General features: G+C 68.4%; 61 protein-coding genes (1 of these 61 only partly in view). 30 read left to right on the top strand and 31 right to left on the bottom strand.

The window, feature by feature from the left end; translation table 11 throughout:
- Window positions 1-25: the 3' end of a phthiocerol/phthiodiolone dimycocerosyl transferase family protein gene (locus ACWF82_RS23545; RefSeq protein ID WP_452504364.1), read on the top strand. The gene continues 1,304 nt to the left of window position 1, outside the view; the window shows 25 of its 1,329 coding nt (coding positions 1,305-1,329); its start codon lies off the left edge, out of view; it ends in the stop codon at window positions 23-25.
- A 52-nt stretch (window positions 26-77) separates the two neighbouring features.
- Here the strand turns inward: ACWF82_RS23545 and ACWF82_RS23540 are convergent, their stop codons facing one another.
- The 4 genes from ACWF82_RS23540 to ACWF82_RS23525 are packed head-to-tail and all read right to left on the bottom strand — an operon-like array spanning window position 78 to window position 4,613.
- Window positions 78-1,595, bottom strand: a complete 1,518-nt coding sequence (locus ACWF82_RS23540) for a class I adenylate-forming enzyme family protein (protein WP_452504362.1) — start codon at window positions 1,593-1,595, stop codon at window positions 78-80.
- A complete protein-coding gene (locus ACWF82_RS23535) occupies window positions 1,592-2,329 on the bottom strand; it encodes a glycosyltransferase family 2 protein (RefSeq protein WP_452504360.1) in 738 nt (245 codons plus the stop codon). The genes ACWF82_RS23540 and ACWF82_RS23535 overlap by 4 nt, the downstream gene beginning before the upstream one ends.
- A 17-nt stretch (window positions 2,330-2,346) precedes the next feature.
- Window positions 2,347-3,408 carry an NAD-dependent epimerase/dehydratase family protein gene (locus ACWF82_RS23530; RefSeq protein WP_452504358.1) on the bottom strand — a complete coding sequence of 354 codons (1,062 nt, stop codon included), beginning with the start codon at window positions 3,406-3,408 and terminating at the stop codon, window positions 2,347-2,349.
- On the bottom strand, window positions 3,396-4,613 hold the full coding sequence (locus ACWF82_RS23525; protein WP_452504356.1) for an RNA-guided endonuclease InsQ/TnpB family protein: 1,218 nt from the start codon (window positions 4,611-4,613) through the stop codon (window positions 3,396-3,398). The genes ACWF82_RS23530 and ACWF82_RS23525 overlap by 13 nt, the downstream gene beginning before the upstream one ends.
- Before the next feature lie 16 nt (window positions 4,614-4,629).
- Between ACWF82_RS23525 and tnpA the strand changes: the two genes are divergently transcribed.
- Entirely contained in the window at window positions 4,630-5,034 is a 405-nt protein-coding gene (tnpA, locus tag ACWF82_RS23520) for an IS200/IS605 family transposase (RefSeq protein WP_452504354.1), read from the top strand.
- A 24-nt stretch (window positions 5,035-5,058) separates the two neighbouring features.
- Here the strand turns inward: tnpA and ACWF82_RS23515 are convergent, their stop codons facing one another.
- Genes ACWF82_RS23515 through ACWF82_RS23505 form a run of 3 tightly spaced genes read right to left on the bottom strand, consistent with a single transcriptional unit; the run spans window position 5,059 to window position 7,343 of the window.
- Entirely contained in the window at window positions 5,059-5,379 is a 321-nt protein-coding gene (locus tag ACWF82_RS23515) for a hypothetical protein (protein WP_452504351.1), read from the bottom strand.
- Between the two features lie 47 nt (window positions 5,380-5,426).
- A complete protein-coding gene (locus ACWF82_RS23510; protein WP_452504349.1) occupies window positions 5,427-6,269 on the bottom strand; it encodes a hypothetical protein in 843 nt (280 codons plus the stop codon).
- 30 nt (window positions 6,270-6,299) lie between these two features.
- Window positions 6,300-7,343 (bottom strand): 3-oxoacyl-ACP synthase III family protein, encoded by a 1,044-nt coding sequence (locus ACWF82_RS23505; RefSeq protein WP_452504347.1) that lies wholly within the window; start codon window positions 7,341-7,343, stop codon window positions 6,300-6,302.
- A 165-nt stretch (window positions 7,344-7,508) separates the two neighbouring features.
- Here ACWF82_RS23505 and ACWF82_RS23500 point away from each other — a divergent pair, with 165 nt between their 5' ends.
- The gene (locus tag ACWF82_RS23500) at window positions 7,509-8,663 is read left to right on the top strand and encodes a cytochrome P450 (RefSeq protein ID WP_452504345.1); all 1,155 of its coding nucleotides are present in this window, start codon (window positions 7,509-7,511) and stop codon (window positions 8,661-8,663) included.
- A gap of 3 nt (window positions 8,664-8,666) precedes the next feature.
- Here ACWF82_RS23500 and ACWF82_RS23495 read toward each other — a convergent pair whose 3' ends face one another.
- Both ACWF82_RS23495 and ACWF82_RS23490 read right to left on the bottom strand, forming a co-directional pair.
- Window positions 8,667-10,073 (bottom strand): FAD-binding protein, encoded by a 1,407-nt coding sequence (locus ACWF82_RS23495; RefSeq protein ID WP_452504343.1) that lies wholly within the window; start codon window positions 10,071-10,073, stop codon window positions 8,667-8,669.
- 20 nt (window positions 10,074-10,093) lie between these two features.
- A complete protein-coding gene (locus ACWF82_RS23490; RefSeq protein WP_452504454.1) occupies window positions 10,094-10,231 on the bottom strand; it encodes a hypothetical protein in 138 nt (45 codons plus the stop codon).
- A 111-nt stretch (window positions 10,232-10,342) separates the two neighbouring features.
- Between ACWF82_RS23490 and ACWF82_RS23485 the strand changes: the two genes are divergently transcribed.
- Window positions 10,343-10,678 (top strand): ArsR/SmtB family transcription factor, encoded by a 336-nt coding sequence (locus ACWF82_RS23485; RefSeq protein WP_379038041.1) that lies wholly within the window; start codon window positions 10,343-10,345, stop codon window positions 10,676-10,678.
- Window positions 10,679-10,738: 60 nt separating this feature from the next.
- Here ACWF82_RS23485 and ACWF82_RS23480 read toward each other — a convergent pair whose 3' ends face one another.
- The 4 genes from ACWF82_RS23480 to ACWF82_RS23465 all read right to left on the bottom strand — a co-directional run bounded on the left by ACWF82_RS23480 (window position 10,739) and on the right by ACWF82_RS23465 (window position 12,718).
- Window positions 10,739-11,047: an antibiotic biosynthesis monooxygenase family protein gene (locus ACWF82_RS23480; protein WP_452504340.1), complete on the bottom strand. Its 309-nt coding sequence runs from the start codon at window positions 11,045-11,047 to the stop codon at window positions 10,739-10,741.
- A gap of 12 nt (window positions 11,048-11,059) precedes the next feature.
- Entirely contained in the window at window positions 11,060-11,509 is a 450-nt protein-coding gene (locus ACWF82_RS23475) for a hypothetical protein (protein ID WP_452504338.1), read from the bottom strand.
- A gap of 95 nt (window positions 11,510-11,604) precedes the next feature.
- Window positions 11,605-12,051, bottom strand: coding sequence for a MarR family winged helix-turn-helix transcriptional regulator (locus ACWF82_RS23470; protein ID WP_452504336.1), 447 nt, complete (start codon window positions 12,049-12,051; stop codon window positions 11,605-11,607).
- A 349-nt stretch (window positions 12,052-12,400) separates the two neighbouring features.
- Complete coding sequence (locus tag ACWF82_RS23465; protein ID WP_452504334.1) at window positions 12,401-12,718, bottom strand: hypothetical protein; 318 nt, start codon at window positions 12,716-12,718, stop codon at window positions 12,401-12,403.
- Between the two features lie 197 nt (window positions 12,719-12,915).
- Here ACWF82_RS23465 and ACWF82_RS23460 point away from each other — a divergent pair, with 197 nt between their 5' ends.
- Window positions 12,916-13,785, top strand: coding sequence for an Ig-like domain-containing protein (locus tag ACWF82_RS23460; protein WP_452504332.1), 870 nt, complete (start codon window positions 12,916-12,918; stop codon window positions 13,783-13,785).
- 27 nt (window positions 13,786-13,812) lie between these two features.
- Here the strand turns inward: ACWF82_RS23460 and rsgA are convergent, their stop codons facing one another.
- The gene (rsgA, locus tag ACWF82_RS23455) at window positions 13,813-14,694 is read right to left on the bottom strand and encodes a ribosome small subunit-dependent GTPase A (RefSeq protein ID WP_452504330.1); all 882 of its coding nucleotides are present in this window, start codon (window positions 14,692-14,694) and stop codon (window positions 13,813-13,815) included.
- 116 nt (window positions 14,695-14,810) lie between these two features.
- A complete protein-coding gene (aroA, locus tag ACWF82_RS23450) occupies window positions 14,811-16,121 on the bottom strand; it encodes a 3-phosphoshikimate 1-carboxyvinyltransferase (RefSeq protein ID WP_452504328.1) in 1,311 nt (436 codons plus the stop codon).
- Window positions 16,122-16,263: 142 nt separating this feature from the next.
- Between aroA and ACWF82_RS23445 the strand changes: the two genes are divergently transcribed.
- Complete coding sequence (locus ACWF82_RS23445; RefSeq protein WP_452504326.1) at window positions 16,264-17,055, top strand: SOS response-associated peptidase; 792 nt, start codon at window positions 16,264-16,266, stop codon at window positions 17,053-17,055.
- Window positions 17,056-17,079: 24 nt separating this feature from the next.
- Here the strand turns inward: ACWF82_RS23445 and ACWF82_RS23440 are convergent, their stop codons facing one another.
- Both ACWF82_RS23440 and ybaK read right to left on the bottom strand, forming a co-directional pair.
- On the bottom strand, window positions 17,080-17,400 hold the full coding sequence (locus ACWF82_RS23440; protein WP_452504324.1) for a hypothetical protein: 321 nt from the start codon (window positions 17,398-17,400) through the stop codon (window positions 17,080-17,082).
- An 88-nt stretch (window positions 17,401-17,488) separates the two neighbouring features.
- Window positions 17,489-17,980 (bottom strand): Cys-tRNA(Pro) deacylase, encoded by a 492-nt coding sequence (gene ybaK, locus ACWF82_RS23435; RefSeq protein ID WP_452504322.1) that lies wholly within the window; start codon window positions 17,978-17,980, stop codon window positions 17,489-17,491.
- Between the two features lie 238 nt (window positions 17,981-18,218).
- Between ybaK and ACWF82_RS23430 the strand changes: the two genes are divergently transcribed.
- Window positions 18,219-18,854 carry a sigma-70 family RNA polymerase sigma factor gene (locus ACWF82_RS23430; protein ID WP_452504320.1) on the top strand — a complete coding sequence of 212 codons (636 nt, stop codon included), beginning with the start codon at window positions 18,219-18,221 and terminating at the stop codon, window positions 18,852-18,854.
- A gap of 11 nt (window positions 18,855-18,865) precedes the next feature.
- Window positions 18,866-19,129, top strand: a complete 264-nt coding sequence (gene rsrA, locus ACWF82_RS23425) for a mycothiol system anti-sigma-R factor (protein WP_452504448.1) — start codon at window positions 18,866-18,868, stop codon at window positions 19,127-19,129.
- Window positions 19,130-19,196: 67 nt separating this feature from the next.
- On the opposite strand, the gene ACWF82_RS23420 is transcribed toward rsrA, so the two are convergent.
- The gene (locus tag ACWF82_RS23420; RefSeq protein WP_022597109.1) at window positions 19,197-19,271 is read right to left on the bottom strand and encodes a 50S ribosomal protein bL37; all 75 of its coding nucleotides are present in this window, start codon (window positions 19,269-19,271) and stop codon (window positions 19,197-19,199) included.
- Window positions 19,272-19,389: 118 nt separating this feature from the next.
- On the opposite strand from ACWF82_RS23420, the gene ACWF82_RS23415 reads away from it, so the two are divergent.
- On the top strand, window positions 19,390-19,605 hold the full coding sequence (locus ACWF82_RS23415; protein ID WP_378855473.1) for a biotin/lipoyl-binding carrier protein: 216 nt from the start codon (window positions 19,390-19,392) through the stop codon (window positions 19,603-19,605).
- 32 nt (window positions 19,606-19,637) lie between these two features.
- Window positions 19,638-21,152, top strand: a complete 1,515-nt coding sequence (locus ACWF82_RS23410; RefSeq protein WP_452504317.1) for a sensor histidine kinase — start codon at window positions 19,638-19,640, stop codon at window positions 21,150-21,152.
- 111 nt (window positions 21,153-21,263) lie between these two features.
- Here ACWF82_RS23410 and ACWF82_RS23405 read toward each other — a convergent pair whose 3' ends face one another.
- Both ACWF82_RS23405 and ACWF82_RS23400 read right to left on the bottom strand, forming a co-directional pair.
- Window positions 21,264-21,518 carry a WhiB family transcriptional regulator gene (locus ACWF82_RS23405; RefSeq protein ID WP_022567051.1) on the bottom strand — a complete coding sequence of 85 codons (255 nt, stop codon included), beginning with the start codon at window positions 21,516-21,518 and terminating at the stop codon, window positions 21,264-21,266.
- A gap of 252 nt (window positions 21,519-21,770) precedes the next feature.
- Complete coding sequence (locus ACWF82_RS23400) at window positions 21,771-22,715, bottom strand: diacylglycerol/lipid kinase family protein (RefSeq protein ID WP_452504315.1); 945 nt, start codon at window positions 22,713-22,715, stop codon at window positions 21,771-21,773.
- Between the two features lie 176 nt (window positions 22,716-22,891).
- On the opposite strand from ACWF82_RS23400, the gene ACWF82_RS23395 reads away from it, so the two are divergent.
- The gene (locus ACWF82_RS23395; protein WP_452504446.1) at window positions 22,892-23,260 is read left to right on the top strand and encodes a hypothetical protein; all 369 of its coding nucleotides are present in this window, start codon (window positions 22,892-22,894) and stop codon (window positions 23,258-23,260) included.
- Here the strand turns inward: ACWF82_RS23395 and ACWF82_RS23390 are convergent.
- From ACWF82_RS23390 to ACWF82_RS23370, 5 genes are read right to left on the bottom strand one after another with little or no spacing between them, the layout of a single operon-like run.
- A complete protein-coding gene (locus ACWF82_RS23390; RefSeq protein WP_452504313.1) occupies window positions 23,224-23,937 on the bottom strand; it encodes an endonuclease V in 714 nt (237 codons plus the stop codon). The two genes, ACWF82_RS23395 and ACWF82_RS23390, sit on opposite strands and share 37 nt — an antisense overlap.
- A gap of 4 nt (window positions 23,938-23,941) precedes the next feature.
- Window positions 23,942-24,427 (bottom strand): N-acetyltransferase family protein, encoded by a 486-nt coding sequence (locus ACWF82_RS23385; RefSeq protein WP_452504311.1) that lies wholly within the window; start codon window positions 24,425-24,427, stop codon window positions 23,942-23,944.
- Window positions 24,424-25,041: an acid phosphatase gene (locus ACWF82_RS23380; protein WP_452504309.1), complete on the bottom strand. Its 618-nt coding sequence runs from the start codon at window positions 25,039-25,041 to the stop codon at window positions 24,424-24,426. The genes ACWF82_RS23385 and ACWF82_RS23380 overlap by 4 nt, the downstream gene beginning before the upstream one ends.
- A 28-nt stretch (window positions 25,042-25,069) precedes the next feature.
- Window positions 25,070-26,308: an Rv3212 family protein gene (locus ACWF82_RS23375; protein WP_452504307.1), complete on the bottom strand. Its 1,239-nt coding sequence runs from the start codon at window positions 26,306-26,308 to the stop codon at window positions 25,070-25,072.
- A 35-nt stretch (window positions 26,309-26,343) separates the two neighbouring features.
- Window positions 26,344-28,059 (bottom strand): DEAD/DEAH box helicase, encoded by a 1,716-nt coding sequence (locus ACWF82_RS23370; protein ID WP_452504305.1) that lies wholly within the window; start codon window positions 28,057-28,059, stop codon window positions 26,344-26,346.
- A gap of 457 nt (window positions 28,060-28,516) precedes the next feature.
- On the opposite strand from ACWF82_RS23370, the gene ACWF82_RS23365 reads away from it, so the two are divergent.
- Both ACWF82_RS23365 and ACWF82_RS23360 read left to right on the top strand, forming a co-directional pair.
- Complete coding sequence (locus tag ACWF82_RS23365; RefSeq protein ID WP_452504303.1) at window positions 28,517-29,569, top strand: alpha/beta fold hydrolase; 1,053 nt, start codon at window positions 28,517-28,519, stop codon at window positions 29,567-29,569.
- Between the two features lie 28 nt (window positions 29,570-29,597).
- Window positions 29,598-30,287 carry a ferritin-like fold-containing protein gene (locus tag ACWF82_RS23360; RefSeq protein ID WP_452504301.1) on the top strand — a complete coding sequence of 230 codons (690 nt, stop codon included), beginning with the start codon at window positions 29,598-29,600 and terminating at the stop codon, window positions 30,285-30,287.
- On the opposite strand, the gene ACWF82_RS23355 is transcribed toward ACWF82_RS23360, so the two are convergent.
- A complete protein-coding gene (locus ACWF82_RS23355) occupies window positions 30,288-31,160 on the bottom strand; it encodes a helix-turn-helix transcriptional regulator (RefSeq protein ID WP_452504299.1) in 873 nt (290 codons plus the stop codon).
- 100 nt (window positions 31,161-31,260) lie between these two features.
- Between ACWF82_RS23355 and ACWF82_RS23350 the strand changes: the two genes are divergently transcribed.
- Together ACWF82_RS23350 and ACWF82_RS23345 are read left to right on the top strand one after the other, a co-directional pair.
- Window positions 31,261-31,827 carry a YceI family protein gene (locus tag ACWF82_RS23350; protein WP_452504297.1) on the top strand — a complete coding sequence of 189 codons (567 nt, stop codon included), beginning with the start codon at window positions 31,261-31,263 and terminating at the stop codon, window positions 31,825-31,827.
- 213 nt (window positions 31,828-32,040) lie between these two features.
- Window positions 32,041-32,268, top strand: coding sequence for a DUF3107 domain-containing protein (locus ACWF82_RS23345; RefSeq protein WP_379307868.1), 228 nt, complete (start codon window positions 32,041-32,043; stop codon window positions 32,266-32,268).
- A gap of 58 nt (window positions 32,269-32,326) precedes the next feature.
- On the opposite strand, the gene ACWF82_RS23340 is transcribed toward ACWF82_RS23345, so the two are convergent.
- The gene (locus ACWF82_RS23340; RefSeq protein WP_379038081.1) at window positions 32,327-32,989 is read right to left on the bottom strand and encodes a TetR/AcrR family transcriptional regulator; all 663 of its coding nucleotides are present in this window, start codon (window positions 32,987-32,989) and stop codon (window positions 32,327-32,329) included.
- A gap of 299 nt (window positions 32,990-33,288) precedes the next feature.
- Between ACWF82_RS23340 and ACWF82_RS23335 the strand changes: the two genes are divergently transcribed.
- The 7 genes from ACWF82_RS23335 to ACWF82_RS23305 all read left to right on the top strand — a co-directional run bounded on the left by ACWF82_RS23335 (window position 33,289) and on the right by ACWF82_RS23305 (window position 40,810).
- Window positions 33,289-34,272, top strand: coding sequence for a DUF3152 domain-containing protein (locus ACWF82_RS23335; protein WP_452504444.1), 984 nt, complete (start codon window positions 33,289-33,291; stop codon window positions 34,270-34,272).
- Window positions 34,273-34,368: 96 nt separating this feature from the next.
- Window positions 34,369-35,550: an adenylyltransferase/sulfurtransferase MoeZ gene (gene moeZ, locus ACWF82_RS23330; RefSeq protein ID WP_378855626.1), complete on the top strand. Its 1,182-nt coding sequence runs from the start codon at window positions 34,369-34,371 to the stop codon at window positions 35,548-35,550.
- Window positions 35,551-35,661: 111 nt separating this feature from the next.
- Window positions 35,662-36,513 (top strand): TIGR02569 family protein, encoded by an 852-nt coding sequence (locus ACWF82_RS23325; RefSeq protein WP_452504294.1) that lies wholly within the window; start codon window positions 35,662-35,664, stop codon window positions 36,511-36,513.
- A gap of 133 nt (window positions 36,514-36,646) precedes the next feature.
- Window positions 36,647-37,876, top strand: a complete 1,230-nt coding sequence (locus tag ACWF82_RS23320; RefSeq protein WP_452504292.1) for an N-acetyltransferase family protein — start codon at window positions 36,647-36,649, stop codon at window positions 37,874-37,876.
- Between the two features lie 15 nt (window positions 37,877-37,891).
- Complete coding sequence (locus tag ACWF82_RS23315) at window positions 37,892-38,812, top strand: SCO2523 family variant P-loop protein (RefSeq protein ID WP_452504290.1); 921 nt, start codon at window positions 37,892-37,894, stop codon at window positions 38,810-38,812.
- Window positions 38,781-39,821, top strand: coding sequence for an SCO2522 family protein (locus ACWF82_RS23310; protein ID WP_452504288.1), 1,041 nt, complete (start codon window positions 38,781-38,783; stop codon window positions 39,819-39,821). The genes ACWF82_RS23315 and ACWF82_RS23310 overlap by 32 nt, the downstream gene beginning before the upstream one ends.
- Entirely contained in the window at window positions 39,818-40,810 is a 993-nt protein-coding gene (locus ACWF82_RS23305; protein ID WP_452504286.1) for an SCO2521 family protein, read from the top strand. Before ACWF82_RS23310 ends, ACWF82_RS23305 begins: the two co-directional genes overlap by 4 nt.
- A gap of 42 nt (window positions 40,811-40,852) precedes the next feature.
- Here ACWF82_RS23305 and ACWF82_RS23300 read toward each other — a convergent pair whose 3' ends face one another.
- From ACWF82_RS23300 to ACWF82_RS23290, 3 genes are all read right to left on the bottom strand, one after another.
- Window positions 40,853-41,386, bottom strand: coding sequence for an N-acetyltransferase family protein (locus ACWF82_RS23300; RefSeq protein WP_452504284.1), 534 nt, complete (start codon window positions 41,384-41,386; stop codon window positions 40,853-40,855).
- 156 nt (window positions 41,387-41,542) lie between these two features.
- The gene (locus tag ACWF82_RS23295; protein ID WP_452504282.1) at window positions 41,543-43,027 is read right to left on the bottom strand and encodes an MFS transporter; all 1,485 of its coding nucleotides are present in this window, start codon (window positions 43,025-43,027) and stop codon (window positions 41,543-41,545) included.
- Between the two features lie 168 nt (window positions 43,028-43,195).
- The gene (locus tag ACWF82_RS23290; RefSeq protein WP_452504280.1) at window positions 43,196-43,867 is read right to left on the bottom strand and encodes a FadR/GntR family transcriptional regulator; all 672 of its coding nucleotides are present in this window, start codon (window positions 43,865-43,867) and stop codon (window positions 43,196-43,198) included.
- Window positions 43,868-44,112: 245 nt separating this feature from the next.
- Here ACWF82_RS23290 and ACWF82_RS23285 point away from each other — a divergent pair, with 245 nt between their 5' ends.
- From ACWF82_RS23285 to ACWF82_RS23255, 7 genes are all read left to right on the top strand, one after another.
- Complete coding sequence (locus ACWF82_RS23285; RefSeq protein ID WP_452504442.1) at window positions 44,113-45,264, top strand: MFS transporter; 1,152 nt, start codon at window positions 44,113-44,115, stop codon at window positions 45,262-45,264.
- A gap of 263 nt (window positions 45,265-45,527) precedes the next feature.
- Window positions 45,528-46,988 carry a nitrate/nitrite transporter gene (locus tag ACWF82_RS23280; RefSeq protein WP_452504278.1) on the top strand — a complete coding sequence of 487 codons (1,461 nt, stop codon included), beginning with the start codon at window positions 45,528-45,530 and terminating at the stop codon, window positions 46,986-46,988.
- 30 nt (window positions 46,989-47,018) lie between these two features.
- Window positions 47,019-49,556: a nitrite reductase large subunit NirB gene (gene nirB, locus ACWF82_RS23275; RefSeq protein ID WP_452504276.1), complete on the top strand. Its 2,538-nt coding sequence runs from the start codon at window positions 47,019-47,021 to the stop codon at window positions 49,554-49,556.
- Window positions 49,557-49,622: 66 nt separating this feature from the next.
- Window positions 49,623-50,024, top strand: a complete 402-nt coding sequence (gene nirD, locus ACWF82_RS23270; protein WP_452504274.1) for a nitrite reductase small subunit NirD — start codon at window positions 49,623-49,625, stop codon at window positions 50,022-50,024.
- A gap of 4 nt (window positions 50,025-50,028) precedes the next feature.
- On the top strand, window positions 50,029-51,270 hold the full coding sequence (locus ACWF82_RS23265) for a uroporphyrinogen-III synthase (protein ID WP_452504272.1): 1,242 nt from the start codon (window positions 50,029-50,031) through the stop codon (window positions 51,268-51,270).
- A 71-nt stretch (window positions 51,271-51,341) separates the two neighbouring features.
- On the top strand, window positions 51,342-52,031 hold the full coding sequence (locus ACWF82_RS23260; protein WP_452504440.1) for a sirohydrochlorin chelatase: 690 nt from the start codon (window positions 51,342-51,344) through the stop codon (window positions 52,029-52,031).
- A gap of 103 nt (window positions 52,032-52,134) precedes the next feature.
- Entirely contained in the window at window positions 52,135-52,902 is a 768-nt protein-coding gene (locus ACWF82_RS23255; protein WP_452504270.1) for a hypothetical protein, read from the top strand.
- Here ACWF82_RS23255 and ACWF82_RS23250 read toward each other — a convergent pair.
- On the bottom strand, window positions 52,886-53,833 hold the full coding sequence (locus ACWF82_RS23250) for a GlxA family transcriptional regulator (protein WP_452504268.1): 948 nt from the start codon (window positions 53,831-53,833) through the stop codon (window positions 52,886-52,888). The two genes, ACWF82_RS23255 and ACWF82_RS23250, sit on opposite strands and share 17 nt — an antisense overlap.
- Before the next feature lie 129 nt (window positions 53,834-53,962).
- Here ACWF82_RS23250 and ACWF82_RS23245 point away from each other — a divergent pair, with 129 nt between their 5' ends.
- A complete protein-coding gene (locus ACWF82_RS23245; RefSeq protein WP_452504266.1) occupies window positions 53,963-54,880 on the top strand; it encodes an NAD-dependent epimerase/dehydratase family protein in 918 nt (305 codons plus the stop codon).
- Window positions 54,881-54,918 lie beyond the last annotated feature (38 nt).

Raw genomic sequence — 54,918 nt, 5'->3', positions numbered from 1 at the left:
CGAATCCCATCGACCACCGCGCTGAACGTTCGCTCTCCGGCGATCGGCGGACATCGGACGCGCACTTCGTAACAGGTCTAGGTGAGTCGTTCGCGCAGCAACTCCCGGAGGGCGGCGCGGTCGGGTTTGTTCGTGCGGCCGCTGACGGGTACCCGGTCGACGATCACGATGTCGTCGGGGACCGCGGTGGTGTCGATGATCTGTGGCAATCGTGTGCGCAGTAGTGCGGCGACGTCGCCCGCGTCCGGGTCGGTGACGACGGCGAGGACGATGCGCTCGTCGCCGATCTCGTCGGGGATACCGATCATGATCGCCTCGCGGACGCCGTCGATCGCGGTGATCACCGGCTCGTAGAGCCCCGGGTAGATGTTGGTCTTCCCGCGGATCATCATGTCCTTCTTGCGTCCGGTGAGCACGAGCTGGTCACCGTCCCAGCGCGCCAGATCGCCGGTGCGGACCTCCGCGAGCGGGTCGGCGCCGAGGTAGCCGCGGCACAGATTCGGTCCGGCCAGTACGAGTTCGCCGTCGTCGGCGATCCGGGCCACCACCCCTGGTACAGGAGCGCCGAGCAGATCGCCCTCGTGCGCCAGCTTGGCGACATCGTTGGTGACGGCGACGGGCAGGATCTCCGTCATCCCGTAGATCGCGAGAAACTCGGTGCTGGGCAACGACTTCCGTGCCCGTCGCAGCAAGGAAGAGGTGACGGGAGCGCCGCCGAGCGCGACCTGGCGCAGGTACGACGGCGGGGACAGTTCGCCGGACTCGAGCGCGTCGAGCGCGACGGCCAGGTCGGCGGGTGTGTAGAACGCGTGGGTGGCGCTGTGCAGAGCCTGGGTGAACCGGACCGGGTCGATGTGGGTGCCGAAGCGCGGATACGGCGGCATCGCCCAGCGCGCGCCCGCCATGAGCGCGGGCAACCCCATCATGAGCTGTTCGGTGTGCAGGAAGGCGCCGGGCGCGAGACTGGTCCGCCCGCTCATCGCGGCCAGCCCAGCGCCGAGCGAAGAACGGGTGTGCACAACGGCTTTCGGCTCGTCGGTAGTGCCCGAGGTGAACACGATCAGCGCCGCCGCCTCGGGATCGGCGGGCACGTCCGCCGTGCCCGCCGCAGCACCGGTGAAGCGGCGCAACGGAATCGAACCGGGCGGCGTCCCCGGCAGCCAGGGACCACTGTGGATGTGCCGCACGTCGAGTGCGCCGAACCGGGGGAGGCTCAGCCCGCGCCGGCGCCCGAAACCGGCAAGGGGCCCGCTCACCGCGTACAGCAGCGATTCGGTGGCCGCCCAGGTGGGTTCGACCAGTTTCACGCGCTGGGCGAACAGTTCGGGCCCGACGCCGGGGTCGACGAAGACGATGGTCCCGCCCGCCGCGATCACCCCGAAGATCAGCGTCACCGAGGACACGCTCGGCCGGATCGAGAACAGCATCCGATCACCGGGCAGGAACCCAGCGGCCCCGAGGTTGTAGGCGACCCTGCCGACGGTGTCGACGAGCTCGCGATAAGTCAGCGCACGTTCGCCGACCGTACCGAGCGCGGACGCGTCGGGAATACGGTCGGCCTGCATGGTGAGGCGTTCGAAAAAGTCCGTCGTCATCGAATATCGACAACTTCGGGCCGGTACCGATGGTCGGCGTACCAGGCCAGCGTCTTGCGGATGCCCCACGCGCGCACCCGCCGGTTGGACCCGTACACCCGGACATCACGGCGCAACCCGTACTCGGTGGTGATCGTGCGCACCGCGTTGACCAGCGCGCGGTCCTCGTGCAGATCCTCGATCGCGGTACGCGGGAATCCGCCTGCGGCAATGTACAACTCGGCGGTGATCGCCATATTGCACCCCGGCGTCATCACATAGGGGCCGAGATATTTCGGATCGCGATTGCCCGAGCGCACCTTCCCGAAGGCCGACGCCACCTCCAGCGCGACCCGGATGATGGTGCGATCACGCCACGAAACCCCCTCGTCCGTCCGGGGAATCAGCTGCCCGCTGACCAGCCGCAGCCCGGAATCGAACCCCGCCTTGATCCGCTGTGTCCAGTCGGGCGCCGGTAGGCAGTCGGCGTCGGTGCGGGCAAGGAAGGTCGCTCCCCGCGCGATCGCGTACCGCATCCCGGTGTCGGCGGCGGCGCCGGTGCCCTTCTGCGGCTCGGTGATCACCTCGATCGCCGGGACCGGATGCGCCGCGGCGAACGTGCGCACGATCTCGACGGTGCCGTCGCTGGAGTTGTTGTCCACCACGACCACGGAGAAGCCGGTATCCCGTTGCGCGGCAATCGCTGTCAAGGTCGCGCCGATTCCGCGCTCCTCGTCGTACGCGGGAATCACCACCCAGAGCGCACCGCTGTTCACAGGTCGGCCACCAGCCGATCGAGACCACCGATCCCGGCGACCCACTCGTGGAAGCGCTCGAGACCGTCGGCGAACGACACCGTCGGCCGGTAGCCGAGTTCCCGTTCGGCGCGCGAGATGTCGTAGGTCGCCGACCGCGTGACGAGCGCGACCGCGTACCGCGACAACGGGGGCGTCCAGCGCTGCGCGACCGCCGGAATCCGCCACACCGTCTCGATCGCCGCCAGCGCGCCACTCAGCACCGGCGGAGGCACGGTGATACCCGGCGCGGCCAACCCGAACCGCCGCGCCACCGCGGCCATCGTCGGCCACACCGATACGGGTTCGGCGTCGGCGACGAAATAGGCTCGCCCACCGACCTTCTCGGCCTCGAGCGCCAGAACCACCGCCTGCACGAGATGGTCGATGTAGCACAGCGACGCCAGCACATCCCGGCCGCCGGACAGGTCGGGCAACCGGCCGGCCCGCAACTTCGCCAGGATCTGCACGATCGGCCCGCGCCGATCACCGGGCCCCCACACCGCGCGCGGCCGCAGCGAGCACGTCGTGAATTCCGGCGTATCGGCCGCCAGCACCAGCTGTTCGGCGACCGCCTTGGTCTCGCAATAGCTGTTCAGGAACCGGGCGGGGTAGGGCACCATCTCGTCGATGCCGAGCTGGTCACCGCCCTCGGGTGCCATCAGCGCACTCGGACTGCCGATGAAGACGAACCGCGTCACGCCCGCCGCCGCGGCCTCCTGCATCAGCCGATCGGTCCCGGCCACATTCACCGCGAAGAACTCCGCCGGCCGCCCGAATTCCCCGAGCAGCGCCGCGGCGTGCACCACGGCCCGCACCCCGGACACGGCACGGGCCAGGGCCGCGGCGTCCGCGAGATCGGCCACCGCCACCTCGGCACCGGCCGGGGCGGACGCGGGATCGCGCACCATCGCCCTGACCGGCACTCCACGCGCCAGCAGGCCGCGCGCGATCGCCCCGCCGACGAAGCCGCTCGCCCCCGTCACCAGCACATTGACTTCCTCCCTGCCCTGGCTGGCCGGGACTCCTACGCGGGGCATGACGCCTCCGTTCGATGGGTTCTTGTTTCAATCCCAACAGCTCCATCAGGCTGGAGTCTCACATCGGGTCCACAAGCGTTTATCGACTCCGCCAGCCCGGCGGCGTCCATGATGTTCACTGCGGCATTGATGTCCCGGTCGTGCACAACGCCGCACGCGCACGTCCATTCCCGCACCTGCAAAGACTTCTTCTCCCCAACCCGCCCGCACGCCGAACACGTTCGGGTGGAAGGGAACCAGCGGTCCACCTTCACCACTTCTCGGCCGTACTGGACAGCCTTCTCCTCGAGGAGTCGTACGAGGGTGGACCAGCCCGCGTCGTGCACGGACTTCGCCAACCGAGTGCGCGTCAAACCCGATACCGCCAAGTCTTCCACGGCGACCGCTTGGTTCTCGCGGATCAGCCGTAGAGCGAGCTTATGGTGGTGGTCGAGGCGTGTTTGGTGCACCTTCCGGTGCAGTGCTGCGACACGGACACGCGCCTTGGCGCGGTTATGTGACCCTTTCTGTTTGCGTGACAACGCTTTCTGGGCGCAGGCGAGCCGTCGCTCGGCAGAGCGGAGGTGGCGCGGGTTGGCGACCTTCTCGACGGTGCCGTCGTTGCGGGCGATCACCGCCAGATCGATCAGACCCAAGTCGACACCCGCGACAGTGATAGCCGGGGGCAGGGGCATCACGTCGCGCTCGACCACGAACGAGGCGTAGTAGCGGCCGTCGGATTCCCGCAAGACGGTGACCGAGGACGGGGCAGAGGGCAGCTCTCGCGACCATTCCAGCGCCACGTCCCCTATCTTCGCCAACCGGACACCACGGGTAGTCACACCGAAACCGTTGCGGGTGAACCGGATCGACTGGCGGCTCTTGCGGGACTTGAATCGCGGTGCGCCGATCTTGCGGCCCTTGCGTTTCCCGATGAGGGAATCGAAGAAGTTCCTGTACGCCTTACGCGCGTCCTGGCATGCCTGCACCAGCACCACCGAGGACACCTCGGCCAGCCATGCCCGTTCCGGGGTGGTTTTCGCGCGGGTGATAACCAGTTTCTGCACGTCGGTGTCGCCGATCGGCACGCCGCGGGCATGGGCGTCGCGGCGGGTTCGCAGGGCATCGTTGTACACGACCCGGGCGCTGCCGAACGACTTCGCCAGCATCCGCTGTTGCTCGCCGGTCGGGTAGGCGCGGTAGCGGCAACGGGTGAGCACACTCACAGCATAACATTGGTCTATGCCTGTAGGAGATGCTATTCGACGTGGCCGTAGCTGCGTTTTCAAGTTGCACGTGCATTTGGTCTTCGTGACGAAGTACCGCCGTCACGTGTTCACCGACGAGCACCTGAAGTTCATGGAGCAGGTGCTCGCGGACGTGTGTTCGGACTTCGGGGCGCACCTGGTCGAGTTCGACGGCGAGGACGACCACGTCCATCTACTCGTCGAGTACCCACCGACAGTGCAGCTGTCCAAGCTGGTGAACTCCCTCAAGGGGGTGACCTCACGCCGACTGCGGCAGGTGTATCGCATGCGGACCCACCAGGATCGCCTGTGGTCTCCGTCGTATTTCGCTGGGTCGTGCGGCGGGGCACCGCTGGAGACCATCCGCCAGTACGTGGAGGAGCAGCGGCGGCCAGATTAGAGCGCCCGCCGCTGCCCCCCGGTGTCACCGCGACGCCTCGCCCAGGGTCTTCCACCAGGTCGCCCCGAACAGCATCGTCATCACGGCGGCCCGCCGGGCGGAGATTCCGCGCTCGGTCGCCACCCGGCGCGCGGCGGGAATCTGGGCCGCGTGCACGCCGACGCTGAGCACCACATCGATCCAGAACGCCGCTTTCAGCAGAGGCGAACGGAACGGCCGGATCACCCCGAGCACAAGGAAAGCCCATCCGAACACCGGGATCGACCGAAGGGCCAACACCGCCCGCGAACTCGGTGTCCCCGACGACGACGCGCGGTGCCGCCCGTGCTGCGGTGTGTTGTCCATCCAGATCCTTCCCTCATCGTCCCCGGTGGGGACAGCGTGTAGGGCCATCACCGCACCCCCGGCCCGCGGTAGGTGACGGCCGCGGCGGTGGGTCCGCCGTCGGCCGCGACGAACAGCAGCGGCCGCTGCGTCAGCCCGGCATCGCGGGCCGCCACATAGGCGGCCGTCAACGCGGACGTGTGCGCGTCACCGGCCAGGTCGTCGGTCACCACGGCGCCGACACCGAGCTCGGCGGCCAGTGCGGCGGCGAAGTCGGGTGTCGGTTTGCCGCATAAGAGCACGACCTCGGCCGCGTCGACATCGTCGGCAGCCAGCGCTTCGCGCGCCGCGACGACCGCGTGCTCGACGAGTTCGGTGGTGCCGGTATCGAGTTCCACCGTCAACGCCGACCGGCCGGTGGAGCCCATCGTCGACAGGTTCACATACCCCTGCGGGTCGGGCAGCGCGTCACCGGCGCTCACATGCACGCCGCCGAAACCGATGGCGGCGGTGGAATTCTCGAGCACCAGTGCCGCGCCCACCGGTTCGAACGGGAAGTCGGCGTCGGCTCGCGTCGACGGGTGCGCGTCGCCGGAGACGATGACCACGTGTCCGGCGGGCAGGTCGGCCAGCAGCGACGCGGCGACACCGACGGCATTGACCACGCCGCATGCCCCGTTCATCAGGTCGAACGACAGACACGGCACGTCACCGGGCCGGTACTCCAGGCCGATGCCCGCTGCCTGCTGGATGAGCGCTGCCACGGCCGGTTCGACGAGGTTCGCGTCGCGGTACACCCCGACATTGATCAACGCGTCGATCTGTTCCGGCGTAGCGCCCGCGCCGGTCAGCGCGGCACGCGCGGCGGCGGCCGCCTGGCCCACCGAACTGACTCCGCCGGTCTGTGTCACGGCCGAAGAAATGATGATTCCCATACTGTCCTATACCCGCAGATCGCCGATTGTCACCGACAGGAACCCGGCGACCACACCGGAGGCGGCGGGCACGAGCAGCACCTTGGACCCCGGCGCGAGCAGACCCTGCCGCAGTGCGTCGTGCAGCACCACGAAATGCGATGTCGACGCGGTGTTTCCGTATCGGTCGAGCACGGCCAGCTTCGGCGGCATCACCGAATCGAACTCGCGCTCGGCGATCTTGTCGATCAATTCCACCGCGGGACCGCTGAATTGGTGATGGATCAGGTAGTCGTAGCCCTCGTCGGCGAAGCTGGACCCACGGGCGGTGAGGAATTCGCGCTGACGCGAGGTCCACAGCAGGTACCGCGACTCGTTGTGCATCGCGCGGTTGTCGGTGTAGAGCGCGACACCGGGACCCTGATCGCTCGGCATGCCGAGGCACAGCTTCGCGAACGCGGCACTGGTATTGAGCTCGACGTAGTCGAGACCGGGTCCGTCGGTGCCGTCGAGGATCACGGCAGCGCCCGCGTCACCGACGGTGAGCGAGGCGAACTGCGGATCGTATTTCTCCGAGATCTCGCGCACCGCGGTGTCGGAGATCGGCGTGATGCACTCGCCGGAGACCACCATGCCCCGCCGGACCGCACCGGATCGAATCATCCTGTCCAGCAGCAGAACTCCGGTCATCATCCCGGCGCACGCGTTGGACACGTCGAAGTGGATGGCCCGCGTCGCACCGAGCGCGTTGCGCAGCAGCAGCGCGAAGGACGGCTCGAAGCAGAAGTTCTCGCCGCGGGTGCGGGTGATCGAGCAGGAGATGATCACGTCCAGCTCGGCGGCGGCGTACCGGGAATTCGCCAGCGCGCTCCGGGCGGCGGCGAGGGCGATGGTGAACGAGTCCTCCGCCGTGCCATCCGGGTCGACGCCGCGGACGCGCCGCGCCACGACCCCGCTGACCTTCTCCAGGTCCAGCGGCGCGTCGACGGCCAATCGGCTCATCAACTCCGCTGTGGTCACCTCGCGGGCCGGCAGATACGCGCCGACGGCTTCGATTGTCGATCTCACCATGTGTTCACTTCCGAATATCGCGCGATGCACAATCCGCCATCAGCGCATCTCGCCGATCCTAGTCACAGACCTTCACTATTCGGTCACGGTCAACTAGATTGTGCCGGGGTGTGGAGTGCTGCCCGACGCCATGAACTCACCCTACTAGCCGCAGGTCAGCCCTGGTTGCCTGGCGTTCTGCTGCTGGGCGGGATCGCGCGGCCGATTCGCAAGGTCCCCAAACTCGGCTGGTTCGTTGCCGATCCGCTGGTCGCGCGCCAGATCTACAACGACAGTACGCACTTCAGCATCGTCTCCGAAGGCGCCGCAGGGCACTGGTGGGCGCAGGTCATCGGCGACTGGGTCGAGGACCTGTTCGAAGGACCGGGCCACACCGAGCTGCGGACCACGGTGCGCGACCTGTTCACACTCACCCACACCGATGCCCTGGTCGAGCGCGTAATCGGCCCCGACCTGCGGGATCTGCGAGATCGGCTCGCCGCGGGCGAGACCGTCGACATCGCCGCCCGCGCCCAGATCCTGGTCGGGCGCAGCGTGTCCGATCTGGTCGGCATGCGCCCCGAGGACATCGCCGCGGCCATCGGCGGCGACCACACCGACGACCTGGACGCGCTGTTCCTGCGGCTGTTCCACCATGTCGAGGAGCTGGTTAACCTCGGTTTCGGCACCATGGCCTCGACCACCCTCGACCCGGTCGCGGTGGCCCGCGCGAAGGAACTGGCCGGGCAATTGGCTGTCAATGTCCCTAGCGCTTACGCGCGCGCGGATCCCGACACCACCCTCGGGCGCTGTCGCGAGCTGGGTCTGGATGTCGAGCATGCTGCGGGGCTCGCGATTCTCATGGCCGTGGCCGGTACCGACACCCTGGCCAGCGCCATGACCAGGATGGTCGCGATCATGCACGACACAGGTCAGCACCGGGCGCTGCTCGCCGCACCCGAGCGGCTGCCCGACGCGGTCCGCGAGACCCTGCGGGTGACCAGTCCGGCCTATCTGGTCGGGCGCTCGGTCACCGCCGACGTGACCATCGCCGGGCGCGAGCTACGCGCCGGCGAGCACGTCAAGATCCTCACCTGGACGATCAACAACGCGGTCGGCGAGTTCAGCGTGCACCGCGACTACGTGCCCGAGACCCGCCAGCTCTGGTTCGGTGGCGGCCGCCATCTGTGCCTTGGCGCGCAGCTCGTCCACTCCGAACTCACCGCACTGCTCGCGGCGCTCACCGCCGCGGGCAGGCCGTGGGAGATCGTCGAGCGCCGCTACCGCCGCAAGGTCTTCATCCCCACCTACGAGACCCTGCGCATCCGCCTCGCCGGCTGAGCGTCAGTGCCGGACCAGGTTCGCTCCCGTCACCAGGTTCAGCCGTCGCGACAGATCGGAGGCGAACACCCGCTCCGGATCGACCTCGTCCCGCACCCGCCGCCACTCGTCGAGTCGCGGGTACATCGCCGCGATCATCGCGGGCGTGGTCCGCGAGTCCTTGGCGAAGTACAGCCGCCCGCCCGCGGCGAGCACCCGCTCGTCGAGTTCGGTGCAGAACCGGTCGAGTCCGGCGGTGAGCGCGAAATCCAGGCTCAGCATGTATCCGGGATGCGGCCAGGACAGCGGCGCCGGGTTACCCGGACCCATCCGCTTGAAGACATTGAGGAACGAGTGATGGCCCGACTCGGCGATGGCCCGCACCGCGTCGGCGAGCTGCTGCTCGGCGCCGAACGGCATCGAGAACTGGTACTGCAGAAACCCGCGCCGGCCGTAGGCCCGATTCCATTCCCCGAGCAGATCCAGCGGGTGATAGAACTGCGTCAGATTCTGGATGCGCCCGCGTGCCCGGCGCGGAAACAGGCGATACGCCGCCTCGGCCGCGATCCTGGTCGTCACGCCGTTGACCATCCCGTTCGGAAAGATGTCGGGCACGGTGAACAATTGCGGCGCATCGAAATTCAGCGGTGTGCCGCGAAGTTTCGGCGGAAGCTGGTCCAGTGTCGCGAGCGACCCGCGGCTGAAGCCCGCACGGCCGAGTTTCGCGCCGGTGGAAATGGTGTCCGGCACCGACATCGAGTAGTCGTAGCCGTCGTCGGATCCGCCGGTCAGCAATTCCATCGTTTCGTCGAGATCGCGGGTGCGGTCGTTGTCGACGATGAAGTACGCGGTCTCGGTGTGCTTCAACCGGATTCGGGCGCCGGTGACGATGCCGGTCAGGCCCATGCCGCCGACTGTCGCCCAGAACAGCTCGGCCTCCGCACCCTCCGGTGTCAGGGTGCGCACCGATCCGTCGGCGGTGAGCAGGTCCAGTGACACCACGTGATTGCCGAAGCTGCCCTGCGAATGATGGTTCTTGCCATGGATATCGGAGCCGATGGCGCCACCGACCGTCACCTGCCTGGTACCCGGCAGCACCGGAACCCACAGCCCGTACGGCAGCGCCCGGCGCATGAGGGTGTCGAGGCTGACGCCCGCGTCGACATCGGCGATTCCGCTGTCGGGATCGATGTTGTGGATGCGGTCGTGTGCGGTCATGTCGACGACCAGACCGCCCCCGTTCTGCGCCGGATCGCCGTAGCTGCGCCCGAGTCCGCGCGCGATCACCCCGCGCGGTCCCGCGGTGCGCACCCGCTCGGCGATCACCGCGATGTCCGGCGTGTGCAGCACCTCGGCAACGGTCGGCGCAGTGCGTCCCCACCCGCTGAGACTGCGCCGTGAACTCCCTGTATTCCCCTGCGTGAAAGTCACGGGAGCACACGCTAAGACGGCTACCTGAGGACAGGCTGAGGCGACTGCCGGATTGTGGGATTCGCCGCCGGGGCGAAGCCGGGCATGCCGGGACCGCCGGTCAACCGCAGCAGGCCGTCGAACACCTTGGCCTCACCGGCCGCGCCGTATCCTGCCACCGGGCTGTATCCGCCCAGAGCGAATACCGGCCGACCGCGGAGCCTCATCAAACGTCCCCACCCATGTTTATCTGAACAGATGGACAGATGGTGAGCTAATAGACTGACGTCATGGGAGAGCCACGCACACTGGAAGGGTCGCCGGTCGAACTCGGCCGGCGCGCGATCAGCGACGTCGAGATCGCCGCATGGGCTCAGCGATTCGACCTGCTCTCGGACCCGAACCGCCTGGAAATCCTGCTGTGCCTGCACCGCACCCCCGGCATCAGCGTCGGCGAACTGGCCGCCGCGATCGGCCGCACCGAGAACGCGATCTCCCAAGCCCTCCGCGTCCTGCGCTACGAGGGCTGCGTCACCTCGACCCGCGAAGGCCGCACGGTCACCAACCGCCTGACCGACCCGATCATCCACGAGATACTCCACACCATCGGCGCCAAACACGCCTGACGCCGCGAACCCCGCCTCGGCCGGGGCGGGGTTCGGCGTGCCTGCCTGAACCGTCGTGACTCAGGGGAATTCGGCGACCACCTGGTAGAGCGCCGGGTTGGCGCGTGCGACCTGGCGCGCCTGGTCGACGGACGCGACGACCGTCGGGTTGAGCCCGGCGGCCTCGCAGGCCTCCGCGCTGTCCCAATGCGCGACGTTCACCAGCTGGAAGCGGGAATCGGGGAGCAGTGCGCGGTGCAGCCGGACATCGCGGAAGCCGGGCGCGGTGCGCATCAGCGCGACCCGCTCGCGCCACTGCTCGATGAAACCGTCGACCTCGTCGGCGGATACCTCGATGACGTTGATAAAAGTGACACCCTGGTCGGTCATGTCGAAACTCCTTCAGCTCGCGGATCCGGGACGGACGATCATGAGGACGACAACGGCCGTCCAGAGCAGGTTGTAGATGCCCGCCAGCATCGACAGCACGCGCAGGCGCTTGCCGTCGTCGGGTTCGTCGAGCGCTTGGCGCTGCATCGGGTGGATCTGCACGGCGAGCAGACCGCCCGCGATCGCCGTGGTCACCATGGCGGTGGTGATCCAGATTTCGTTCATCCGGCCCTGGATCGTGGCCAGCACGATGCCGATCACCGGGACGATGATCGCGAGTTTGGCGTAGTTGCCGGTGATCCGGTGCAGGGCGACGGCCACGGAGCTGCTGCGCACCGACTCGGGATCGGGGCCGCCCGCGGCGACCGGGGCATACCGGGGGAACAGGCTGGTCGCGACCGCCGAGCCCCCGACGAAGACGATGCCCGCGACCACATGCACGGACAACAAGAAATGTTCCACCTACCGACTCCCTCCGACCTTCAATGTGGCTGAAGCTTAGCGCGAGTTTCAACAACATTGAAGGTCGGATGTGTCACGTCCGCGGACGGCGCAGGTCAGGGCGGCGACGCGCCGGTGAACGCGGCGACGATGGCCGCGCCCACCCGCCGCTGAATCGGGTCGGCCTCCGGCCCGAAAAGCTGAGTGTCCACCTGTGTCACCACTTTTCGCGCCTCACCGAGCAGCTGCTTCCCCGCCTCGGTGAGCTCGATCGCCGACGCGGACCCGGCCCGCGCGGTGCGATCCTGCACCAGCCCCGCCGCGACAAGCGACTTCACCGCCGTATGCACGCTCTGCACACTCGTCCCCGACATCCGCGCCAGCTCACTGAACGACGCCCCCGGCACCCCGTTGATATGCCCGAGCAGCCCGAGCCGCGCCACCGTGAGATCCAGCGGCGCCAGCCCCGCGCTCAACTCCGCCTCGACCCGCCGTGACAACGTGATCACCAGGATGGTCGGGCTCATCGCCGGCGGCCGGGGGCGGGGATTCTCGGTGGTCACCGAGCCATTTTCCCGCATGCCCCCGCGCCGGGTGCTGACAGTCCGGGGACGGGTGTCAGGAAATGCTGCCTCTGAGGTGACTGACGTCGGTGACTGGCGGATACGCCCTGACACGTTCGGCGAACCTGGGCGCATCGGCGCGGCGTAGTGCATCGGGCAGTGACCGGCCGTTTCTCGGCAGCCGATACGCGAGTTGTTCGAGCATGACGGCGCGCACGATGGCGGGCTGTGCGACGTCGACCAACGCAAAGAAGTCGTCGGCTGCCGGAATCCACGACGGCTCTCGTCGTCGAGGTGGGCGGATTCGCGCCGCTCAGGAACGTGCTGACGGTCCTCCCGGAAATGGATCTCAGGCAGGTAGCGCGGGGATGGTGCGGGCGTGGGTGACCTCGGGGGAAACCGTGATGACGTCGCAGGCGGCGAGGAGCGAGTCGGGGAGGTCGGGGCCGAGGTGGGTGAGGCTGGGGGTGACTACCGCGGCGGCCTCGGTGGTGGTGACCACGTCGAGGAGGCGGCCGATGGGGTCGGTGGTGCGGTCGCTGAAGACGACGGTCTTGGTGAAGCGGTAGCCGAGACGTTCGGCTAGGGAGCGGATCTGCGTTTCGTCCCAGGACTGGGCGACACCCGAGATGTCGCGGCGCAGGTATCCGATCGCCGGTGGCTTCATGGGGGAGACGCTACCGGCGCGGGGTGTCCGTTGCCGTGAACGCGGACGAACGTGAGTCGAATTCGCAATCTGACTAATGCTCATTTCGGAATCTCGTCCGCAGGGGTGCGCCGCCGTGATCTACTGCTCGCCAACTCGGGTGGAACGAGGTCTCGACGACGATGTCGAGCGGCGCCCGGTGTACGCAGGAGACAACGATGGTGGACAGAAAAATGCAGCGGGTGGCCGGTTCGATGGCCGCGTTCGTGGTGGCGGCGGGCTTCGCGGTGGCCGCGGTGCCCGGCACGGCGGCGGCCGCACCGGGAACGATCACCTGGAACGACGGGAACAGCAAGTTCACCAGGACGGTGTCCAACACCAACCCGGTCGTCGGCGACGTCGTGACCGTCACGACGAAATTCGAGCGGACCGGTATCCCGGTGGAGTACATCTACAACATCAAGGACCTGCACCCCGCCTGCCTGACTCCGGTCGCGGGCTCGGCGAAGATGGGCGGTGACCCGGTCCAGCTCGACACGTCGTCCTCCGATTGGGTCCGCGCCGAATTCGGGGTCACCAAGTACCCGGTGTATCCGAACATCAGCCCGAAATCGCAGACCTTCGAGGTGCAGTACACGGTGGGCGTCAACTGTGCCCGCGATACACCCCTGCCGACCTCGATGCACTACGGCGGTTCGCTCGGCGACGGCACCTACCAGGGCAAGGGCCCGAACATCACGGTGTCCAGCGACGCGGTGTCGAGCACCGTCATCACCGACGTGACCGGCGCGCAGGTCGGCAAGGCCGTCACCCTGGAGGCGAGCGTGTCCCCGGCGGCGGCGGGCGGCACGGTCCAGTTCAAGGCGGGCGACAACGTCCTCGGCGACATCCCCGTCGCCGCGAACGGCAAGGCCTCCATCGTGTGGACGCCGGGCGCCCCCGGCGCGTACACCATCGGCGCGACGTTCTCCGGCCGCAGCGGCGTGGCCAGCTCGTCGACCACCAAGGTGGTCACCGTGGCCGACGTGCCGACCGATCCCGGCCCGGGTGACGGCGGCGGCACCGGCACCGGATCCTTCGGGTTCTGATCACCCTCCCCGGCACGGAATCGGTTGCTACCAGGTCTCGTTGGAGATCAGCGCGGTCAGCAGCTGACGAATCGCGGCGACCCGCCGCTCCGTGCCGGGGAGCTGATCCAGCGCGCACTCGGGGTCGGCGGGCGGGCCGAGATGGGTGCAGCCGCGCGGGCAGTCCTCGATGGCGTCGGCGAGGTCGGTGAACGACGCGATCACGTCGTCGGGCGTGATGTGGGCCAGGCCGAACGAGCGCACGCCGGGGGTGTCGATCACCCAGCCGCCCTCGGGCAGCGGCAACGCCACCGACTGGGTGGAGGTGTGCTTGCCCTTGCCGACACCGGACACCTCGCCCACGGCCCGATACGCATCGGGCACAAGACGATTCACCATCGTCGACTTGCCGACACCGGAGTGCCCGATCAGCGCGGTGAGCCGGTCGTCGAGCAGCTCGAGCACCGGCTCCATCGGATCGTCGATCCCCGCGTAGAGGATCTTCAGGTCCAAACCCTCGAAGGCGGCCGCGAATTCGGATTCCGCGACCAGATCGCGTTTGGTGAGCACCAGAATCGGTTCCAGCCCACCGGCATACGCGGCCACCATGGCCCGCTCGACGAAACCGGTGCGCGGCGGCGGATCGGCCAGCGCCACGACAATGAACAGCTGTTCGGCATTGGCGACGACGATGCGTTCGAACGGATCGGTGTCGTCGGCGGTGCGGCGCAGCACGGTGGCGCGCTCGGCGACCCGCACGATCCGGGCGAGGGTGTCGGGCTTGCCGGTCAGGTCACCGACGACGTCGACCTGGTCGCCGACCACGATCGGCGTGCGGCCGAGTTCCCTGGCCCGCATGGCGACGATGCGCCGGTCGGCGTCACTATCGAGCACACAGCCCCAGCGGCCACGGTCCACCGAGACCACCATCGCGGCCTCGGCGTCGTTGTGCTGGGGCCGGGTCTTGGTGCGCGGACGCGAGGCCTTGCCAGGACGGACCCGGACATCGGATTCGTCGTAGCTGCCCGCGGAGCGACCTCGGCGGCTCAGTGCGACGCTCCCTCACCCGATAAGGCGGGCGCCAGCATCTGCTCCCACAGGGCGACGAAGGTCGGCAGCGTCTTGGCCGTCGTGCCGATGTCCTCGATCTCCACCCCGGGCACCCGCAGGCCGAGAATCGCACCGGCGGTGGCCATCCGGTGATCGGCGTAGGAGTGCCACCGGCCGCCGTGCAGCGGGGCAGGCACGATCTCGAGGCCGTCCTCGGTCTCGGTGACATTGCCGCCCAGCCGGTTGATCTCGGCGGAAAGCGCCGCGAGCCGGTCGGTTTCGTGCCCGCGCAGGTGCGCGATGCCGCGCAGGACCGAGGGCGAGTCGGCCAGGGCTGCCAGCGCGGCGACGGTGGGGGTGAGCTCGCCGACGTCGTGCAGGTCGATGTCGATGCCGGCCAGGCGCTCCGGGCCGCGCACGGTGAGCACGCCGTCGAAGATGCGCGCCTCGGCGCCCATCCTGACCAGGATCTCGCGGATCACGTCACCGGGCTGGGTGGTGCCGCGCGGCCACATCGGGATGCTCACCTCGCCACCGGTGACGGCGGCCGCCGCCAGGAACGGGGTGGCATTGGACAGGTCGGGCTCGATCTCCCAGTCGACCGCGCGGATCGGGCCGGGCTCCACGGTCCAGGTCTGAGCGCTGCGCGAGTCGGCCGGGGTGTGCACCACCACGTCGGCGCGGCGCAGCATCTCCACCGTCATCTCGATGTGCGGCATCGACGGCAGCGGCTTGCCGTCGTGCTGCACGGTGATGCCCTCGTCGAAGCGGGCGGCCGAGAGCAGCAGCCCGGAGACGAACTGCGAGGAACCCGACGCGTCGATGGTGACCGCGCCGCCGCGCAGGCGGCCGGTGCCGTGCACGACGAACGGCAGTGCGTCGCCGTCGACGTCGAGGCCGAGCTTGCGCAGCGCGTCCAGGATGGTGGTCAGCGGGCGGAGCTTGGCCTGCTCGTCACCGAAGAACGCGACATCGCCGGTCGCCAGCGCGGCGGCGGGCGGCAGGAACCGCATGATCGTGCCTGCCAGGCCGCAGTCGACCGCCGTGCTGCGCAGCGGCGCCGGGGTGACCTCGAGGGTCTCGGCGTCACCGAGGATCTCGGTGCCGAGGCCCTGCAGTGCCTTGATCATCAGGTCGGTGTCACGACTGCGCAGCGCACCGGTGAGGGTGGACGGGCCATCGGCCAGTGCGGCCAGGATGAGCGCGCGATTGGTGATGGATTTCGAACCGGGCAGGGTCACGGTCGCGTGGACGGGGACCTCGATATGGGGCGCTGGCCAGAAACTCACCCGCCCATCTTCGCGCATGTGCGGTCCGGATACACAGGTGGTGTGGAATTCGGCGTGGGATGTTCTCGGCCCGCCCTCGATTCTGGACTGACCGGAGGGAGGGAAGAATCGAGGTCACAGGGCCGAGAACCGCGCCCCCGGGCGCGTATGTTGGAGCCCTATGTGCGGACGATATGCGACGACCACGAATCCGGGTCGCCTGGCGGCCGAACTCGACGCGATCGACGAGACCGACCTCGACGCGGACCAGCAGGAATCGACGGTGAGCTACAACGTGGCGCCGACCACCCAGGTGCTGACCGTGGTGGAACGGCACGAGCACGGCGAGCCCGGCGACGACCCGAAACTGCGGGTGCGGCGCATGCGCTGGGGCCTGATTCCGTCCTGGACCAAGGCGGGCGAGCCGGGGGTGCCCGCCAAGGGCAAACCGCTGTTCAACGCCCGCGCCGACAAGGCGGTCACCGCGCCGTCGTTCCGCGACTCCGCCAAGCACAAACGCTGCCTTGTCCCGATGGACGGCTGGTACGAATGGCTGGTCGAATCGGCGCCGACCGCCAAGGGCAAGGCCGTCAAGCGGCCGTTCTACATGTCGCACGCGGACGGTTCGCGGCTGTATATGGCCGGGCTGTGGTCGGTGTGGCGCGATCGCGAGGTGCCCGGCGCCGAGCCGCTGCTGTCGTGCACGATCCTCACCACCGACGCCATCGGCGATCTGGCGCGCATCCACGACCGGATGCCGCTGCCGATGCCGCGGGAGCACTGGGATGCCTGGCTCGACCCCGACCATCCCGCGCCGACGGAGCTGCTGGCCGGGGTGTCGCCGGCGGAGGTGGCCGCGATCGTCGCGCGGCCGGTATCGACGCTGGTGAACAGTGTCCGCAACAACGGCCCGGAACTGCTCACCCCCGCCGAGCCCACCGACGACGGAGCCGGGCAGATCAGCTTGCTGTGATCGTGCCCGGCTCCGGAATTGCCGTCAGAGCTTGCACTTCACCGAATCGGTGACGATGTTCAAGCTGCACTTGATGATTCCGCTGGTCAGGTCGATCAGCACGGTGGCGACCCCGCCGCCGAGCTTCTCCATCTTCTCGGCCTTTTCGTTCGTTTCGTCCTTCCCGGGCGCGGCCTGCGGTGAGTTCTTCTTGGTGCCTTGGCCGTTGAGCGGGTAGTCGCTCTGGTCGGTCGGTGCCGTCGGGGCCACCGACGGAATGGCGGTGGCCGGCGCGGCGACGGCGAGGGCGCCGAAGGTCAGGACAAGAGCACCGGACAGGGTGGCGATCGTCGATCGAGCGGACATTTCTCGCATCACATCCTCGGGTCGAATCGGTCGTTCCGGGCGCGGAATGCGTCGCAGTGAATTCGGAACGAGACCTCGATCGGATTGTTCAGGCGGTGATCGGCGCCGTGACGGCATCGGCCACCCGGACCAGATCAGCCGGTGCGAGCTCGATTTCCAGACCGCGCTTGCCCGCACTGCACAGCACCCGGTCCCACTCCAGCGCGGACGCGTCGAGAACCGTCGGCAGCTTCTTGCGCTGGCCGAGCGGGGAGACCCCGCCGAGGACATAGCCGGTGGTGCGTTCGGCCTTGGTCTTGTCGGCCATGCTCGCCTTCGGCGCACCCAGCGCGGCGGCGGCCGCTTTCAGCGACAACTTGGCAGGCACCGGCAGCACCGCGACGGCCAGCGCGCCGGTCGAGAGTTCGATCACCAGCGTCTTCAAGATCTGCGCCGCCAGCACGCCCAGTTCCGCGCCGAGCGCGTCGACGGCCTCGTCACCGTAGGACTCCGCGCGGGGATCGTGGGCGTAGGCGTGCACGCGGTGCGCGATCCCCGCCCCGGTGAGGACCTTGATCGCGGGTGTCGACGCGGCTGCCATGGGCGTCACCCTAACCATGGTGGGCCCCCGGTCGGCAAACATATTTCCGGCGGTGCGGGAACACGGATCCGCGGGTGCCTGTTGCACACAAGTGACAAGCCACCCGCCCGATTGCCGTGAAGGAGAGATAGTGACACTGCTGCTCGAGGAGCGTCCCATCTCGCCGCAGGGTGCGCGATTGCCTTTCGAATCCGTGGTGCCGGTAGATTCGGTAACTACGGCGATCGAAGGGATTGGTGTGACGAGCGACGATGACGTGGTGCCTGCCGAGGCATCCGGCTCAGGAGCCGGCGAAGCCGAGCTGGCTGCGCGGTTCGAGCGCGATGCGCTCCCGATGCTCGACCAGCTCTACGGCGCCGCCCTGCGGATGACCAGGAACCCGGCCGATGCCGAGGACCTGGTGCAGGAGACGTATGTCAAGGCGTTCCAGGGATTCAAGTCCTTCAAGGAAGGCACCAATCTGCGTGCCTGGCTGTACCGGATCCTGACCAACACCTACATCAACTCCTACCGCAAGAAGCAGCGCCAGCCCGCGCAGTACCCGACCGACGAGATCACCGACTGGCAGCTCGCGGCCACCGCAGAGCATTCCTCGACGGGCCTGCGCTCGGCCGAGGTGGAGGCCCTCGACGCCCTGCCCGACGACGAGATCAAGGCCGCGCTGCAGCAGTTGCCGGAGGAATTCCGGATGGCGGTGTACTACGCCGACGTCGAAGGTTTCCCGTACAAGGAAATCGCCGACATCATGGGCACCCCGATCGGTACCGTGATGTCCCGGCTGCATCGCGGCCGCAAGCAACTCAAGGGTTTGCTCGCCGGTGTGGCGCGCGAACGTGGATTCGACCGTGGGGAACGCCAGGAGGTTTCGAAGTGAGCGACCCCGATATGGAGATGGACTGCACGGCGGTACTCGCCGACGTATGGCTCATGCTCGACGGCGAATGCGACGAGGCCACCCGTGACCGGCTCCAGGAGCACATGGACCACTGCAGTCCGTGCATCGAGGCCTACGGCATCGAGGAGAAGATCAAGGGCCTGCTCAGCCGCAAATGCGGCGGTGAGCACGCTCCGGAGGGTCTGCGCGACCGGCTGAAGCTGGAGATCCACCGTTCGATCTCGGTCACCAGGATCGAGACCACCGAGGGCTGAGCGCCTTGGTCAGGACACAGAAAAGGGGCACCCGATCGGGTGCCCCTTTTCACGTTCCGAGCAGAGCTCAGGCGTTGGGCCGCTTGCCGTGGTTGGCTGCGTTGCCCTTACGGCTGCGCTTCTTACGTCCACGCTTACCCATAGGTAGCTCCCTTCTGTGGGTCCTCCCCGCCGCAGCGCGGAGCACGATCTGATCGAGAGCCATTGTTTCATGTGTGGTTGGCTGTAGCTTCGCCGGATACGACTATTGAAGAGGTGCCATGTCTGAAGAAGTGCGCGCGGAGATGGTCTCGACCGTGCTCGCTGTCGAGGTCGCTGTCGGTGAGCATGTGCGGGTCGACCAGACCCTGGTGCTGCTCGAGTCGATGAAGATGGAGATCCCGGTGCTCACCGAGGTCGAGGGCGATGTCACCTCGATCGACGTGGCGCCCGGCCAGGTCCTCCAGGCGGGCGACCTGATCGCCACCATCGCCTAGGGCGCACGGGGAAGCGAAGCGGTAGATCCAACGTGGCAACACTGAGCGAGCTCCTGGCCGAACACACCGACCTTCCCGGCACCGCCGTGGATCATCTGCAGCGGGTGGTGGGTGACTGGCAGTTGCTGGCCGACCTCTCGTTCTCGGATCTGCTGCTGTGGGTGGGGGCGGGTCCGGTCGCCGACGGCGCCGACGTCGTGTGTGTGGCCCAGATCCGCCCGACCACAGCGCCAACCGTCCACCTCGACGACAAGGTGGACACCACCGCGTCGCGCGCGGACTTCCCGCAGGTGTTCGACGCCCTGCTGAGCGGGCAGACGGTGCGCACCGACACCGAGGTGGAGGTCAGCGGGGTCTACCATCCGACACCAGCCCACGCCGTGCGCGAGGCGATTCCGGTGCGCTGCGGCGAGGACGTGATCGCGGTGCTCAGCCGCGACTCCGATCTGCAGCGGTCCCGGGTGCGCAGCACGCTGGAACGGGCCTATGTCTCGTGTGCCGACGATCTGTGCCAGATGATCGCCGACGGCAGTTTCCCGACACCGGAGGATCGCGCGGCGACCCACTCCAGCCCGCGCGCTGGTGACGGTTTCATCCGGCTCGATACCGAGGGCATCGTCGTCTACGCGAGCCCGAACGCGCTGTCGGCCTATCACCGGATGGGGATGCAGGCCGATCTGGTCGGCCAGGATCTCGCGGTGACGACCCGCTCACTGATCACCGATCCGTTCGACGCGCAGGAAGTCGTCGCCGATATCCAGGCCGCGCTGGCCGGGCGCACCGGCCGCCGGATGGAGGTCGAGGCGCGCGGCGCGACCGTGCTGCTGCGCACGCTGGTGATGCGGCCCGGCGGCGAACTGGCCGGGCCGGCGGTGCTGGTGCGCGACGTCACCGAGGTGAAGCGGCGCGACCGCGCGCTGCTGAGCAAGGACGCGACGATTCGCGAGATCCACCACCGGGTGAAGAACAATCTGCAGACCGTCGCGGCGCTACTGCGCCTGCAGGCCCGTCGCACCGAGAATCCGGAAGCCCAAGTGGCACTGACGGAATCGGTGCGCCGGGTGACCTCGATCGCCTCGGTGCACGAGATGCTGTCGATGTCGGTGGACGAAGAGGTCGACCTCGACGAGGTCGTCGACCGGCTGCTGCCGATCATGGCGGATGTGGCCACGGTGCACACCGCGCGGATCAAGGTCCGCCGGGCTGGCTCGCTCGGGGTGTTCTCCGCGGAGCGGGCGACGCCGCTGGTGATGGTGCTGACCGAGCTGGTGCAGAACGCGATCGAGCACGCCTTCGACGCGGGGCAGAACGGTACCGTGACGATTCGGTCGGAACGGTCGGCTCGCTGGCTCGACGTGATCATCAGTGACGACGGTCGTGGCCTGCCGTCCGGGTTCAGTCTGGAGGGTTCCGACCGTCTCGGCCTGCAGATCGTGCGGACCCTGGTGACCTCGGAACTGGGTGGTTCGATCGGCCTGCACCCCGGCGCCGACGTGGGCACCGACGCGGTGCTGCGGGTCCCGCTGGGCCGTCGCGCCGGGCGCTGAGAACCTTCGAAACCGCTGGTAGGCAACAATAAACCCGGCACCGCGAGGTGCCGGGTTCTCACATGCGTTACCGGGCCGGGCTGAATGGCCCGGTAACGCCTCCTTCGTCGACTAGACGGAGGTACGCGTACGGGTGCGCGCGTTGCGCCGCTTCAGCGCGCGACGCTCGTCTTCGCTCATTCCACCCCACACGCCGGCATCCTGTCCGGACTTCAGGGCCCACGACAGGCAATCGGCAGTGACGGGGCAGCGGGCGCAGACCAGCTTGGCATCGGCAATCTGCGCGAGCGCAGGACCACTGTTACCCACCGGGAAGAACAGCTCGGGGTCCTCATCGCGACAGATGGCCTTGTGGCGCCAGTCCATTCCTCTGCTCCTTTGCGCGGGCGCCACAAAGGGCACCTCTGGTTAGTGGATCGTTCACTTGTGCGACTCGAATGTTTCCGCACGGTTGCTTGTGAATGCTTTCACGAACACCGTAGATGTCAATAGGTGTCCGGCGCACCGTGGGGGAGATCACGCTCTAGAGGACCCGCAAGGGGATCCTGCCCGGTCCTTTGTACTCGCGTCTCCTGGTTTTCGCAGCGCAACCGGGAGATTTTTCCGCGTGTCCGGAGCTCAGGAAGGTTTCGGAGCGACTACATCGAGGATGCCGGGCACCGATGTGAAATGCACCATCTTGCGTTTTCCGATGAAGTCGCCATCGATTTGCAGGCCGATCTCCTCGGCCGTCTCGATGTGCACCGACGGCACGTCGTCGACTCGAAAGAGCGCGTCGGCCTTGGGGTTTCCATTCTCGGCCAGCAACTGCCTCGCAAGCAGCAGGGTGCGGGTCACGCTCATCGAACGGACCGCGAACACCCCGAGTCCGGATTCGAAGGTCGTTCCCGGATTGGTGCGTACCGGGCGGTCCTCGAGATAGGTCCACGGGCTCGAATTCGTGACAAAGGCGTAATGAACGGCGTCCACCGGATCGTGTCCTGGAACCTCGACAGTGACGCTCGGTTCTCGCCGCCGGGCGCGGAAGAACTGGCGCACCGTTGTCCGCAGGTAGCGCGTCGGAGTGGCCTTGCGACCTTTGGCGCGGGCGGCGTCGATCGCCTCGCACACATCGGCGTCGAGACCGACGCCCGCGCTGAAAGTGAACCACCGGTCATCGGCCAGCCCGAGCCCGATTCGGCGATCGGCGTCGCGGGCGAGCAGATCGATGAGCTGGTTGGTTGCTTGGACCGGATCGGGGGAGATGCCGAGGGCGCGGGCGAAGACGTTGGCGGAGCCGCCGGGGATGATGCCGAGGCGTGGTCGCCAGACCTGGTCGTCGCCGACCTGCGGCAGCGGCAGGAAACCGTTGATGGTCTCGTTGACCGTCCCGTCGCCACCGTGCACGACGATCAGGTCCATCTCCTGCGTGGATGCCCACTGGGCCAGTTCGGCCGCGTGGCCGCGATGCTGGGTGTGCGCAACGGTCAGCTGTGTTCGGCTCTCCAGGGCGTGGGCGAGCAGATCCCGGGTCGCCGGGGTGGTCGAGGTGGCATTCGGATTGACGATGAGCAGCGTCCGCACCGTGTCGAGGGTAATGGGAGACCGTGAACACCAGGCGCGCGCCGGGTCGCCACGACAGCTCGTCGTAGGCTGGGCGCGTGGCGGAGCACGACGTGACTGACGGTGGCGAACAGCGCGAGGACGAACCGGTGACGACCGGCGTTCCGGCGACGGTGCGGGTGGCGGGCGTGGTGGTGATGCTGGAGGGCCTGGCCGGTGTCGTCACCGCGATCGTGCTGGTGGTGCGGGCGCTGACCGGCCACGACCAGTCGGTGGCCAGCGGCGTCGGCACCGCGATCTGGTTCGGCGTGCTGTTCGGTGGCGTGCTCGCCGCCGGTATCGCCCTGCTGCGCGGCAAGCGCTGGGGCCGGGCCATCGCGGTCATCGCCCAGGTGCTGCTGCTGCCGGTGGCGTGGTCGCTGCTGACCGATTCGCACCAGCCGCTGTGGGGTAGCTTGCTGGCGATCGTGGTGCTCGGCGGGCTCGGTGCGCTGTTCGCGCCCGCGACGAGCCGGTTCATGGCATTGGACTACGGCGAGCTCCCCGACGTCGAGCACAAGGCGTAGTCAGGCAGTCGCCGGCGCAGCGCCCCGCGGCACAGGTGGTCGGCCCTGCGGGTGGTCTCCGGTTGCCGGAACCCCTGGGTGAGGGCGAGTACCTGCGCGCAGGCGGTGTCGAGGTCGATCAGATGGCCGACCGAGACGAACAGTGGCTTCACCTCGTCGCGGGTGCGCAGTGCCCGGCCGACGACCTCGCCGTCGATGGTCACGTCGCTGCCGTCCCCACGCCGCGGCCCCGGTTCCGCGTATTCACCCCACACCGATTTGGCGACACCGATGGTGGGAATTCCGGTCAGCAACCCGACGTGACAGGCCAGCCCGAATCGGCGCGGATGCGCGACGCCCTGGGCATCGCATACGAGCAGATCCGGTGTACGGGTGAGCATTTCCAAAGCCGCGACCGTGGCGGGAAGTTCACGGAACGCGAGCAGCCCTGGCACATAAGGAAAAGTCGAAATCCCCTGTGCCACTGACGATTCCACGATTTCGAGTGTGGCGGTATCGAGAATTACCGCCGCGGTCGCGACGGTGCCGTCCTCGGCGTAGGCCGAATCAATTCCCGCCGCCGTCGAGAATTGCGGTGGCCCAGGGTTTTCCGCGCGCACCAGCGGGCGCAGTTCGTCTTGCAGGGCGATCGCCTCGTCGGGCGTGCGTGGCCACTCGTGCGGTAATGCGATGCGCATCGGCTCAGCTCGCGGTCGCCGCCAGCGCCGTCAGTTCGGCGCCGGCGAGCCGGTAGCCGACCCACTCGTCCTGCGGTGCGGCGCCGAGGGATTCGTAGAACGCGATGGACGGTGTGTTCCAGGTGAGCACCGACCACGACACCCGGCTGTAGCCGTGCTCGACCGCTTCGGCGGCCAGCGCGGCGACCAGGGCGCGACCGAGTCCGGTGCCGCGGGTCTCCGGGCGCACGTACAGGTCCTCCAGGTAGATCCCGTGCACGCCGTCCCAGGTGGAGTAGTTCAGGAACCAGATCGCGCAACCGACGACGACACCGTCGTTCTCGGCGACATGGGCGAACAGCGCGGGCGCGGCACCGAACAGCGCCGAGTCCAGCTGCTCGGCGGTGAGGGTGCACTCCTCGGGCGCCTTCTCGTACTCGGCCAGATCGTGCACCAGCCCGACCATCGCGGGGACGTCGGCGGGCGTTGCGCGGCGGACCAGCGCGCTCATCGGGTGGCTCCTTCGAGAGGTTCGGTGCGGGTGGTGAGGTTGTGGCCCCAGACGGTGTGGGCGTCGTGGTCGTAGCCGAGTTCGCTGATCGCGCCGGTCGACATCGCGAACCGGCGGCCCTCGGTCACCGAGAATTCCGCCCAGCGGGCGATCAGCACCCGGGAGAAGTGCCCGTGGCCGACCAGCACCACGTCGCGCTCGGACAGGACCGGTTCGACCCGGCTCAGTACCCGGTCGGCTCTGGCGCCGACCTGCTCGGCCGTCTCGCCGCCGGGCACCGGCGCTGTCCACACCGTCCAGCCGGGGACGGATTCGCGGATCTGGACGGTGGTGAGGCCCTCGTAGTCGCCGTAGTCCCATTCGGTGAGGTCGTCGTCGATCTCGGCGTGCGCGAGGCCTGCCAGTTCGGCGGTCTGCCTGGCGCGAAGGCGCGGGCTGGTGAAGACGAGCGGATCGCGCAGGTCGAGCGACTTGAGAACCAGCCCGGCCGAACGGGCCTGTGCCTCGCCGAGCGGGGTCAGCGGCAGGTCGGTGTGGCTGGTGTGCCGTCGCTGACTGGACCAGGTGGTTTCGCCGTGGCGCAGCAGGACCACTCGGGCGTCGGGTGTGGACATGGGTCCATCATGGCAGGCGGCGTCGTCGTCAGCCGAGGGCGTAGAGCTGGCCGCCGCGGCGCTCGAACACCGTCGGGCCGAGGACCGCCGTGGAGATCGTTTCGCCGCTGTAGTCGGTGCGCTGGACCGGAATCCGGGCGATGGTCTCGCCGTTGGCGGTATCCACCGCGAGCAGGCCGTCGGCGACCGGGACCAGCAGCCTGCCCGCCATCAGCGCCGGGGTGCCCAGCGCGCCACGGACCGTCCACACCGGCTGCAACGAGCCCGCGCTCAACGCGATCAGGCTGTCACCGGTGAAGACATAGATCGCCGAACCGAGCCGGGTCACCGTCGTTGTGCGCTCGTCCCACGGCGCGGCCAGCGGATACACCGCGGTCTCGTTGCCGGTGCCGTCGTGCACCGCGATCCTGGCCGGTTGGCCGAGACCGGTGGCGGTGGCCGGAGTCGGCGGGTAGTAGACCGCGATCTTGGTGTCCGACACCGCGATCACGCGAACCTCGGGGGAGTCGGCGCCCGGCGCGGTGAGCACGCGCGAGCCGTGCTCCTCGGGATTGGTCGACTCCTTGGGCGCGGGGTTGAGCACCGTCAGCCGGGCGGACGGGTCGGACGCGCAGCGCTCGAGCACCGCCAGCCGGGACGAACTCGACGCGGCCGAGTGCAGCGTGCACCCGGTGCGCGGCTGGGTGTTCGGATTGACCGGGGCGTCGACGTAGCCGTATTCGAGGGTGCGCACCAAATCGGAACGCCACATCTCCAGCCGGTCGGAGCCGAGGGCGAGCAGGTAGGTGCCGTCACCGGAAACCCGGATCTCGTCGTCCATGTAGCTGCTGCGGGCGACCCGGCGCTCCCCGGTATCGGCTTCGAGCATCGTGGTCTGGCTGCACCCGCGCTGATCGCGGTAGGTGGCGATCACGGCGCCGAACTGGGATTCCACCGCGCACAGCGGCATGTCGCGGCGATACCACCACAGCTGCTTGCCGGTGACCGGATCCCGGCCGCTCACGGTGCCCTCGTCGCCGGTCACCGCGACATTGCCGGACGTGAGCGCCCGGCTGCTCGCCCCGTCGGCCGCATGCCACAGTTCGCTGAGCGTGGCGGGCAGCTGCGTCGCCGCTGTCACCGTCGGCGCGGGCGAGGGCGCGGTGACCGAATCGGTCCCGGTGACATCGGCCCGCGCCCACACCACGAACGCCGCCACCACGAGGGTGACGGCGATCGCTACTGCGGCAAAGATATCGGCGCGCGTCCGCCGTTCGGGTGCGAGCACGAGAAGGAGTGTACGCAGTGCCGGGTTGTGGCCGACTAAGCGTCGACCGTCACCGGGCTGTCGGTGGCCGCGGCGTCGGCGGGCTTGCGCCGACGGCGACGGCGGGCGGGCTTCGCCTCCGCGGACGTGTCGTCCGCTGCGGCCGGTGCCGGATCCGCCGGTGCCGATTCGGCGGCGGACTCGGTCGCGGTCGCCTCGCCTGCCTCGCCCGACTCGGCGGGCTTGCGGCGACGGCGACGGCGGCGAGCAGGCTTGTCGCCCTCGGTGGTGTCCTCGGCCTTGACCGCGTCCTCGGCGCCCGCTTCGGTCGTGCCCGATTCGGTGCCTTCGGCGTTATCGGCCTTGCCACCGCGGGTGCGGCGACGGCTGCGGGTCGACTTGGGACGCTCGGCGCGCTCCTCGACCACATCGCCTTCCTCGCGCACCGGCTTCGGCTTGCGGACGACGCCGGTGATGCCCTCCGGGATGCCGAGATCGGAGTACAGGTGCGGCGAGCGCGAGTAGGTCTCGGCCGGATCGGGGATGCCGAGGCCGAGCGCCTTGTCGATGGAGGCCCAGCGGTGCAGCTCGTCCCAGTCGATCAGGGTGATCGCGACGCCGGTGCGCCCGGCGCGGCCGGTGCGGCCGATCCGGTGCACGTAGGTCTTCTCGTCCTCGGGGCACTGGTAGTTGATGACGTGGGTGACGTCGTCGATGTCGATACCGCGCGCGGCGACATCGGTGGCGACGAGCACGTCGATGGTGCCCTTGCGGAACTTGGTCAGCGCCTTCTCACGGGCGATCTGGCCCAGGTCGCCGTGCACCGCGCCGACCGCGAAACCGCGCTCGGCCAGGTCGTCGGCCACCTTCTGCGCGGTGCGCTTGGTGCGGGTGAAGATCATCGTGGCGCCGCGGCTCTCGGCCTGCAGCACGCGGGCGACCAGCTCGCTCTTGTCCAGCGCGTGCGCGCGGTAGACGAACTGCGCGGTGCGATCGTGCACCGCCGAATCGTTGGCCAGCTCGGCGCGGATGTGCGTCGGCCTGGTCAGGAACGTGCGGGCCAGGGTGATGATCGGGCCCGGCATGGTCGCCGAGAACAGCATCGTCTGCCGCTTGTCGGGGACCATCGACAGGATGCGCTCGATATCGGGCAGGAAGCCGAGGTCGAGCATCTCGTCGGCCTCGTCCAGGACGAGCACGCCGATCTTGCCGAGGATCAGGTGGTTCTGGTTGGCCAGGTCGAGCAGACGGCCGGGGGTGCCGACGACCACGTCGACGCCGTCGCGCAGCGCGGCGATCTGGGTGTCGTAGGGGCGGCCACCGTAGATGGCGGCGACCTTCAGCGAGCCCTGGTGGTTGGTCAGGTACTTGCTCGCGTTCTCCAGGTCCTTGGTGACCTGGATGCACAGCTCACGCGTCGGCACGATGACCAGCGCGCGCGGGGTGCCGTCGAGCGGGGTGGTTCCGGTGTCGGCGGTGGCGATGCGGTGCAGCAGCGGCACGCCGAAACCGAAGGTCTTGCCCATGCCGGTGCGGGCCTGACCGATGAGATCCTCGCCCGCCAGTGCCAGCGGCAGGGTCAGTTCCTGAATCGCGAAGGTGCGTTCGATCCCGATCTCGCCGAGCGCGCGCACGATTTCTTCGCGCACGCCCAATTCGGCGAAACTCGGCGGGATGTGGGTGTTGTCCAGTTCGGCCGTCAGGAGGGTGTCGGTCAAACCGGGTTCCTGTTCGACAGTGATCTTGCTCAGGGTTCGTGCCTTCCTCGTCATTGCATCTCGCACGCACGAGGTGGGGCGGGCCGGTCGGCCCGCGACGACCACATATCCGCCTGTGATATTCACCGGGCCTGCACCGATCGCTATCGCGTCATCGGCGCGGCACATCGGTGATGCGGATTCGGTGCGCGCACATTTTCCGTGGACATCGCCGCCGTCCGCCCGCGCTGAACGCCGGTGGAGCGCAGCGCCCGCGAGAGCGGGAGAGTCGCGCCCGCAGGATCTGCCGGGGCGAGGAAACTAGCGTTGTCCACGGAGATTGTAGCGTGATATTCTTCGCAGCCCGAATTTCGGCCGTGGCGCACCGTGTCGAAATACCGGTGCGACGTGACATTCCGGTGGTCCCGCCCTGTGTCACAGCACAATTCGGTGGCCGGGATTTCGCGCGTGTCTGTCGCGTGTAACAGAACTCACTTGGTACCGCCGGTACCGGGTGTGAGACATTCTTGACGTGAGCATCACCGAGACCGTCACCACCGCCGCGCGCAACGCGTGGGCGCTGAGCTTCGGCGCGGGTATCGAAGCGCCGGACCCGGCTCCCTCGACCGTGCTGTGGGACGAGCCGCACCGTTTGCTGCGTCGCTACGAATCCGAATCCGTTTCCACCACAACGGATTCCGCCGTGCTGCTGGTGCCGCCGCTGGCCGCGCCCGCGACCTGCTTCGACCTGCGTCCCGACCAGAGCCTGGCGCGGCACCTGGTCTCGACCGGCCGTTCGACCTACCTCGTCGACTACGGCGACATCTCCTTCGCCGATCGCCGGATGGGCTTCGAGGACTGGGTCACCGACATCCTGCCCGAGGCGATCCTGCGCACCAGCGCCGATCGCGGCGGCGCGCCCGTCGACCTGGTCGGCTGGTCCATCGGCGGCGTGTTCGCCCTGCTCACCGCGGCCGCCAACCCGGAACTGCCGATCCGCTCGGTCACCGGCGTCGGCTCGCCGCTGGACTACAACAAGATGCTCGGCATGCCGCAACTGCGCGCGGTCGCGAGCCTCACCGGCGGCCAGGCCACCACCGCGCTGGTGCGGGCCGCGGGCGGCATCCCGGCGCCGCTGGTCAAGATCGGCTACCGGCTCGCCGCCTTCGAGCGGGAACTGGCGCGGCCGATGTTCCTCGCGAGCAATATCGCGCGCACCGACACGCTGGCCAAGATGGAATCCATCGACCGGTTCCAGGCCGCGATGCCCGGCTACCCCGGCCGCTTCTACGGCCAGATCTGGGGCCGGTTCATTCTGGCCAACGACATCGGACAGGGCAGGCTCCAGATGCGTGACCGCACCGTCGAACTCGCCGACGTGCGGGTGCCGGTACTGCTGGTCGGCGGCACCGCCGACGTGATCACGCCCAAGGCCGCCGTCGAGGCCGGCCTGCGCACCCTCACCGGCTCCCCGTCGGTCACCTACGAGATCGCCCCAGGCAGCCATCTCGGCATCCTCGCCGGGCCCGACGCGCGCCACACAACCTGGACCTACCTCGACAAGTTCCTGGCGGAGCGCGACTGATCATCGATCGGGACTAAGGTTGATACCCATGGGAGCACAGACCTCTGCCGCGCCGGATGTTGTCTCGACCGAACCGCTCGCCGCGGATCACCCGGGGGTGACCGAGCTGTTCGCCGTCGTCGCCTACGGTGAGATCTCCGCGTTCTACCGGCTGGCCGAAGAGGCCAAGCTGGCGCCGTCGCTGCGCGGCCGGGTGGCCGTCGCCAAGATGGCCGCCGCCGAGCTGGCGCACTTCGAGACCCTCGAGGCCGCCCTGGCCGCGCGGGGCGCCGATCCCGAATCCTCGATGGCGCAGTACCAGGGCGCGCTGGACTCCTACCACGCCTCCACCGATCCCTCGACCTGGCTCGAGTCGATGGTGAAGTTCTACGTCGGCGACGGTCTGGCCGCCGACTTCTACAGCGAGATCGTCGGCGTGCTCCCCGCCGAGGTCGCCGATGTCGTGCGCGATGTGCTGGCCGAGACGGACCATTCGCAGTTCGTGGTCGACGAGGTCCGCAGCGCGGTGGCGGCCAGCCGCTCCGAGCGCGACCGGCTCACCCTGTGGGGCCGCAGGCTCCTCGGCGAGGCGATCACCCAGGCGCAGTACGTGATGGCCCAGCGCGACGAGCTGGCCGAACTGGTCCTCGCCGCGACCGGCGACCTCAACGGCATCGCGACCCTGTTCGACCGCATGCAGGAACGCCACGCCGCCCGCATGGCAGAACTCGGCTTGTAGTTACCCGCCGACCGCGTGACCTGGTACGAGGCGTAATTCCGGTGCGCGGGCGGCGGCTTGGCGCGGGAGCCAGATCACGACCTGCTGATCGCGGTCGGCGGACAGGGTCTGCACGGTGAAGGTCAGCGTGCCGCGGCTGGGGTGTTCGAAGCCGAGAAGGCTGGGGATGTCCTCGGCCAGGCGGTGGGGTTGCCAGCGGCGGGCGAATTCCGGTTCGGTGCACAGGAACGCGATGATCGCCGCGATGCGTTCGTCGTCGGGTCTGCGCAGCCGGGTTCTGGCGAGCTGGTCGGCGAGGTGATCGGCGAACTGGGCCCAGTCGGTAACCGTGGTGCGGGCCAGTGGGTGACGGAAGGTCCAGACGGCCAGGTTGACCTGGTCCGGGTCGTCGAGCAGACCGAGCGGGGCGACCAGGTCTTCCCACGCCGAGTTCCAGGCCAGCACATTGGCGCGCGGGCCGAGCGCGAACGCGGGTGTCGGCGCGAGCGCGTCGAGGACGCTGCGCAACGCCGCGGGCACCTGATCCAGGACCGGGTCGAAAGCCGTACTCGGGCACCGGGATTCGCTGCTGGTGGTCAAGGCCAGCCAGCCGAAGTGGGCGCGTTCGGTGTCGTTGAACCGCAGCGCGGTGGCGAGCGCGTCGACCACCGCCATCGACGGATTGGTATCGCGGCCCTGTTCGAGCCGGGCCAGATAATCGGCGCTGACACCGGCGAGCACCGCGACCTCCTCGCGGCGCAGGCCGGGAGTGCGGCGCCTGCCGCCGCCGGGCAGGCCGACGTCCTCGGGGCGCAGCTCGGCGCGGCGGGCGACGAGCAGCTCCGCGAATGCCGAACGGGCACCCGGTCGATCTGTCATGTCGTCGCCTGCCATGTCTCGATAGTGCCCGGTCCTGGTTCCCGCAGCCACGCCCTGCCGGGTCCAGGATAACCGCGGTCTGGCTAGCGGACCACGGTCCGGTCAGGGTGGAGTCATGACTTCCTCGACACAGACCCAGCAGCTCAAGACCGGATCCTGGGCGCTCGACGCCAGCCACTCCACGGTCGCCTTCACCGTGCGCCACCTTGGCATCGCCAAGGTCCGTGGCGGATTCACCCGCTTCGAGACCGAGTTCGTCGTCGACGAGACCGGCGCCGCGACCATCGGCGCCACCATCGACCTCGACTCCTTCGACACCGGCAACGCCGACCGTGACGCCCACGTCCGCAATGCCGATTTCCTCGACGTCGCCAACCGCCCCACCCTGAGCTTCCGTGCCACCGGGCCGGTCCGGATCGCCGAGTCGTTCACCGTCACCGGCGAGGCCACCCTCGGCACCGTCACCAAGCCGGTGACCCTCGATGTCGAATGGGGTGGGGTCGCCGACTACATGGACGGCACCCGCCACGCCGGTTTCTCCGCGACCGGCACCATCAAGCGCACCGACTTCGGCGTCGGCGTCCCCATGCCGGGCATGCTGTCGGATGCGGTCAAGATCGAACTCGACATCGAGCTGGTCGAGCCCACAGACCGCCTCTCCGCGACTTCGGCCGACCAGTAAGCGGCTGGTTGGCTCACGAGCGGGCTTGCGGGTAGTCATCGGTCGCGTTCTGGGCGTCCCCGGTGAGTTACCCATGTTCGTGCGAGACCAGTCCGTCCGGTACTCGCCGTCGTGTCGTTCGCTCACAGCGCAGCTGGGCACAGCGACGGCGGCCTTCTCGCTCGACTAGCCTGATAGGCGACAACACAGGACTCTTACGTTCGGAGGTTGGCCGTGGAGGTCAAGATCGGTATTTCGGATAGCCCGCGTGAGCTCGTGATCAACAGCGCGCAGAGCCCTGAGGAGATCGAGGCGCTGGTGACCGAGGCGCTGGGCGGCGCGAGTGGCGTCGTCTCGCTGACCGATGAGAAGGGCCGCAAGTTCCTGATCCAGGCGGCCAAGGTGGCCTACGTGGAGATCGGCTCGACCGCTACCGGCCGCGTCGGCTTCGCCACGGTCTGAGTCCTGACAGCGAAAAGCCCCGCACCGGCGTCCGGTGCGGGGCTTTTCCTGTGGTCTGTCAGCCGATCGGGTGCAGCGGCACGTGCTTGAGGCCGCCCCAGGCGAGGGCGACGGTGGTGTCGACCGCTTCGTCCTTGGGGATCGGACGGTCGGCCTCGAGCCAGTAGCGGGCGGTGAACTGGCTCGCGCCGACCAGGCCGACGGCCAGGATGCGGGCGCGGTAGGGATCGAGGCCGGAGTCGTGGGCGACCAGGTCGAAGACCGCGTCCACGCACGCCTCGGTGGCCTGCTCGACCCGGCGCTGCACCTGCGGCTCGCTGGTCAGGTCGGATTCGAAGACGAGGCGGAAGCCCTGCATCTCGTTGTCGACGAAATCGAAGTAGGCGTTGACGGCGGCGCGCACGCGCTGCTTGTTGTCGGTGGTGGAGCGCAGCGCCTGGCGCACGCTCGACACCAGGATGTCGACATAGTTCTGCAGCACCGCCAGGTACAGCTCCAGCTTGCTCGCGAAGTGCTGGTAGAGCACCGGCTTGCTGACGCCTGCCACCTGGGAGATCTCGTCCATGCCCGCGGCGTGGTAGCCGCGCTGCACGAACACTTCGCTGGCCGCGAGCAGCAGCTGTTGGCGCCGCTCGTCACGGGGCAGCCGGGTACCGCGCTTGGCCGGGACCGTTTCCGGCACCGATCGGCGCGAGGTCATGCGGTCCACGAGGTCTGTCATCTCGGCTCTCTTTGTCGATTACCCCGGCCCAGGGGTGTTCGGTCCGGTATCCCACGAACGATACCCGCACGGTGTTCCCATGAAGTTTCGCCCTGGAAATGTAGTACCAGGCCCCGGGGTTCGCCGGGCCGTAACCGCGTGATCCGCTGCGGCCGCCGCGAGGGCGGGGTTGCGCACTGTGAGAATCTGGTGGGGTGACCGACCGACCGGAACGACCATCCGGCGGCGGGCGCGATGTCGCTCGCCCCACGCAACCCACCGAGTCCGGTTCTGTGACGTCGGCGCCAGAAGGGCGAGAACTGCAGGTCTACGACCCGCTGGGGCTGTATCAGCCCGCCGACCGATCCCGGCAGCCGCTGCGCGCCCGCTGGAACCCCACCGACACCGACAACGGCAGGCCGCGCAGTCCGCAGCGCGACGCGAAGAAGCAGAGCGCGATCGGCCGGTTCGTCCGCCGCTACGGCTGGCGGGCCTACGCGCTGCCGGTGTTGCTGGCCGTCACCGTGCTGGTGGTCGTCGACGCACTGCGCGCGAACCCGATGCCCCCCGTGAACGACCCCGGTTTCGGTGCGCTCAGCCCCAAGGTGGCCCAGTCCGGCATCATCGGCGCACCGCCCGGCGACGGGAAGTTCCCGCCCGACCTGCCGCTCGGCGCGCTGCCGGAGGGCGGCGACTACGTCGACCGGGCGGCGGGCACCTGGCATGTGGTGCCCGGCACCAGCGCCCAGGTCGGCACCGGCACCGAACGCGTCTTCCGCTACACCGTCGAGGTGGAGGACGGCATCGACACCGCGCCGTTCGGCGGTGACGTCGCCGTGGCCAAGATGGTCGAGACGACCCTGGCCAACCCGAAGAGCTGGACCCACGACCCCCGCTTCGGCTTCCAGCGCATCGACACCGGCGAGCCCGATTTCCGCCTCTCGCTCACCTCGCGTGAGAGCACCCGCGCCGCCTGCGGATTCGAGATCCCGATCGACTCGTCCTGCTACAACGCCGACATCGACCGCGTCGTGCTCTCCGAGGTGCGCTGGGTGCGTGGCGCGCTCGCCTTCGACGGCGATATCGGCTCCTACCGGCAGTACCAGATCAACCACGAGGTCGGTCACGCCATCGGCTACCACGGTCATCAGCCGTGCGAGACCGACGGCGGGCTCGCGCCGATCATGATGCAGCAGACCTTCGGCACCAAGAACAACGACATCGCGTTGCTCGATCCGCACGGTGTGGTGCCCGCCGACGGCAAGACCTGCCGCTTCAACCCCTGGCCGTACCCGCGCGGATAGTGCGGTGGTCCATGCTGGACCATGGGTGGGAAGAACAGCGCGGCATCCCACGTTGCATGTACCAGGAATACCGCCGATAAACACAGGAGCTCTGACGTGTCATTCAACGGGTCCCTGCCGCCGCTCGTCGAGCCGGCCGCGGAACTGACCAAGGACGAGGTCGCTCGCTACAGCAGGCACCTGATCATCCCCGATCTGGGTGTCGACGGTCAGAAGCGGTTGAAGAACGCCAAGGTGCTCGTGATCGGCGCCGGTGGGCTGGGTTCGCCCGCCCTGCTGTATCTGGCCGCGGCCGGTGTCGGCACGCTCGGCATCGTCGAGTTCGACGAGGTCGACATGTCGAACCTGCAGCGCCAGGTCATCCACGGCGAGTCCGACATCGGCCGCCCCAAGGCCGACAGCGCCCGCGATTCCGTCCTGGAGATCAACTCCGGGATCGACGTGCGCCTGCACAAGATCCGGCTGGAACCGGACAACGCCGTCGAACTGTTCCGTGAGTACGACCTGATCGTCGACGGCACCGACAATTTCGCGACCCGCTACCTCGTCAACGACGCCGCCGTCCTCGCGGGCAAGCCCTACGTGTGGGGCTCGATCTACCGCTTCGAAGGCCAGGTCTCGGTGTTCTGGGAGGACGCCCCCGACGGCCGCGGCATCAACTACCGCGACCTGTACCCGGAGGCCCCGCCGCCGGGCATGGTCCCGTCCTGCGCCGAGGGTGGCGTGCTCGGCGTGCTGTGCGCGTCGATCGGTTCGGTGATGGTGACCGAGGCGATCAAGCTGATCACCGGCATCGGTGAGACACTGCTCGGCCGTCTGATGGTCTACGACGCACTGGACATGAACTACCGCACCATCAAGCTGCGCCGCGATCCCGAGCGTCAGCCGATCACCGAACTGATCGACTACGAGGCGTTCTGCGGTGTGGTGTCGGAGGAGGGCATGGCCGCCGCGGCCGGGTCGACGATCACCGCCGCCGAGCTGAAGGATCTGCTCGACGCGGACAAGGTCGAACTGATCGACGTCCGTGAGCCGGTCGAGTGGGACATCGTCCACATCAAGGGCGCGACGCTGATCCCCAAGGACCGCATCCTCTCCGGCGAGGCGCTGGCCGAACTGCCGCAGAACAAGCCGATCGTGCTGCACTGCAAGACCGGTATCCGCTCGGCCGAGGCGCTGGCCGCGCTCAAGCGGGCCGGTTTCGCCGACGCCACGCACCTGCAGGGCGGTGTCGTCGCCTGGGCCAAGCAGGTCGATCCGTCGCTGCCGGTCTACTGATCGGGTAGCTGCACTGTTGCCGACCTCGCCGAAGGTTGCGGCGAGGTCGCAAAGTGGAGTGTGCCAGCGTGGCTTCGGGTTGCGGCGCCGCGGCGGGGTTACGGTACGGCCGTGACCTCAGTCGAACCTCCCGAGCATGTGCGCGCCACATTCGGACTTCGCGAAGTGACACCGGTCTGCCTCGGCGACTGGGACGGTGGCTGGCGAATGGGTGACGTGGTGCTGAGTCCGGTGGCCGATCACGCGCGGGCCGCGTGGTCGGCGAAGGTGCGCGAGACACTCGCGGTCGACGGCCTGCGGGTGGCGCGCCCGGTGCGGGCCACCGACGGCCGGTATGTGGTCTCCGGCTGGCGCGCCGACACCTACGTCGACGGCGCGCCGGAAGCGCGCTACGACGAGGTGGTCTCGGTGTCGCTGCGGTTGCACAAGGCGACGGCGCAATTGGACCGTCCCCGTTTCCTGGTCCAGCCCCCGGTCGCGCCCTGGGTCGACGTCGACGTGTTCGTCGCCGCCGACCGCGCCGCCTGGGAACCGGTGCCGCTGCGCAGCCTGCGCACCGGCGGCGTCCCGATCTCCACGACCCCCGACGCCCAGCGCAGCCTCGAACTGATCGGCCAGCTCTCGACCCTGCGCAAGCCGGTCCGCAGCCCCGACCAGCTCGTCCACGGCGACCTCTTCGGCACCGTCCTGTTCGCCGGCGCGCACACCCCCGGCCTCACCGACATCACCCCCTACTGGCGCCCCGCCATCTGGGCCGCCGGCGTTGTCGTCATCGACGCGCTGGCCTGGGGCGGCGGCGACGACGGACTCCTCGACCGCTGGTCCAGTCTCCCGGAATGGCCGCAGATGCTGTTGCGCGCGTTGATGTTCCGCCTCGCCGTACACGCATTGCACCCGCGCTCCACCCCCGAGGCGTTCCCCGGTCTCGCCCGCACGGCGGACATGGTCCGTTTGGCGTTGTAAGGGCGGATGTGCCGGGGCTCGCTGCTACCCGGACTGTCAGGGCAACAAGAGTTTTCGACGTGATCGCGGGTTCGGCCGTGCTAGATTCGAGCGGTGGTCCAGGCCGCTGCGGCGGCCCGCTGCGAGGGGTGCAATGGTCGAAATACGTCCAGCGGTAGAAGCAGATGTCACCGCGCTGAACCGTCTGGACAGTGTGTGCTTTCCGGCCGGCGATGTCGATCGAGAGCCGGCGTCTGAGGACGAACTGCGCGATGGTGTCCGCAAAGGACAGGTCTTCGTATCGATCGATGATGGGGCGATCACGGGATTCATCCACTATGAGCGGCCCACATCCGGTCACGTCTACATCAGCGCTGTCGCCGTGACTCCGCAGCTGCGCGGCCAGGGAATCGCGCGCGGCCTGCTCCATCATCTGCTGGCTGTCCTTCGGGCCGCTGAATCCGGTGTGACACCGTCGATTTCGACGGTCACCAGCCCGCGCAACTTTCCGATGCTGCGCCTGCTGCTGCACGAGGGATTCATCGCGCGCACGCTGATGCTCGGATACTTCGGCGCCGGACACGACCGGTTGTATCTGCAATACAAGGTGCGCATCGACTACATCGACCCAGACGAACGCTACCTGGTGCCGGTGCGTGCGATGCGCCATGTCGAGCAGTTGCTCTCCGACGACAACTACGTGATCACCGACTTCGTCCAGCTGCCTTCGGGGGATGCCTTCGAGTTCTGTCGTTTCGAGCGCGACGACCTGGCCGGACTGGAAGCCGACGAGACCACGACGAGTGTCACCTTCGCCGGCACCATTCTCGCCGCGATGACCTTTGTGCTCGGCACCGCGCTCGGCTCGGCGCAGTACCCGGACCCGGCCCGCGCGCTGCTGCTGGTGGCGACGCTCGCGACGACGATGGCGCTGGTCATCTACACCAACGCGGCCGGTGACATCGCGAGACTGCGCTCGCACGCGTTCGATCTGCACATGCGAGTCGGCAACGCGCTGTCGGAATACGGCGGGGTGTATCCGTTCCTGATCTCGCTGCCGATCACCTTCTCCGTGGTCACCAAGTCTGTCGTCGCGGGAGTCGCGGCCGCTGGATTGTTCACCGTGGCGCTGTGGCTCTATGAACGATCACGATTCTCGATCTCCCAGCGATTCGAGCAGTCCAAGGTGACGATCGCGCTGCGTGCGACAACAGTCGCTGCTCCCGTTGTCGGCGTTGTCGCGATGCGCTGGGTGTGGGCGTCGTGGGTATGGACGGGGGCTGTCGTCTGCATCCTGTCGGCGCTGGCTTCGATATTTCTGCTGCGACGAACCCGCGAGCGACTCGACGGGAAGTCGGGGCTCGGCCGTGACGTCCGCAGATAGGTTGTCGGTGGGCCGATGATCGTGTTCGCTGCCGCGGGTCTCGGCGGAGCCGGTCGATCGGTGACGAGCTGCAACCTCGCCTACCGGCTGGCGCTGCGCGGAATCACCACCGCCTACCTGGATTTCGACTTCGGATCGCCCACGGCCGGCGCGATCTTCGACATCCCCGCGATCGAGCACGGGGCCCCGCACGGCACCGGCTTGCACTCGTATCTCAGCGGCCACAACAGCGAGCCGAGCCGAGTCGATGTCCGAACGAGCACCGACCGTGATGCATTGCGTAGCAGGCGGTCGCGGGGCGGGAAGCTGGTGCTGATCCCAGGTGACGACGGCGGCGGTGAATTGATCGCGGGCAGCAGTCCGATGGCGGTGTCGCGCTGCCGGGAGCTGCTGCTCGCGCTGGACACCGAGTTCAAGGTGGTGATAGTCGACCTGAGCGCGGGGCGGTCGGTGGCGGCGCGACTTGCGCTGGAGGCGACGAGTCCACGCCAGATGCAGGGAAAGATGGTCGGCTGGCTGGTATTCCACCGGTGGACGCGGCAGCACCTGCTCGCGACACATAGTGTCGTGTATGGCGCGAGCGGCCTGTTACAGACGGGCGTGGCGCTCGGTTACGGGCACGAATCCCTGTTGGGCCGCGTACGGTTCGTCCGCACCGCGGTGCCGAACCTGCACCAGGACGGCTTGCAAGGCGGTGGGGCCTCGGCTGCGTGGATGTTTCGCCAGCACGAGACACTGCGATCCCTCGCCGCCAGGCGTGGATTGGGCACTGCCGGGTTGTTGGGGGAGACCCCGGTCGAGCCGGTGCTGACGGTGCGTGAGCAGATCGTGCTCGACTCCGATGTCGAAGCAGGGATAGCGAATCGGTCCACGGTAGCCGCGTTCGTTGAGTTGGCTCGCAGGCTTGTCGATCAGGCCACGTGGGAGCCGATCTAGGGTGCGAGGGGAGGAGGTCGTGGGCTTTGCCCACTATTCGGAAGCTACGGCGGTGGCGCGGGTCGCCGAGGTTCCGCTGGCCCACCTCTCCATCGAGGTCGGGCACCTGTATATGTCGGATTTGCAGGACGCGGCATCCATCGAGAGTCATTTCCGGCGAGTCGCGCCGATAGTCCAGGCGTTGACCGGCATAGCGCAAGGGCTGAGTGTCCCCCCGGGCGCACGTCCCAGGATCAGCACGTGCTTTCTCATCGATGACTACTTCCACAACGAACCCGGTCCGCAGCACGTGGTGCCTATGCTGCTGCGCATCGCCCTGGAGTGTGGCGTGCGGATCGACTACCTGGCACTCGAGTCCGGGTGCGCCCGGTTTCGGCGCGACCAGGATGCCGAGCGGCCGATTCCACTGGCCCAGATGGTCGCCGATTCGATCGTCGCCGAACCCGCACCGGGCAGCACCGGTCGTAGACCGCCGACGGCGGAATTGGGCTGGCTGTGCAATGGGAGCCGATCCAGTGACCACGAGCCCGAATCGGCGTTGACGATGAACTACCGGCCGCCGGTGGAGTTCACCGCGCGCGACCACTCGGTGTTCCTCGATGTGGAGTTGTGGTCGCATCGGCCGCCTGACGCCGAGCGGCAGTGGTCGTGTCCGCTGCTGGCGTCGGTGTGGCAACTGTTGCGCCTCGGCATGCTTCGGCATGAAGGAAAAGCCTTGGTGCAAACCGACTTTCGATCAGCCGAGGAACCGTGGCCGACCAGCTGGGATCAGCTTCCGAGTGTCCTGCAAGTGCAGTCGTATCCGGCGCCGTTCGCGGCCTTCCACGCGCTATCGATCTTGCCGCAGCAGTACCTGAGCGTCGAGCACGCGGTCGATGTGATTCTCGAGCACGTAGCCCTCGACCGGGATGTCGTCGCCTCGATCCAGGACCGGGCGCAGCACGAGGCCATCGCACTGACCGGTGAGCTGACCGATCGTCTCTCGCACTACTTCATGAGCCCGCGATGAGCGGTGATCAGCCTGCGGGCAACTCGTCGCTCGACGTCGAGCCGGTTGCGCTCCTCGGAGAGGTGCGTACCGGGTTGATCCCGACCTCGGCGGCGCTGAGCCGGGAGGAGGCGGTAGACCTGTTGACCCTCGTCGAAGGGCGAACCGTGCAATCGCGGGAACGTCCGATCAGCTGGGCCCGATCACCCAGCATTCCCGAGGGGGTCGATTGCCGGTTGGCGCGATCGGCGCGCAGTGCCCGGGGTGTCGGGACCGTCGCAACGCATGGCGTCATCACGGGCGGGCGGGTGTTGCAGAGTTCGGCGAGTGTCAACCTGACGGGGACTGCGAACAATCGCCGTCGTGGCTGGGGACACTATCTGGCGCGGATCGGTGTCGTCGAGGTGCTGGCACCGCCGTCGATGTCGCTTGGTGTCGAATTGGTCGAGGGTTATCTGGGGTCGGGCGCCGCGGCCGATACCACGCTCGATCTCGGGGCTATCGCGGCGCGGCTGTATACCCGGATACGCACCGACGCCATGCTCAACCAGAATCCGCCGATCCACTCGAGCTCGACCAGGCTGCGGTGGGCCGCGCGCTGTGTGCCGGGTGTGAACCCCGCGATGTCCTTCGTGTTGCACGACGACCAGATCCGTCTGGTTTCGATTGTTGTCGGGGAGTATCCCGAGCTCGTCGCCGTACAGCGCTTCTGCGAGGACCTCGCACTCCACGATTGGCTGTTGACGGTGCTGAGCGGGGTGCTCGACGAGGCCGAGATGGCTGAGCTGTCGCATACCGCGCCGACGCAAGTGCTCGCCCCACTGCTCGAACATCTTGTCCACCTCTGGCTACCCGGCGCTTCGACCCCGCCCGAGTTGCGCGGATTGTGGACGGGTCTGGAAGCCGATCCCGGGTTCACCGTGCAGTGGAGTTCGCGGATCGGGCAGCTGCGCGACCGGGTCGCGGTGGCGACACTGGGTGCGCTGATCCGCAGCCAGGCGCGCTGGTGATCACGGCCGGAACAGCTGCTCGGTCGTGTTCGGCGAACTCGGTCATCCTTCGTCAACCGGTCCGCGGTCTTTGTGCCACCGTCGACCGGTCGGGTCGCCTGCCGCCCAACCGTGAGTTATGCGGTGTACCAGCAGATCTCTGGGCTCACCGGCGCCGAAGTACTGCTCCTCGTGGTCCAGCCAGGTGAAGCCGGAGTCCTTGTACAGATTCGTCGCGGGCACATTCGACGGGCGCACGGTGATGAAGATGGCCTCGACCTGGGACGACCGGCAGCGGGCCACGGCGCGGTCGAGCAGCGACCGCCCGAGTCCGCGGCCCTGGTACCGCGCGGACACGGCCAGTCCGATGAGCCACGCCGAACGCTTGCCGACGGCCACCAAGGCATACCCGCACAGCGAGCCTGCCAGATCGGCGACCACCCAGTGCGAGCCGTGGATATCGAACAATTGCCGCAACGCGAAATAGGGGTAGGCCAGGGGCATGAATTCGTGCGATTCGAGCTCGGCGATGGCGGCCAGATCGTCGACGGTGGCGGATCGGAATCGTAGCTCTGCCTGCTCGTTCGAGGATTCCACTACCGCTCACCTCCGCCCCGGTGCAAGTCTGAACTCCAGGGTAGGGGCAGAGCCGTGATCGTGGCCACAACCACGGCAGGAATGTGTTGCCACACCGTCGAAAGCCACGTTCGGAGAGGGGAATCCGAACGTGGCTTTCGGGTTTCGGTGGGGGACTCAGACGCTGGCGTAGGCCAGTGACGGCACCCGGTCGGCGGCGAAGCTGGTGCGCAGGTAGCACCACCAGGTGACCGCGGCCATCACCAGGAACACCGCGGCGTAGGCCCAGAAGGCGGGGGCCATCGTTTTGAGGTGGACATTGGACAGGCGCAGCGCCTGCTGGACGACGAAGCCGCCCGCCGCGCCGACGGAGCCGATGACACCGATGGCGGCGCCTGCCTGGCGCTTGGCCGAGATGGTGGCCTCGGCGATGTCGATGCCGTGTTCGGAGGCGTACTTCTTGGCGGTGGCGTTGAAGATCGACGGGATCATCCGGTAGGTGGAGCCGTTGCCGATGCCTGCCAGGACGAACAGCACCAGGAAGGCGGTCAGGTAGAGCGGGAAGCTCTTCAGGTCCACCGCGAGGACGATGAACGCGACCGCGATCGACATGCCGCCGAAGACGTAGACGGTGATCTTGGCGCCGCCGCCGACCTTGTCGGCGACCCAGCCGCCGAACGGACGGCTGAACGAACCGACCAGCGCGCCGAGGAAGGCGAGGTTACCGAGGGTGGTGATCCAGCCGATCTTGGCCAGGTCGGGGAAGGTGGCCTTGATCAGCGTCGGGAAGGCGAAGGAGAAGCCGATGAACGAGCCGAAGGTGCCGATGTAGAGGAAGGCCATGATCCAGGTGTGCCGGTTGGTCAGGGCCAGCTTGTAGGACTTGCCGTCGGACTTCGCGTCGGCGATGGAGTCCATGAAGTACAGCGCGCCGACAGTCGCGACGACGACGAACGGCAGCCAGAACAGCACGGCGAGGGTGATACCGAAGCGGTAGCCGCCCGCGTCCTTGGCCATCAGGTGGGTGCCGAGGGTGATCAGCAGCGGCACGATCAGCTGGGTCTGCGCGACACCGAGGTTGCCGCCTGCGGCGTTGAGGCCGAGCGCGGCGCCCTTCTTGCCCTCGGGGAAGAAGAACGAGATGTTGGCCATCGACGACGAGAAGTTGCCGCCACCGACACCGGCCAGCGAGGCCAGCACGAGGAACACCCACATCGGGGTGCTCGGCTGGTTGACGAAGTAGAGGATGCCGAGGGTCGGGATGAACAGCATCGCCGCGCTGAACGCGGTGAAGGCGCGACCACCGAATTTCGGGACCGCGAAGGTGTAGGGGATGCGCAGGGCGGCGCCGACCAGGGTCGGGACAGAGGTCAGCAGCAGGGCGTTGCTGACCGCGGTCGGGTTGCCCTTGCCGAGGCCGGCCAGGAACTCGAAGCCTGCCGAACCCATGGCGGTGACGATGGAGCCCCAGATCACCCAGATGCTGAAGCCGAGGTTCTCGGCGAAGACCGAGAACCAGAGGTTCTTGCGGGCCGTCTGCTTACCGCCGGCTTCCCAGAACGCCGGATCGTCAGGGTTCCACCGGGTCAGCCAGCGGCCCTTCCGCTGATATTCGAAGGACGGGGCTTCCGTCTCCTTGCCGGTGGCGGCGAGTGCGGTCATCGGCTTCCTCTCGATCGGGCTCGATAGCGGCGCAGGGGTTTTCGATGCGCTGCTTGCGGGGTCGAGATAACGGTAGGAGCCGGTTGTTGCGTGGCAATGGCCTCAGGTGACGTTCCAGCCAACTCAGCCTCACCGCCGAAAACGGGTGCTGGTGACTGCCCGGTTACATCAGCGGTCGGGGTACTGCGCGATGAGTGAATCGAGGAAGCAGCGGGTCGCTTGCATGGCCTTGTCGGCGTCGCCGTCGATGACGGCCTGCACGAGCTCGGCGTGCTCGGTGTCGTAGGCGTCGTCGGAGCGGGCGGTGCGCGCGTGGATCACGTGCTCGATGATCGGCAGCAGCGAATCGTAGAACTCCAGATACACCGCGTTGTGGCTGGCGACGACGATCGCCCGGTGCAGCTCCACGTCGGCGGCGATGGCGACCGGGTCGGGTTCGGACCAGTCGCGGTTGCTGCGTTCGGCGAGCAGGCGGCGCAGATTGGCGATGTCGGTGTCGTCGCGGCGGCGCGCGGCCAGGCCGGCGGCGGTGGTGTCGAGTGCTTGGCGGAGTTCGAGGATGTCGCGTTCCTCGGCGTCGGCGAAGTACTTGGCCAGGGTGCCGCCCACCTCGGAGGTGGCGATCACATAGGTGCCCGAACCTTGGCGCCGTTCGAGCATTCCCGCGTGCACGAGGGCCTGGACGCCTTCGCGCACGGTGTTGCGCCCGGTCCCGGTGAGCTCGGTGAGCTCCGGTTCGGTCGGGATCCGTTGGCCGACAGGCCAACGGCCGGAACGGATTTCGGCCCGAAGCTGCTCGGTGACCTGGGCGATGAGGCTGGTTCGCCGGACGGGTTGCACGTCAGCAAGGGTACCGCTGCTCACAAATCATTGCACCGATCATGGGGTCATCCTATGATTTGCGGATGCCGCCTCTCCGCGAATTCAAGCCAGACTCGAGCTCCGGGTCGACCGTGCTGGGCGACCGGCGGGATGCGGTTGGCCAGGTCAGCCCGTCCCCGGCGAGTTACCCATGTGCTCCGGAAACCAGTCGTCGGCTCTCGGCATTGGTTCAAGGCCGCCTGCTTGTGCTGGCGGCCATCGTCATGTCGGCGCTCACGCTGCGCGCCGCGGTCACCGCGTTCAGTCCGCTGGCGGAGGAGATCGGCGCCGATATCGGGTACGGGACCGCGATCGTCGGCGTGTTCGGCATGCTGCCGACCGCGATGTTCGCCGTCGCGGGGCTGGTGACGCCGCTGCTGGTGCGCCGTTTCGGGCTCGAGCGCACGGTGCTCATCGCGATGCTGCTGGCCGGGACGGGGTCGCTCACCCGCGTGTTCTCCGCGGGCACCGGCGAGCTGCTGGCCTTCTCCGGCGTGGTGCTGCTCGGTATGGGCATCGGCAACGTGGTGATCCCGCCGCTGGTGAAGCGGTATTTCGCCGATCAGCTGGCCGCGATCAGCTCCTTGTACATCGTGATGGTGCAGTTGAGCACTGTCGTGCCCGCGTTCGTCGCGGTGCCGCTGGCCGAGGATCACGGGTGGCGGATCTCGATGGGTGTGTGGGCGCTGGTCGGCTTCGCCGCCGCGGTGCCGTGGCTGTTCGTCCTGCGTGATCGCAAGGGTCGCGACCGGGTCGACGTCACCGCGCTGCCCGCCGAATCGTCAACGGCCGCAGGCAAAGTCTGGCGTTCGCCGGTGGCCTGGGGGATGGCCGCGATGTTCGGTATGACCTCGCTGACCACCTACGCGATGTTCGCCTGGCTGCCCAAGATCCTGTCCGACGCGGGCGCGAGCGCCGGTTTCGGCGGCAGTATGGTCGGCCTGTTCGCGCTGATGGGCCTGATCCCCGCGCTCGGCGCGCCGACCGTGGTCTCGCGGATGCGCAATCCGTTCCCCGTCGTCGTCGGCTGCATGGTGCTGTTCGTCATCGCCTTCGCCGGCCTGCTGCTCGCGCCCATGAGCGTGCCGGTGCTCTGGGTGGTGCTGCTGGGCCTCGGCCCGAGCACCTTCCCGATGGCGCTGACGCTGATCAACCTGCGCACCCGCACCCCGCGCGGCTCGGCCGCGCTGTCCGGGTTCACCCAGGGCGCCGGTTACGCCGTCGCCTGCGTCGGCCCGTTGCTGTTCGGCATGCTGCACACGTGGACAGGCGGCTGGGCGGCCCCGTTCGCCATGCTGCTCGTGGCGCTTGGCGTACTGCTCGCGGGCGCCTGGCAGGCCTGCAAACCGCGCATGCTCGAGGACACCTGGAATTGATCGCGGAAACTCACCGCTCGAGTTGCGTGGGTGTGCGTCAAGAGTAATGCTGTGTAGATCACACCTCACTGGGGTTTCTGGCAATTTCCGGCTGCTTCCTTACCTGTTGAAATCGCCACGTCACATGCCGGAAACAAAGGCCTCGATCTCACCCCTATGACCGGGCCTTTGTGAGAAACCGTTGATTCGGGCGCAATTTCCCGCAGCATTTCGGCAATACCCATTTCCTACCGTTGGGCCATCGCACTTTTGGGAGGCCCAACTTGAGCACGCTGAAGCGTAACCACGACATCGAGCACTGGGATGCGGAAGATGTCGCGGCCTGGGAGGCCGGCGGCAAGGACGTTGCCAAGCGCAACCTGATCTGGTCGGTGTTCGCCGAACACATCGGGTTCTCGGTGTGGTCGATCTGGTCGGTCATGGTCCTGTTCATGCCGCAGGACAAGTTCGGCATCGACCCGGCGGGCAAGTTCTTCCTGGTCGCCATGCCGACGCTGGTCGGCGCCTTCCTGCGCATTCCGTACACCGTGGCCACCGCCCGTTTCGGCGGCCGCAACTGGACGATCTTCAGCGCGATCCTGCTGCTGGTCCCGCTGCTGCTGACGCTGTACTTCGTCAACCAGCCGGGCACCTCCTACACGACCTTCCTGGTCGTCGCGGCCTTCGCCGGCGTCGGTGGTGGCAACTTCGCCTCGTCGATGACCAATATCAACGCCTTCTACCCGCAGCGGCTCAAGGGCTGGGCGCTGGGCATGAACGCGGGCGGCGGCAATATCGGCGTGCCGGTGATCCAGCTGCTCGGTCTGCTGGTGCTGGCCACCCTCGGCGGTGAGTACGCCTCGGTGATCTGCGCGGTCTACCTGGTGCTGGTCGGTGTGACCGCGGTCGGCGCTGCCCTGTACATGGACAACCTGCGCAACCAGAAGGCCGACCTGTCCTACATGGTCAAGGCGCTGCGGGTGCCGCAGTCCTACGCCATCGCCTTCCTCTACATCGGCACCTTCGGTTCGTTCATCGGCTACAGCTTCGCCTTCGGCCAGATCCTGCAGATCAGCTTCAAGGCCGGTGGCGACACCGCAGCCCAGGCCGCCGTGCACGCCGCCTCGATCGCCTTCATCGGCCCGCTGTTCGGTTCGCTGGCCCGCCCCTACGGTGGCAAGCTGGCCGACCGGATCGGCGGCTCGCGGGTCACCCTGGTCACCTTCTTCGCGATGATGGCCGCGGCGCTGGTCGTCGTGTTCGCCAGCACCCAGGCCGACGCGAACAACGGTGTCGCCACCGGCGCGGTGATGACGATCCTGACCATGGGCTTCATCGCCCTGTTCATCCTGTCCGGTTTCGGCAACGGTGCCGTCACCAAGATCATCCCGTCGGTGTTCGACGCCAAGTCCAAGTCGCTCTCCGGCACCCCGGCCGAGCAGGCGACCTGGTCGCAGAACACCTCGGGTGCGCTGATCGGTTTCGTCGGCGCCATCGGTGCACTCGGCGGTGTCGGCATCAACCTGGCGCTGCGCACCTCCTACGCCACCACCAACTCGGCGACCGCCGCCTTCGTGATCTTCATGGGCTTCTACGTGCTCTGCGCCCTGGTCACCTGGGCAGTGTTCCTGCGCCGTCCCCGCTCCACGTCCATGGTCTCCGGCTCCGATGTCGTGGTCGAGGCCGAAAACCTGGTCCTCGAGGCCGAATCCACCGCTTCGTCGACCAAGTCGTCGGCTCGCTGACAACCGACCACTACCAAGGAGGTCACTCTCATGAACAGCACTCGCAAGACAGTGGTCGTGGTCGGCCACGGCATGGTCGGACACCGCTTCGTCGAGGCCCTGCGCTCGCGCGACGAGGCAGGCCAGTGGCAGGTCGTCATCCTCTCCGAGGAGAAGCTGCCCGCCTACGACCGCGTCGGCCTGTCCTACTACGTCGGCGCCTGGGACCCCTCGGCCCTGGCGCTGCCGGGCAACGAGTACCTCGGTGACGACCTGGTCGACCTGCGGCTCGGCCAGCGCGGTGCCGCCATCGACCGCGCCGCCAAGACCGTCACCACCTCCACCGGCGATGTCATCTCCTACGACGCGCTGGTCATGGCCACCGGCTCCTACGCCTTCGTGCCGCCGGTCCCCGGCCACGACCTGCCCGAGTGCTTCGTCTACCGCACCCTCGACGACCTCGACGGCATCCGTGCCGCCGCCGATGCCGCCGGTCCCGGCGCGCACGGTGTGGTCGTCGGTGGTGGTCTGCTCGGTCTGGAGGCGGCCAACGCGCTGCGCCTGATGGGCATGACCCCGCACGTGGTCGAGTTCGCCCCCCGTCTGATGCCCGCCCAGGTCGACGACGGCGGTGGCGCGGTGCTGGAGAAGCTGGTCTCCGACCTCGGCCTGAACGTGCACACCGGTGTGGGCACCGCCAACATCGAGCAGGTCGGCGGCGGGGTCAAGGTGACCCTGTCCGACGAGTCCGAGATCGACGCCTCGCTGGTGGTGTTCTCCGCCGGTATCCGCCCGCACGACGCGGTCGCGAAGGAAGCCGGGCTCGAGATCGGCGCGCGCGGCGGCATTCTCACCGACCTGAGCATGGCCACCTCCGACCCCGACATCTACGCCGTCGGCGAGTGCGCGGCCATCGAGGGCATCTGCTACGGCCTGGTCGCCCCCGGTTACACCACCGCCGAGATCGTCGCCGACCGCCTGCTCGGCGGCGCGGGCGAGTTCCCCGGCGCCGACATGTCCACCAAGCTGAAGCTGATGGGCGTCGACGTGGCCTCCTTCGGTGACGCGCACGGCACCACCGAGGGCGCGCTGTCGGTGGTGCTGCACGACGCGGCCAAGGGCACCTACGCCAAGCTGGTCGTCTCCGACGACGCCAAGACCCTGCTCGGCGGCGTCCTGGTCGGCGACGCCACCGCCTACGCGGCGCTGCGCCCGCTGGTCGGCCGCCCGCTGCCCGCCGACCCGGCTTCGCTGATCTCCCCGGCCGGTGCCGAGCTGGGCGCCGACGCGCTGCCCGACGACGCGCAGATCTGCTCCTGCAACAACGTCAGCAAGGGTGACATCTGCGGCGCGATCGCCGAGGGCGCCTGCGACATCGCCCAGGTCAAGAGCTGCACCAACGCCGGTACCTCCTGCGGTGGCTGTGTGCCGATGATCAAGAAGCTGCTCGAGCAGTCCGGCGTGGCGATGTCCAAGGCGCTGTGCGAGCACTTCGAGCAGTCGCGCGCCGAGCTGTTCGACGTCGTCGCAGTGACCGGCATCCGCACCTTCTCCGAGCTGATCGCCAAGCACGGCAAGGGCACCGGCTGCGATATCTGCAAGCCGACCGTCGCCTCGATCCTGGCCTCGACCTCGAGCGAGCACATCCTCGAGGGTGAGCAGGCCGCGCTGCAGGACACCAACGACCACTTCCTGGCCAACCTGCAGAAGAACGGCACCTACTCGGTGGTGCCGCGGATGCCCGGTGGTGAGGTCACCGCCGAGCAGCTGATCGTCATCGGTGAGGTCGCCAAGGAGTTCGGTCTCTACGTCAAGGTCACCGGTGGTCAGCGCATCGACCTGTTCGGCGCCACCGTCGATCAGCTGCCGCCGATCTGGAAGCGCCTTGTCGACGCGGGCATGGAGTCCGGTCACGCGTACGGCAAGTCGCTGCGCACCGTGAAGAGCTGCGTCGGTTCCACCTGGTGCCGCTACGGTCAGCAGGACTCGGTCGGCATGGCCGTGCTGCTGGAGAAGCGCTACCGCGGCCTGCGTTCGCCGCACAAGATCAAGCTGGCGGTCTCGGGTTGCGCGCGTGAGTGCGCCGAGGCCCGCGGCAAGGACGTCGGCGTGATCGCCACCGAGCACGGCTGGAACCTCTACGTCGGCGGCAACGGCGGCCTGACCCCCAAGCACGCTGTGCTGCTGGCAGGCGAGCTCGACGACGAGACGCTGATCTCCTACATCGACCGCTACCTGATGTTCTACATCCGCACCGCCGACCGCCTGCAGCGCACCGCGCCGTGGCAGGAGGCGCTCGAGGGTGGCATGGACTACCTCAAGGCCGTCGTCTGTGACGACAGCCTCGGCATCGCCGCCGACCTCGAGGCCGCGATGGCCAAGCACGTCGAGGGCTACAAGGACGAGTGGGCCGCCGTGCTCGAGGACGAGAACAAGCTCTCGCGCTTCGTCTCCTTCGTCAATGCCCCTGACGAAGCCGACCCGACCATCTCGTTCGACGACAGCGGCGAGCGCAAGGTTCCAGTGCTTCTCGGCCTGCCGGGCATGCCGGTCGGTGTTGCTTCGGACACAGCAGCAGCCGGGAAATAAGCGCTTAACTCTGCGGAAACAGGGCGCCTGTACCAATAGGTAAGGCGTTCGGAGGAGGAACCGACGATGACCGTTATCGACACACCCACCATCACCATGGAGACGGCGACCTGGACCCAGGCGTGCCGGCTCGACTTCCTGATCCCGGGCCGCGGCGTTGCTGTCCTGCTCAAGGGTGGCCGGCAGGCCGCGCTGTTCCTGCTCACGGACGGCACGCTCGCCGCCGTCGGCAACATCGATCCGTTCGGCAGGGCCGCGGTGATGTCGCGCGGCATCGTCGGTGACCGCGGCGGTGTCCCCGTCGTCGCGTCGCCGCTGCTCAAGCAGGCTTTCTCGCTGATCGACGGACGCTGTCTCGACGACGAGACGCAGTCCATCCCGGTCTACGCCGTGCAGCTCGACGGTGGCGTCGTCGCGGTATCCAACGAGCCGGTGCAGGTCGCGGCCCTCGAATCCTCGGACGGCTGATTTCATGACTGCTCCCACCGACAGTGGTTCCTGCCTTGCCGGCTTCACCATCGGCGTCACCGCCGCCCGCCGTGCCGAGGAATTCGGCACCCTGCTCACCCGCAAGGGCGCGAACGTGGTGTCCGCCCCCGCCATCCGCATCATCCCGCTGGCCGACGACACCGAGCTCGAACGCGTCACCGAGCTGCTGATCGCCGATCCGCCGCAGATCACCGTCGCCACCACCGGCATCGGTTTCCGCGGCTGGATGGAAGCGGCCGAGGGCTGGGGTCTGGCCGAGGTGCTGCGCGACACGCTGTCCTCGACCCGGATGCTGGCTCGTGGCCCCAAGGCCAAGGGCGCGATCCGCGCCGCCGAACTGCGCGAAGAATGGTCGCCCGCCTCGGAGTCCTCGGCCGAGGTGCTCGATCACCTGCTCGCCGAGGGCGTCGAAGGCGTGCGGATCGCGGTGCAGCTGCACGGCGCGACCACCGAGTGGGAGCCGGTTCCCGACTTCTGCGAGGTGCTGCGCTGCGCGGGCGCCGACGTGGTCCCGGTGCCGGTCTACCGCTGGGAGCCGCCCGCCGATCGCGGCCCGATGGACGCCATGATCGAGTCGATCATCTCCGGCAGCCTCGACTGCGTCACCTTCACCAGCGCTCCCGCGGTGGCCTCGCTGCTGATGCGCGCCAAGGAGACCGGCGTGCTCGAATCGGTGCTGCACGCACTGCGCGGGCGGGTGCTGGCGGCCTGCGTCGGCCCGATCACCGCGGCGCCGCTGGAAGAACTCGGCGTGCCGACCACCATGCCCGGCCGCGCGCGCCTCGGTGCGCTGGCCCGCCATGTCGCCGAGGAACTGCCGCGCAGGGCGAGCCGGATCTACGCCGCCGGTCACCTGATCAGCGTGCGTGGTGGCTGTGTCGTCGTCGACGGTGAGGTGCGTCAGCTGGCGCCCGCGCCGATGGCGTTGATGCGGTCGCTGGCCCGTCAGCCCGGCCGGGTCGTCTCCCGCGAGGACCTGCTGTCGGCGCTGCCCGGCGGCGGTGACGACACCCACGCGGTGGAGACCGCGATCGCGCGACTGCGGGCGGGTCTCGGCACGCCCAAGGCGATCCAGACCGTGGTCAAGCGTGGCTACCGGCTCGCGCTCGACGCCGCCGACTGCGCCGACACCCCGGCCCGTCCGCCGGTGCAGCCGCCGCACCAGGCAGGCATCGGCACGCCCGCCCGTTCGCCGCGCCCCGCGCAACCGATCGGAGTGTGGTGAGTACCGGCCTGCCGGGTGATCCGGCTCTGGTGCTCGTCGCGCACGGCACCCGCAGCGCGCGTGGCGTGGAGATGATCGCCGCGCTCGCCGACGCGGTGGCCGCCGAGCTCGGCGCCACGGTGTCCGAGCCCGGCGCCGAATCGCAAGGGGCAGCGCCCAATACGGCCCTGCGCACCGCCTTCGTCGACGTGCTCGGGCCGTCGCCGTCGGAGGTGCTGCGCGATCTCGACGGACCGGCTGTCGTCGTGCCCGCGTTCCTCGCCTCGGGCTATCACGTCTATCAGGATGTGCCGCGCGAGGTCGAAGAGAGCGGCCATCCCTCGGTCGCGGTCACCGCGGCCATGGGCCCGGATCCGGCGCTGACCCGGATCATGGCGGTGCGGTTGCGCGCCGCGGGCTGGCGGCCCGGCGACGCGGTGGTCTTCGCCGCCGCGGGTTCCTCGGACGCGCGGGCACGCCAGGACGTGCGCCGGGCGGCGGGCATGCTGGCCGAACAGCTCGGTGCGCCGGTGCGCATCGCCTACGTCGCGACCGGTACCCCGCGGGTTCCCGAAGTCGTCGCGTCCCTGCGGGAATCGGGTTCGGGGCGCGTCTTCATCGCCTCATACCTGCTCGCGCACGGCCTGTTCCATCAGCGTCTGCACGACGCGGGCGCCGACGGTGTCGCCGAGCCGATCGGTGTGCATCCCGCGGTGGTCCGGTTGATCGCCGACCGATACCGCACGGCCGCACAGGAACTGGTGCGCGCCGAGGTGCGCTGAGCCCGCCCGGCTGTCCGGCCGGTGAACGCCCGGATAGTCGACCGGTCGGTTTCGGTCACGGCGACTAGAGTTGGCCCGACTTCACATGGAGGGGGCAGGCACCGTGCCAGATTCGTCCGCAGATCACGAGATCCCGCGGCAGCAGGATGATGAGCTGACGTCCTATCCCGACGCGGTTCCCCCGCCACCACCCAACCCGGGTCAGGCCGTGCCACAGCCGCCGTACCCGAGTGCCCCGGCGGCGCAGGCGATCCCCGGCCCGGTCGGCGCGGTGTCGCCGTATCCGCAGGCAGGCGGCTATCCGGGTGCCCACGTCAACCCGGTCGGCAGCCCCTATCCGGCGGCGCCCGGAGCCGAGGCCGGTCCCCGGGTCGTCCCGCAGAACGTGCTGATGGCGTTCTACGTGATGCTGGCCGGCGCGGTGGTCACGGTGCTCGGCGCCGCCTACATGCTGACCACGATCGATCAGATCCGCTCGGACGCGCTCGAAGCATCGGGCGGGGTGTTCCGTGGCGACGACCTCGACATCCTCGTGTACGCGGGTCTCGCGGGCGGCGTCCTCACCTCGCTGGTGACGGCGGGTCTGTGGGTGTGGCTGGCCTTCGCCTCCCGTGCGGGCAAGAACTGGGCCCGCGTCACCGGCACGGTGTTCTTCGGCATCAATGTGTTGTTCTCCGTCGTCACCGTGATCAGCACGCTCGTCGCGCCCGAGGCCGACCTGCAGTCGCTGAGCTTCACCGTGGTGGGCGTCATCATCGGCCTGGCCGCGGTGATCCTGCTGTGGAATCCCAAGTCCAAGGCCTACTTCGCCCCGGCCCTGCCGCCGGGCTACCCGCCGTATCCCGGACCGCACGCTAACGGGCCGTGGTGAAGTTCGCCCGGTAGGTGCTCGGCGGAACGCCCAGCTGGCGGATCATGTGCTGGCGCAACGATTCCGCCGACCCGATGCCGCTGTGCCTGGCGACCTGATCGATCGGCAGCGATGTCGATTCGAGCAGTTCCCTGGCCCGGTGGATGCGCTGATGCAGCAGCCATTTCTGCGGGCTCAGCCCGGTCTCCTCGTGGAACCGCCGGGTCAGCGTGCGCACGCTGGTGTTGGCGTGCCCGGCGAGTTCGGCCAGCGACAGGGGAGTGTCGAGCCGGGCCAGCGCCCAGCTGCGGGTGGCCGAGAGCGACAGGTCGTCGTCGGGCGGTAGCGCGGTGTCGACGAACTGGGCCTGCCCGCCGGGGCGCACCGGGGTGACCACGGCGGCCCGTGCCGCCTCGTTGGCCACGGTGGCGCCGTAGTCCACGCGAATCAGGTGCAGGCACAGGTCGATTCCCGCGGCCGCGCCCGCCGAGGTGGTCACCGGGCCGTCCTCGACGAACAGCGCGTCGGCGCGCACGCGGACCGACGGGTGCGCGCGGGCCAGTTCGTCGGCCAGCGCCCAGTGTGTGGTCGCGGTCCGCCCGTCGAGCAGTCCGGCCTGGGCCAGGACGAACGCGCCGCTGCAGATCGAGGTGACCAGGGTGCCGCGCTCGACCGCCGCGCGCAGGGCGTCCAGGATCACCGGGTCGGCGCCGGTCCGGCTGCCGGTGCTCGGCACGATCACGGTGTCGGCCGAGTCGAGCACGTCGAGCCCGTGCGGGATCACCACATCGAAGCCACCCGAATCGGCAAGCACCACACCGGGTTCGGCGGTGCACACGAGCACCCGGTAGGCGGGTTCGCCGTCGACCAGCACCGACTCCATCAGCGAGCCCGGCATCGCCAGATCGAACGACTTCACCGGCGGCACGGCGACGACGGCAACGGTCTTCATGGCCTGATCCTTGGGATAGCTGGCATTCCGGCCACTAGTCTAGCCCCCGCCCGCGCGGCATTGTTTCCTGTGTGCCCGGCGAGATCGCCGAGCGAAACATGAAATATGTTGCTGGGAAAGGGAATTCGCATGACCAAGCATGTCGTGATCGGTCGCGGCGGCACCGCGTCCGCCACCGCACTGGTACTGGCCGAGTCCGGTGACCACGTGACGGTGATCAGCCGCAGTGGACTCGGCCCCGACCATCCCGGCGTCGACCTGGTCGCACTCGACGCCCTCGACACCGACGCACTGACCGAGCACGCCACCGGCGCCGCGACCGTCTTCAACCTGGCCATGCCGCCGTACCACACCTGGCCGGAAACCGTTCCGCCACTGTTCGGTTCGATCCTGACCGCCGCCGAAGCCGCCGGCGCGAACCTGGTCATGATGGGCAACCTCTACGGCTACGGACCCGTCGACGGCGTCGTCACCGAGACGACCCCGCTGGCGGCCACCGGCAACAAGGGTGCGGTCAGGGCCAGGATGTGGACCGAGGCACTGGCCGCGCACGAGGCGGGCCGGCTGCGCGTCACCGAGGTGCGCGCCGGGCAGTTCCTCGGCGCGGGCGCGGTGTCGATCTTCTCCCTGCTGGTGCAGCCCGCGGTACTGGCGGGCGCGCAGGCCAAGGTGCCGCAGGAACTGGACCTGGCGCATTCGTTCACCGCCATCGACGACGCGGCAGCCGCTCTCGTCGCCGTCGCCCGCGACGACCGCGCGTGGGGCCGCGCCTGGCATGCCCCGGTCATCACGACCACCGTGCGCGCGGTGGCGAGCAGGCTCTCGGCACTGGCCGGTGCGCCGGAGCCCGAGCTGGCCGTGCTGTCCGACGCCGAGATCACCGCGCTGGCCCAGGACGACCCGTTCTGGGCGGAACTGTTCGAGACCGAGCACATGTCGCACCGCGAATTCATCGCCGACGATGCCGCGCTGCGCACCACCTTCGGCGTCACCGCTTCCGCACTCGACGACGTCCTGCGCGGGGTGCTCCCCGGCGACCAGGCCTGACCGGAAACGGCGACGGCCGCCGCGGGTCGGTAGTCCGC

It is taken from the genome of Nocardia sp. NPDC055053, assembly GCF_053608285.1.
This window is presented reverse-complemented; position numbering and strand designations above follow the sequence as displayed.

Coding starts and splice junctions, on each gene's coding strand:
- ACWF82_RS23540 (WP_452504362.1), bottom strand. CDS start 1,595: ATGACGACGGACTTTTTCGAACGCCTCACCATGCAGGCCGACCGTATT.
- ACWF82_RS23530 (WP_452504358.1), bottom strand. CDS start 3,408: ATGCCCCGCGTAGGAGTCCCGGCCAGCCAGGGCAGGGAGGAAGTCAAT.
- tnpA (WP_452504354.1), top strand. CDS start 4,630: ATGCCTGTAGGAGATGCTATTCGACGTGGCCGTAGCTGCGTTTTCAAG.
- ACWF82_RS23515 (WP_452504351.1), bottom strand. CDS start 5,379: ATGGACAACACACCGCAGCACGGGCGGCACCGCGCGTCGTCGTCGGGG.
- ACWF82_RS23505 (WP_452504347.1), bottom strand. CDS start 7,343: ATGGTGAGATCGACAATCGAAGCCGTCGGCGCGTATCTGCCGGCCCGC.
- ACWF82_RS23485 (WP_379038041.1), top strand. CDS start 10,343: ATGGGAGAGCCACGCACACTGGAAGGGTCGCCGGTCGAACTCGGCCGG.
- ACWF82_RS23480 (WP_452504340.1), bottom strand. CDS start 11,047: ATGACCGACCAGGGTGTCACTTTTATCAACGTCATCGAGGTATCCGCC.
- ACWF82_RS23465 (WP_452504334.1), bottom strand. CDS start 12,718: ATGAAGCCACCGGCGATCGGATACCTGCGCCGCGACATCTCGGGTGTC.
- ACWF82_RS23460 (WP_452504332.1), top strand. CDS start 12,916: ATGGTGGACAGAAAAATGCAGCGGGTGGCCGGTTCGATGGCCGCGTTC.
- rsgA (WP_452504330.1), bottom strand. CDS start 14,694: ATGGTGGTCTCGGTGGACCGTGGCCGCTGGGGCTGTGTGCTCGATAGT.
- aroA (WP_452504328.1), bottom strand. CDS start 16,121: ATGCGCGAAGATGGGCGGGTGAGTTTCTGGCCAGCGCCCCATATCGAG.
- ACWF82_RS23445 (WP_452504326.1), top strand. CDS start 16,264: ATGTGCGGACGATATGCGACGACCACGAATCCGGGTCGCCTGGCGGCC.
- ACWF82_RS23440 (WP_452504324.1), bottom strand. CDS start 17,400: ATGTCCGCTCGATCGACGATCGCCACCCTGTCCGGTGCTCTTGTCCTG.
- ybaK (WP_452504322.1), bottom strand. CDS start 17,980: ATGGCAGCCGCGTCGACACCCGCGATCAAGGTCCTCACCGGGGCGGGG.
- rsrA (WP_452504448.1), top strand. CDS start 18,866: ATGGAGATGGACTGCACGGCGGTACTCGCCGACGTATGGCTCATGCTC.
- ACWF82_RS23415 (WP_378855473.1), top strand. CDS start 19,390: ATGTCTGAAGAAGTGCGCGCGGAGATGGTCTCGACCGTGCTCGCTGTC.
- ACWF82_RS23405 (WP_022567051.1), bottom strand. CDS start 21,518: ATGGACTGGCGCCACAAGGCCATCTGTCGCGATGAGGACCCCGAGCTG.
- ACWF82_RS23395 (WP_452504446.1), top strand. CDS start 22,892: ATGCTGGAGGGCCTGGCCGGTGTCGTCACCGCGATCGTGCTGGTGGTG.
- ACWF82_RS23390 (WP_452504313.1), bottom strand. CDS start 23,937: ATGCGCATCGCATTACCGCACGAGTGGCCACGCACGCCCGACGAGGCG.
- ACWF82_RS23385 (WP_452504311.1), bottom strand. CDS start 24,427: ATGAGCGCGCTGGTCCGCCGCGCAACGCCCGCCGACGTCCCCGCGATG.
- ACWF82_RS23380 (WP_452504309.1), bottom strand. CDS start 25,041: ATGTCCACACCCGACGCCCGAGTGGTCCTGCTGCGCCACGGCGAAACC.
- ACWF82_RS23370 (WP_452504305.1), bottom strand. CDS start 28,059: ATGACGAGGAAGGCACGAACCCTGAGCAAGATCACTGTCGAACAGGAA.
- ACWF82_RS23360 (WP_452504301.1), top strand. CDS start 29,598: ATGGGAGCACAGACCTCTGCCGCGCCGGATGTTGTCTCGACCGAACCG.
- ACWF82_RS23355 (WP_452504299.1), bottom strand. CDS start 31,160: ATGGCAGGCGACGACATGACAGATCGACCGGGTGCCCGTTCGGCATTC.
- ACWF82_RS23350 (WP_452504297.1), top strand. CDS start 31,261: ATGACTTCCTCGACACAGACCCAGCAGCTCAAGACCGGATCCTGGGCG.
- ACWF82_RS23340 (WP_379038081.1), bottom strand. CDS start 32,989: ATGACAGACCTCGTGGACCGCATGACCTCGCGCCGATCGGTGCCGGAA.
- ACWF82_RS23320 (WP_452504292.1), top strand. CDS start 36,647: ATGGTCGAAATACGTCCAGCGGTAGAAGCAGATGTCACCGCGCTGAAC.
- ACWF82_RS23315 (WP_452504290.1), top strand. CDS start 37,892: ATGATCGTGTTCGCTGCCGCGGGTCTCGGCGGAGCCGGTCGATCGGTG.
- ACWF82_RS23305 (WP_452504286.1), top strand. CDS start 39,818: ATGAGCGGTGATCAGCCTGCGGGCAACTCGTCGCTCGACGTCGAGCCG.
- ACWF82_RS23295 (WP_452504282.1), bottom strand. CDS start 43,027: ATGACCGCACTCGCCGCCACCGGCAAGGAGACGGAAGCCCCGTCCTTC.
- ACWF82_RS23285 (WP_452504442.1), top strand. CDS start 44,113: ATGTCGGCGCTCACGCTGCGCGCCGCGGTCACCGCGTTCAGTCCGCTG.
- nirB (WP_452504276.1), top strand. CDS start 47,019: ATGAACAGCACTCGCAAGACAGTGGTCGTGGTCGGCCACGGCATGGTC.
- nirD (WP_452504274.1), top strand. CDS start 49,623: ATGACCGTTATCGACACACCCACCATCACCATGGAGACGGCGACCTGG.
- ACWF82_RS23265 (WP_452504272.1), top strand. CDS start 50,029: ATGACTGCTCCCACCGACAGTGGTTCCTGCCTTGCCGGCTTCACCATC.
- ACWF82_RS23260 (WP_452504440.1), top strand. CDS start 51,342: ATGATCGCCGCGCTCGCCGACGCGGTGGCCGCCGAGCTCGGCGCCACG.
- ACWF82_RS23250 (WP_452504268.1), bottom strand. CDS start 53,833: ATGAAGACCGTTGCCGTCGTCGCCGTGCCGCCGGTGAAGTCGTTCGAT.
- ACWF82_RS23245 (WP_452504266.1), top strand. CDS start 53,963: ATGACCAAGCATGTCGTGATCGGTCGCGGCGGCACCGCGTCCGCCACC.